At 59.9% G+C, this 57,671-nt stretch carries 43 protein-coding genes and 5 tRNA genes (1 of these 48 running past the window's edge); 12 read left to right on the forward strand and 36 right to left on the reverse strand.

Going from position 1 to position 57,671, the window contains the following annotated elements; all coding sequences use genetic code 11:
* Window positions 1-152: 152 nt before the first annotated feature.
* From DXB98_RS04880 to DXB98_RS04905, 6 genes are all read right to left on the reverse strand, one after another.
* Window positions 153-596, reverse strand: a complete 444-nt coding sequence (locus DXB98_RS04880) for a GatB/YqeY domain-containing protein (protein ID WP_117743340.1) — start codon at window positions 594-596, stop codon at window positions 153-155.
* A 54-nt stretch (window positions 597-650) separates the two neighbouring features.
* Complete coding sequence (locus DXB98_RS04885) at window positions 651-1,871, reverse strand: peptidylprolyl isomerase (protein ID WP_117743341.1); 1,221 nt, start codon at window positions 1,869-1,871, stop codon at window positions 651-653.
* A 135-nt stretch (window positions 1,872-2,006) separates the two neighbouring features.
* Window positions 2,007-2,471 (reverse strand): PTS sugar transporter subunit IIA, encoded by a 465-nt coding sequence (locus DXB98_RS04890; RefSeq protein WP_117743342.1) that lies wholly within the window; start codon window positions 2,469-2,471, stop codon window positions 2,007-2,009.
* 152 nt (window positions 2,472-2,623) lie between these two features.
* Window positions 2,624-3,325: a phosphoribosylglycinamide formyltransferase gene (gene purN, locus DXB98_RS04895; protein WP_117743343.1), complete on the reverse strand. Its 702-nt coding sequence runs from the start codon at window positions 3,323-3,325 to the stop codon at window positions 2,624-2,626.
* On the reverse strand, window positions 3,315-4,418 hold the full coding sequence (gene purM, locus DXB98_RS04900; RefSeq protein WP_117743344.1) for a phosphoribosylformylglycinamidine cyclo-ligase: 1,104 nt from the start codon (window positions 4,416-4,418) through the stop codon (window positions 3,315-3,317). Before purM ends, purN begins: the two co-directional genes overlap by 11 nt.
* A 157-nt stretch (window positions 4,419-4,575) precedes the next feature.
* Window positions 4,576-6,246 carry an amidophosphoribosyltransferase gene (locus DXB98_RS04905; protein ID WP_117743345.1) on the reverse strand — a complete coding sequence of 557 codons (1,671 nt, stop codon included), beginning with the start codon at window positions 6,244-6,246 and terminating at the stop codon, window positions 4,576-4,578.
* Between the two features lie 285 nt (window positions 6,247-6,531).
* Here DXB98_RS04905 and DXB98_RS04910 point away from each other — a divergent pair, with 285 nt between their 5' ends.
* Complete coding sequence (locus DXB98_RS04910; protein ID WP_117743346.1) at window positions 6,532-7,761, forward strand: putative ABC transporter permease; 1,230 nt, start codon at window positions 6,532-6,534, stop codon at window positions 7,759-7,761.
* A gap of 90 nt (window positions 7,762-7,851) precedes the next feature.
* Here the strand turns inward: DXB98_RS04910 and DXB98_RS04915 are convergent, their stop codons facing one another.
* The 15 genes from DXB98_RS04915 to rpsF form a co-directional block, all read right to left on the reverse strand.
* Complete coding sequence (locus tag DXB98_RS04915; protein WP_233505094.1) at window positions 7,852-8,268, reverse strand: molybdenum cofactor biosynthesis protein MoaE; 417 nt, start codon at window positions 8,266-8,268, stop codon at window positions 7,852-7,854.
* 85 nt (window positions 8,269-8,353) lie between these two features.
* Window positions 8,354-9,349, reverse strand: a complete 996-nt coding sequence (locus DXB98_RS04920; protein ID WP_117743348.1) for a class B sortase — start codon at window positions 9,347-9,349, stop codon at window positions 8,354-8,356.
* Between the two features lie 35 nt (window positions 9,350-9,384).
* Complete coding sequence (gene purE / locus DXB98_RS04925; protein ID WP_006235810.1) at window positions 9,385-9,849, reverse strand: 5-(carboxyamino)imidazole ribonucleotide mutase; 465 nt, start codon at window positions 9,847-9,849, stop codon at window positions 9,385-9,387.
* Window positions 9,850-10,587: 738 nt separating this feature from the next.
* A complete protein-coding gene (gene carB, locus DXB98_RS04930; protein WP_117743349.1) occupies window positions 10,588-13,902 on the reverse strand; it encodes a carbamoyl-phosphate synthase large subunit in 3,315 nt (1,104 codons plus the stop codon).
* A 98-nt stretch (window positions 13,903-14,000) separates the two neighbouring features.
* Entirely contained in the window at window positions 14,001-15,506 is a 1,506-nt protein-coding gene (carA, locus tag DXB98_RS04935) for a glutamine-hydrolyzing carbamoyl-phosphate synthase small subunit (protein ID WP_233505095.1), read from the reverse strand.
* Between the two features lie 317 nt (window positions 15,507-15,823).
* Window positions 15,824-16,789 (reverse strand): hypothetical protein, encoded by a 966-nt coding sequence (locus tag DXB98_RS04940; protein WP_117743350.1) that lies wholly within the window; start codon window positions 16,787-16,789, stop codon window positions 15,824-15,826.
* Between the two features lie 19 nt (window positions 16,790-16,808).
* Window positions 16,809-18,581: an ABC transporter ATP-binding protein gene (locus DXB98_RS04945; RefSeq protein WP_117743351.1), complete on the reverse strand. Its 1,773-nt coding sequence runs from the start codon at window positions 18,579-18,581 to the stop codon at window positions 16,809-16,811.
* A 203-nt stretch (window positions 18,582-18,784) separates the two neighbouring features.
* Window positions 18,785-19,480 (reverse strand): NUDIX domain-containing protein, encoded by a 696-nt coding sequence (locus DXB98_RS04950; RefSeq protein WP_199406603.1) that lies wholly within the window; start codon window positions 19,478-19,480, stop codon window positions 18,785-18,787.
* A gap of 21 nt (window positions 19,481-19,501) precedes the next feature.
* Window positions 19,502-20,806: a phosphoribosylamine--glycine ligase gene (gene purD / locus DXB98_RS04955; RefSeq protein ID WP_117743352.1), complete on the reverse strand. Its 1,305-nt coding sequence runs from the start codon at window positions 20,804-20,806 to the stop codon at window positions 19,502-19,504.
* Between the two features lie 118 nt (window positions 20,807-20,924).
* Entirely contained in the window at window positions 20,925-22,211 is a 1,287-nt protein-coding gene (locus tag DXB98_RS04960; protein ID WP_117743353.1) for an adenylosuccinate synthase, read from the reverse strand.
* 93 nt (window positions 22,212-22,304) lie between these two features.
* On the reverse strand, window positions 22,305-23,702 hold the full coding sequence (gene dnaB, locus DXB98_RS04965; RefSeq protein ID WP_117743354.1) for a replicative DNA helicase: 1,398 nt from the start codon (window positions 23,700-23,702) through the stop codon (window positions 22,305-22,307).
* Between the two features lie 218 nt (window positions 23,703-23,920).
* Window positions 23,921-24,460 carry a 50S ribosomal protein L9 gene (rplI, locus tag DXB98_RS04970; protein WP_117743355.1) on the reverse strand — a complete coding sequence of 180 codons (540 nt, stop codon included), beginning with the start codon at window positions 24,458-24,460 and terminating at the stop codon, window positions 23,921-23,923.
* Between the two features lie 15 nt (window positions 24,461-24,475).
* The gene (gene rpsR, locus DXB98_RS04975) at window positions 24,476-24,742 is read right to left on the reverse strand and encodes a 30S ribosomal protein S18 (RefSeq protein WP_006235829.1); all 267 of its coding nucleotides are present in this window, start codon (window positions 24,740-24,742) and stop codon (window positions 24,476-24,478) included.
* Between the two features lie 72 nt (window positions 24,743-24,814).
* Window positions 24,815-25,267, reverse strand: a complete 453-nt coding sequence (locus DXB98_RS04980; RefSeq protein WP_117743356.1) for a single-stranded DNA-binding protein — start codon at window positions 25,265-25,267, stop codon at window positions 24,815-24,817.
* Between the two features lie 48 nt (window positions 25,268-25,315).
* Window positions 25,316-25,609 carry a 30S ribosomal protein S6 gene (rpsF, locus tag DXB98_RS04985; protein WP_006235831.1) on the reverse strand — a complete coding sequence of 98 codons (294 nt, stop codon included), beginning with the start codon at window positions 25,607-25,609 and terminating at the stop codon, window positions 25,316-25,318.
* A 505-nt stretch (window positions 25,610-26,114) separates the two neighbouring features.
* On the opposite strand from rpsF, the gene DXB98_RS04990 reads away from it, so the two are divergent.
* Together DXB98_RS04990 and DXB98_RS04995 are read left to right on the forward strand one after the other, a co-directional pair.
* Window positions 26,115-26,205, forward strand: a tRNA-Ser gene (locus tag DXB98_RS04990).
* A gap of 48 nt (window positions 26,206-26,253) precedes the next feature.
* Window positions 26,254-26,344, forward strand: a tRNA-Ser gene (locus DXB98_RS04995).
* 160 nt (window positions 26,345-26,504) lie between these two features.
* Here DXB98_RS04995 and DXB98_RS05000 read toward each other — a convergent pair.
* Window positions 26,505-27,512 carry a hypothetical protein gene (locus tag DXB98_RS05000; RefSeq protein ID WP_117743357.1) on the reverse strand — a complete coding sequence of 336 codons (1,008 nt, stop codon included), beginning with the start codon at window positions 27,510-27,512 and terminating at the stop codon, window positions 26,505-26,507.
* A 303-nt stretch (window positions 27,513-27,815) separates the two neighbouring features.
* Between DXB98_RS05000 and DXB98_RS05005 the strand changes: the two genes are divergently transcribed.
* Complete coding sequence (locus DXB98_RS05005) at window positions 27,816-28,505, forward strand: trimeric intracellular cation channel family protein (RefSeq protein WP_233502136.1); 690 nt, start codon at window positions 27,816-27,818, stop codon at window positions 28,503-28,505.
* 106 nt (window positions 28,506-28,611) lie between these two features.
* On the forward strand, window positions 28,612-29,757 hold the full coding sequence (locus DXB98_RS05010) for a polymer-forming cytoskeletal protein (RefSeq protein WP_117734801.1): 1,146 nt from the start codon (window positions 28,612-28,614) through the stop codon (window positions 29,755-29,757).
* Between the two features lie 127 nt (window positions 29,758-29,884).
* Here DXB98_RS05010 and typA read toward each other — a convergent pair whose 3' ends face one another.
* From typA to DXB98_RS05055, 9 genes are all read right to left on the reverse strand, one after another.
* The gene (typA, locus tag DXB98_RS05015; protein ID WP_117734802.1) at window positions 29,885-31,723 is read right to left on the reverse strand and encodes a translational GTPase TypA; all 1,839 of its coding nucleotides are present in this window, start codon (window positions 31,721-31,723) and stop codon (window positions 29,885-29,887) included.
* Window positions 31,724-31,840: 117 nt separating this feature from the next.
* On the reverse strand, window positions 31,841-32,290 hold the full coding sequence (locus DXB98_RS05020; protein ID WP_117734803.1) for a hypothetical protein: 450 nt from the start codon (window positions 32,288-32,290) through the stop codon (window positions 31,841-31,843).
* Between the two features lie 30 nt (window positions 32,291-32,320).
* Window positions 32,321-32,710 (reverse strand): hypothetical protein, encoded by a 390-nt coding sequence (locus DXB98_RS05025; protein ID WP_117734804.1) that lies wholly within the window; start codon window positions 32,708-32,710, stop codon window positions 32,321-32,323.
* Window positions 32,711-33,211, reverse strand: coding sequence for a bifunctional nuclease family protein (locus tag DXB98_RS05030; protein ID WP_117734805.1), 501 nt, complete (start codon window positions 33,209-33,211; stop codon window positions 32,711-32,713).
* Window positions 33,212-33,397: 186 nt separating this feature from the next.
* Window positions 33,398-33,474, reverse strand: a tRNA-Ile gene (locus DXB98_RS05035).
* Window positions 33,475-33,478: 4 nt separating this feature from the next.
* Window positions 33,479-33,554 (reverse strand) — tRNA-Ala (locus DXB98_RS05040).
* A gap of 67 nt (window positions 33,555-33,621) precedes the next feature.
* A tRNA-Ile gene (locus DXB98_RS05045) sits at window positions 33,622-33,698 on the reverse strand.
* Window positions 33,699-33,854: 156 nt separating this feature from the next.
* Window positions 33,855-34,364, reverse strand: coding sequence for a hypothetical protein (locus DXB98_RS05050; protein ID WP_117743358.1), 510 nt, complete (start codon window positions 34,362-34,364; stop codon window positions 33,855-33,857).
* 15 nt (window positions 34,365-34,379) lie between these two features.
* A complete protein-coding gene (locus DXB98_RS05055) occupies window positions 34,380-44,564 on the reverse strand; it encodes an Ig-like domain-containing protein (protein ID WP_117743359.1) in 10,185 nt (3,394 codons plus the stop codon).
* A 379-nt stretch (window positions 44,565-44,943) separates the two neighbouring features.
* Between DXB98_RS05055 and DXB98_RS05060 the strand changes: the two genes are divergently transcribed.
* From DXB98_RS05060 to DXB98_RS05090, 7 genes are read left to right on the forward strand one after another with little or no spacing between them, the layout of a single operon-like run.
* The gene (locus DXB98_RS05060; protein WP_158553150.1) at window positions 44,944-45,822 is read left to right on the forward strand and encodes a transglutaminase family protein; all 879 of its coding nucleotides are present in this window, start codon (window positions 44,944-44,946) and stop codon (window positions 45,820-45,822) included.
* 37 nt (window positions 45,823-45,859) lie between these two features.
* Window positions 45,860-46,912 (forward strand): type II secretion system F family protein, encoded by a 1,053-nt coding sequence (locus tag DXB98_RS05065; RefSeq protein ID WP_117743361.1) that lies wholly within the window; start codon window positions 45,860-45,862, stop codon window positions 46,910-46,912.
* A 21-nt stretch (window positions 46,913-46,933) separates the two neighbouring features.
* Window positions 46,934-47,260: a hypothetical protein gene (locus DXB98_RS05070; protein WP_117743362.1), complete on the forward strand. Its 327-nt coding sequence runs from the start codon at window positions 46,934-46,936 to the stop codon at window positions 47,258-47,260.
* Entirely contained in the window at window positions 47,257-47,796 is a 540-nt protein-coding gene (locus tag DXB98_RS05075) for a DUF4860 domain-containing protein (RefSeq protein WP_117743363.1), read from the forward strand. Before DXB98_RS05070 ends, DXB98_RS05075 begins: the two co-directional genes overlap by 4 nt.
* Window position 47,797: 1 nt before the next feature.
* Complete coding sequence (locus DXB98_RS05080) at window positions 47,798-48,208, forward strand: hypothetical protein (RefSeq protein WP_117743364.1); 411 nt, start codon at window positions 47,798-47,800, stop codon at window positions 48,206-48,208.
* Complete coding sequence (locus DXB98_RS05085; protein WP_117743365.1) at window positions 48,209-48,712, forward strand: hypothetical protein; 504 nt, start codon at window positions 48,209-48,211, stop codon at window positions 48,710-48,712.
* 20 nt (window positions 48,713-48,732) lie between these two features.
* Window positions 48,733-49,806, forward strand: a complete 1,074-nt coding sequence (locus DXB98_RS05090; RefSeq protein WP_117743366.1) for a type IV pilus twitching motility protein PilT — start codon at window positions 48,733-48,735, stop codon at window positions 49,804-49,806.
* A 159-nt stretch (window positions 49,807-49,965) separates the two neighbouring features.
* Here the strand turns inward: DXB98_RS05090 and gyrA are convergent, their stop codons facing one another.
* The 5 genes from gyrA to dnaN form a co-directional block, all read right to left on the reverse strand.
* Window positions 49,966-52,665, reverse strand: a complete 2,700-nt coding sequence (gyrA, locus tag DXB98_RS05095) for a DNA gyrase subunit A (protein WP_117743385.1) — start codon at window positions 52,663-52,665, stop codon at window positions 49,966-49,968.
* A gap of 202 nt (window positions 52,666-52,867) precedes the next feature.
* On the reverse strand, window positions 52,868-54,898 hold the full coding sequence (gene gyrB, locus DXB98_RS05100) for a DNA topoisomerase (ATP-hydrolyzing) subunit B (RefSeq protein WP_117743367.1): 2,031 nt from the start codon (window positions 54,896-54,898) through the stop codon (window positions 52,868-52,870).
* A 105-nt stretch (window positions 54,899-55,003) separates the two neighbouring features.
* Window positions 55,004-55,567, reverse strand: coding sequence for a DciA family protein (locus DXB98_RS05105; RefSeq protein WP_117743368.1), 564 nt, complete (start codon window positions 55,565-55,567; stop codon window positions 55,004-55,006).
* Window positions 55,554-56,660: a DNA replication/repair protein RecF gene (locus DXB98_RS05110; protein ID WP_117743369.1), complete on the reverse strand. Its 1,107-nt coding sequence runs from the start codon at window positions 56,658-56,660 to the stop codon at window positions 55,554-55,556. The genes DXB98_RS05105 and DXB98_RS05110 overlap by 14 nt, the downstream gene beginning before the upstream one ends.
* Window positions 56,661-56,669: 9 nt before the next feature.
* Window positions 56,670-57,671 carry the 3' portion of a DNA polymerase III subunit beta gene (dnaN, locus tag DXB98_RS05115; protein ID WP_022094338.1) on the reverse strand. It continues 102 nt past the right edge of the window, so the window shows 1,002 of its 1,104 coding nt (coding positions 103-1,104); its start codon lies off the right edge, out of view — the gene reads right to left on this strand; its stop codon occupies window positions 56,670-56,672.

The raw sequence follows: 57,671 nt of genomic DNA on the forward strand, positions 1-57,671 counted from the left end.
TAAAGCTGGCCGCTGCGCGGCCAGCAGACTAAAGTCTTGAATGAAAGGGCGCAGACCTTATGGTCGCGCCCTTGAAATTGAACGTCAGATTGCCGTGTGTGTGGGTTTGCAGCGTCGAGCCGTTACGCGGTTTGGTAAAACCGCGTAACAAATTACGCCAATTTGGCTCCGACGATCTTTGCCGCCGCAGGCTTGTCGAAGTTGCCGCCGGTGGCCTTGCCGAGTGCACCCATGACCTGGCCCATCTGCTTCTTGGACGTGGCGCCCAGCTCGGCGATGACCTGCTCGATCAGGGCCTCGAGTTCCTCGCCCGAAACCTGCGCGGGCAGCAGGCTCTCCAGAATCTTGACCTGCTCGGTCAGGTTGTCGGTACGCTCTTGGTCGGTGCCGGCCTTGATAGACATCTCCAGCGTCTCGCTTGTCTGCTTGATCAGACGTTTGATCATGCTGTTGACGTCTTCCTCGGTCACGTCGCGGCGCTCATTGACCTCGATGTTCTTCACCTCAGCCTTAACCTGGCGAATGATAGACAGGCGAACCCTGTCCTTGGCCTTCATGGCCGCAATCATTTCCTTCTGCAGCTCTTCGTTGGTCATCTGCAAACCCTCCTCAATAGTGCGGGCGGCACTCACACGAGCGCCGCCCCATGATTACTCAGTCGTCGACGAATCGTCGGTCGAACTCTTGGTGACGCCCTTCAGGCTGACGTTGTACGGCACGTCCTTGGGCATGGGGTTAACGGTAATGTCGGCATCCTTCTTGTACTGCTCCAACCACTCGCTATACGCAGTGCTCTCTGCCTGCGTCTTCACCACGTTGGAGACGTACTTTTTGATGGCCTTGGGCACCTGGTTGATGTCATCGACCTGATTATCGACATGGAAGTAGTCGGTGCACTTGATGATGTGATAGCCGTACGTCGACTCGACCACGTCGCTCACATCGCCCTTGTTGAGCCCCTCGAGTGCCGCCTGGTAGCTGTCGACGAAGGTGGTGAGCTTGTCCCAGCCCACGTCACCCTTCTTCTCCTTGGAGCCGGTGTCGTCGGAATACTGCTTCACGGCGTCTTCAAAGCTCAGCTCGCCGGAGTTGATCTTGTCCAGGCACTCCTGCGCCTTAGCCTTGGCGGCAGCCTTGTCCTCGTCGGATGCGTCGGAATCGACCTTGATCAGGATGTTCGACGAGCGGCGGGCATCGTTGTAGTTCGACAGATTCTCGTTGATGTAATCGACGATCTCGCTGTCCTTGGGCTTGCTGGTGGGCGCCACGGCATCTTTGAGCTTTTGCTGCGCCAGGCTCTCCTTGAGCGAGCTCTTATAGGTGTCCTCGGTGTAGCCGTAGGTCTTAAGGGTCTTCTTAAAGGCCTTGGCACCGCCCGCGCTCTTGCACGCGTCCTTCCAAGCCTTCTCGACCTCCTCGTCCGACACCGTCACGCCGTTCTCCTTCTGTGCCTGTTGAAGCAGAATCTGCTGCGTGTAGGAGTCGATGAGTTGCTTGCGGTACTTCTTGGGCGTGAGGTCGTTGTCGACCAGATACTGCGCCCAGTCCTTGTCCTTGGTGTAGCCGTAGGACGTGCGCATGCTCATGATCTGCTTGGTCACGGTGTCCTCGGTGAGGTTGGTGCCGTTGATAGTGGCAGCCACACCGCCGGTAAGCTTGTAGCCCGAGGTATCCTCTGCTTGCGACATAAGGCCGGAGCACGCCATGGCCGAGACGGAAAGCAGCATCGCCAACACACCGATGACCACCAGAACGATCTTGACGGTCTTAGACACGTACGTCTTGCGCTGCTTCTTACGAGAGTTGGAGGCAGCGCGAGCCTGCTGCTCGGGCGTCGGCGCGGCCTCGGAGTTCTTTTTCTTATTTGCCATGTTTGGCCTTTCGCATCACGAATCGAACAAACGCCATTGTGTCACAACGCGGCCCCCGCGACAAAGGGGGCAACCCTGGCACTTGGGGACGTTCCTTTTCTGCCGGCAGTTAGGGACTGTCCCCAAGTGCCGGCTTTAAAAGTGGCGGCGGATGGCGTCGACCATGCCTTGAGGTGTGGTCTGGCCGAGCACATCGGCCGCGACATCCGCGTCCATAAAGATGTTCATGAGCGCCTGCAGGGCCTCGACCTGACCGCCCGGCTCGGCGATGCCCAGATTGATGACGATCTGCGCCGGCACCGGAGCGCCCATGCCAGCCATAGCGTTAAATGTCACGGGCGCGGCGGGCTTTACCACCGCGATATAGGGCTTGGCTACAAACCCCGGATCGGTATGTGGAATGGCGATATTTGCCGCCGGCATGGCAAGACCCGTGGGATAGGCATCCTCGCGCATGCGGACGGCATCGAGCCAACCGGGCGCAGTGTAGCCGCGAGGCGCAAGCTCGTCCTCGAGCCGCGCAAACACCTCATCCGGCGTCGCGCACTCCCAATCAAAAAACACCAGCTCAGGCGTAAACAGCGCTTCGTTATCCGCCATGCGCTCACCTCTCTCACCTAGTCACCTGCGACGTTCTTAAACGACTAGTCATTCAAGAACGTCGCAGGTGACTACCTAAAACAAAAGGTGGCCACGCGCGCCTTGGCGCCAATGACCACCCTGACTACTCGGATAAATTGTACTGTGCGCCGCTAGCCGCGAGGCGCGTCAATTGCGACCTTGCCGCTCTCCAGCACGTGGACGCGGCCGTCGGCGAGCATCTGGACCACCTCGGGATACAGGACGTGCTCAATGGCATGGATGTGCTCCTCGAGCGTGTCGACGTCCCAGCCTTCCTCGACAGCCAGCGCACGCTGGGCGATGATGGGACCGTTGTCGTAGATCTCGTTGGCAAAGTGCACGGTCACACCGGTCACCTTGACGCCGCGCGCAAAGGCATCGTCGATCGCATGCGCGCCGGTAAAGCTCGGCAGCAGCGCCGGATGCAGATTTACCACGCGGTTGGGGAACGCCGCCAGCAGGGGCGTGCGGACCATGCGCATGTAGCCAGCCATGACCACATATTCGCAGCCGCGCTCGAGCAGCTCGTGCGCAATGATCTCGTCGGCGGCAATAGGGTCGGCATAGACATCCTTGGAAAGCGTCAGCGTCTGAATGCCCGCACGCTCGGCACGCTGCAGGCCCTTGGCCGAAGGACGGCTCGAGACCACCAGCTCAATCGAAGCATTGAGCTTGCCAGCGGCGATCAGGTCGATCAGCGCCTGCAGGTTGGTACCCGAACCGCTGATGAGCACACCGATCTTGAGCGGCTCGTCCGTATCGGTGCCGGTCGGACGGGCATAGGGCACAAAGTCCAGGCCCTCGGCGGCAGCCATCTGCTCGTTAGCGCTCATCGGAGTACACGACCTTACCGGAACCCTCGACGCACTCGCCTACGCGGAACGGCTTCTCGCCCAGCGCGACCAGGGCCTCGGTAACCGCGGCCTCGTCCTCGGGGGCGACGATCAGGCACAGGCCAACGCCCATGTTGAAGGTCTTGCATGCCTCGTCGGGCGCGAGCTCGGCTTGGCGCGACACGTAGGTGATGACGGGCGGAACGTCCCAGCCCATCTCAGCGCCATTGCGGGTGACCACGGCATCGACGTCGTCGGCGAGCGCGCGGTTGAGGTTCTCGGTAATACCGCCGCCGGTGATGTGGGCAATCGCGTGCACCGGAGCGCCGCCGCGCAGCAGCTCAAGAATCGGCTTGACGTAGATGCGCGTGGGAGCGAGCAGGGCGTCAGCGAGCGATGCGCCGCCGAGCTCCTCGAGCGGACGGCTCAGCTCCTCGGCCTTAGCGGCGGCCTCGGGCGTGCCCGGCTTAATGCCGTCGACGCCGATGACCTTGCGCACGAGCGAGTAGCCGTTGGAGTGCACGCCGGTGGAAGGCAGGCCCAGGATTACATCGCCCGGGCGGACGTTTGCGGGGTCGAGCATCTTGGGACGGTCGACGACACCCACGGTAAAGCCGGCGAGGTCGTAATCGGCGGGGGCCATGACGCCCGGGTGCTCGGCCATCTCGCCGCCCACAAGCGCGCAGCCCGCGAGCTTACAGCCATCGGCCACGCCCTTGATGATCTTTGCCATGTGCTCGGCCTCGATGTGACCGATGGCAACGTAGTCCAGGAAGAACAGCGGCTCGGCGCCCGAAGCCAGAATGTCGTTGACGCACATAGCGACCAGGTCCTGGCCCACCGTCTCGTGACGGTCCATGATCTGGGCGAGCACGAGCTTGGTGCCCACGCCGTCGGTGCCGCTGATCAGGATCGGGTCTTCCATATCCTTAAGCGCGGCAGCCGAGAACAGGCCACCGAAGCCGCCAATGCCGCCGATAACCTCGGGGCGATTGGTGTCCTTGACCATCTGCTTAATCGCGTCGACGGCGCGGCCGCCCTCGGCGGTATCGACGCCGGCATCCTCATACGTCACATGCTTGCTGTCGCTCATCTGAGCCTTCCTCTCCCATTACCGTGGCGCCGCGCGGGCGCCAAACGGTGCTCATAGTTGCGTTCATTTCGGCGCGCGCCATAACAGCACGCGCCGCCATATCAACAAAACAGCAGGTAAAACCTACCAAAATAAACCTGTCCCTTTTTGGCAGGCTTTAGGCCTCGCCGTGTTCCTCTTCCCAGCTGCGGTCGTCGTATTTCTCGACCACGGCGTCGTCGTCAAAGTGCAGCGGCTTGTCCAGGTTGCGGGGCTTAAAGCCCTCCATAAATTTGTCGCGGCCAAAGCTCTCGGGAATCGCCACGGGATAGCGGCCGGTAAAGCATGCATCGCAATAGCCGCCCTTGGGCATGACCTTCAGCAGGCCCTCGACCGAAAGGAAGGCCAGCGAATCGGCGCCAATGTACTCGCAGATCTCATCGACCGTCTTGTTGGCACTGATGAGCTGCGACTGCACGTCGGTATCGATGCCGTAGAAGCACGGCCAAATGACCTCGGGCGAGTTGATGCGAATGTGAATCTCCTTGGCGCCGGCGTTACGCAGCATCTTGACGAGCTGCACCATGGTGGTGCCGCGCACGATGGAGTCGTCGATGACGACCAGGCGCTTGCCCTCGATGTTGTCGCGCAGCGGGTTGAGCTTCATGCGCACGCCCATGGCGCGCAGCTCCTGCGTGGGCTCGATAAACGTACGGCCCACATAGCGATTCTTGATGAGGCCCTCGCCAAAGGGAATGCCGCTCTCGTGCGAATACCCCTCCGCGGGCGGCAGGCCGGAGTCGGGCACGCCGATGACCAGATCAGCCTCGACGGGCTCCTCGTGTGCCAGCTGGCGACCCATGTCGTAGCGGCAGGCGTAGACGCTCTTGCCGTTCATGATGGAGTCGGGGCGGGCGAAGTAGACCTGCTCAAAGATGCAGTTGGCAGGCTCTTCGGCTGCAGGTACGCCCTGCTCGGATACCAGGCCCTCGGCGCTGATGCGCAAAATCTCACCGGGGCGGACATCACGGACGTACTCGGCACCCACGATGTCGAGCGCACAGGTCTCCGAGGCAACGACCCAGCCGCCAGCGCGCGTGACATGGGTGGTGGCGTCGACCGTCGCGGCGTCGTCTTGCGACGGCAGCTGCGAAACGGATGCGGCATCGGCTTGGTCCAGGCCCTCGTCCACGAGCTTGCCCAGCACCAGCGGGCGAATGCCGTGCGGGTCGCGGAAGGCATAGAGCGCCTGCTCATTGATGAGCGTCATGGCGTAGCCGCCGCGCACGAGTTCCATGGTCTTACGAATGCCCTCGCGCAGATGGCCTGTACGCTGAGTAAAGTAGCCGATGAGCTTGGTCGCGACCTCGGAATCCGAATTGGAGAGGAACGGCACGCCCAGCTCGATCAGCTGGCGGCGCAGCTCGTCGGTGTTGACCAGCGTGCCGTTGTGAGCAAGCGCGATAATGACGCTGTTGATGGTAGAAAGATGCGGCTGAGAGGCTTCCCAGCTCTTGGCACCGGCGGTGCCATAGCGCACGTGGCCCACGGCCAGCTGGCCGGAGAGCGTCGACAGGTCGGCGTTGGAGAACACGCGGTCGAGCAGGCCCAGATCCTTGCGGACCATAACCGTGCCGCCGTCACCCACGGCGATTCCCGCCGATTCCTGGCCACGGTGCTGCAGCGCACGCAGGCCAAAGTACGTCAGTCGAGCCACGTCGCGATCGGGCGCCCATACGCCGAAAATGCCACATTCCTCATGCAGCTGGTCGGAGTCCGGATCATACGTCGACATGGTGTTCACCTGTCCCGCGGCACGCTCGGCCGCGCGGATGGTTTCTTGAGACATGGCATCCCCTCAGAGCCTCGTATTTTGGCGTTACCCACCTTATTATACGCACGGCAGGACAAGCACTCCCGCGCATGAACAGCGCTTTTTAAAAGCCCACCGAGCTAATAATCAGTTTTGTAGCCAAACATTTTATCGGTCTGTCCAGCGCAAGCGCCCGCTCCCCCAGATGGCCGCCGTGTCCACCGTTGGGGATTACAAAGTTGCAATTGGGTCGTTTGTCCTGTCTTTTGGCAGGTCGGCGGCGTATCCTTATAACCTGCAACAAAGCGAGAAAGGTTATGTATGGATCGAAATGAACTCGACCCCAGCGTCCCCAGCGCCACCGAGGTCAAGAAGATCCCCCTGATCATTAAGGTGTACGCCGCCCTGTGCATTCTGTCCGGCGTGGGCACGCTCCCGTCGGTCGCCGCCTTTATGTGGCAGGTCATCACCGCGCTCATCACCGGCAACACCGCCGCCAAGCTCGGCGACAACACGCTCGTCGCGGTTGGACTCATCGTCGCCGGCATCATGCTCTCTGCGGCAAGTGCCGTCATCCTGATCATCTTTGGCCTGGACCTTATCAAAAACCAGCGCCGCAACGCCGCGCGCCTGTCCTATATCCTTATCGCATTTACCGTCGTTGAGCTTTTGGTCGACGTGATGCTCCAGGGTATCGGGCCGTTCTTGCTGCGCCCCGCCATCCAGCTCGGCATCCTCGTCGCGCTTTCGGCCACCGTCGACCCCACGCTTCGTCAGGAGCGCGAGCTGCAGCGCCGCCTGCAGGAGATGCTCGATCGCGACGCCGCCGCCGAGGGCATGCTCGGCCGCGATGAGACCGGCGAAGGCTACATCAAGCTCAACTACTTCAACCTGTTCTGGGTATTCTTTGTCTGCTGCGTACTCGGCCTGATCCTGGAGGACATCTGGCATATGACGGTCGACGACCCGGGCGTCTACCAGAACCGCGCCGGCATGCTGTTTGGCCCCTTCAGCCCCATCTACGGATTTGGCGCCGTACTCATGACCATGGTGCTCAACCGCTTCTACAAAAAGAACCCCATCATTATCTTTTTGGTGAGTGCCCTACTTGGCGCAAGCTTTGAGGTGTTCGTGGGCTGGTTTATGCAGACCTCGTTCGGTGTGGTCTCGTGGAACTACTCGCACATGAAGCTCTTTGGCATGCCCGACCCACTCGCCGTCCTTACCGGCGGACGCACCTGCACGGGCTTTGCCTGCCTGTGGGGCCTGGGTGGCCTCATCTGGATCAAGCTGCTGCTGCCGAGGCTGCTCAATCTCATCAACATGATTCCGTGGAAGAGCCGCTACTCCGCTACCGTCATCTTCACCATCATTATGCTGGTCGACGGCGTCATGACGCTGCAGTCGCTCGATTACTGGTACCAGCGCGTCAACGGCACGGTCAGCGATATTCCCGTTGCGCAGTTCTACGGCACGTACTTCGATAATGAGTATATGGAAAATCGTTTCCAGAGCATGACCATGAGCCCCAAGGATGCGACGCGCGTGTAGCGTCCACCGCGCCCAAAACGCAAAATGCCCGCCGGTATCACACGTACCGGCGGGCATTTTTATAAACGAGCCTTCTATCGACGTAAGCCTCTACGCCTCGCGCTCGACCTCACTCACACACTCATTTTTGATGGTGCCAACGAGCGCCTGCAGCGCATCGACCACATGCGGACGAACGTCTCCGCCAATGAGCACGAGCATGATGTCGTCGCCCACGGCAAGCTCGCCGCTTGCCAGCCACACGCGCACATAGCCGATACCAGGCATCGCGCGCGTGGCCTCGATAGCAGCCTGCACCTTCTGAGCATCGAAGCCGAACACCATGCCGCCCACCTTATGCCCAGGCGCCACGCCATCGGTCTCGACTCCGCGCACCTCGGCCTTGGGCGTCGCACGCACCACACCGTTGTGTGTCAGGTACATGCCGCAGCCAGCCGCCGAAGCATCGGCCTTAACCTCACGCAGCCAAGCATCAACCGAAGGCATCGTTTTGCCATTCTCGAGCATCATTTCTCCCTTACCGTCCCAAATTAGCTACTCTAGGGCAATTTAGCTAATTTGGGACGGGGCTCTTTAGCTACCCCTGGATAATCTACTCCTCGACCGGCGCGAGCACCATGACGACGCGCGTGTTGCTCAGCGACAGCGAGCGACAGGTCACGAGCGTCACGACCTTGGTTGCTGAGGCGGCGCGGTCGCCCGCATCGCTCGCCACGGCAGAGGCACCGTCGAGCATCTCGGACAGATAGTTCTTGAGCCCGTCGTCGCCCTCAAAATTGCGCGTACGCGCCTTGGCATACGTGTCCTCAACGACCTTGGTCGCCAGCGGACGCAGCTTATAGGTGGCGTCGCGCGTGATGTAGTACACGCACTCTATGCTGTCGAACGTCGCCTGATCGGTCGTGCCCGAGATCACATTGAACATCGATCCGTCGTTCATGTGGTGACCATAGATCGTAGTCTGCTGATCCACCATGCCGGGCGCAGTGTCCTCGTAATCCAAGAAGATGGCACCCGATGCGTTGGACGTACCATCGAACAACGTGTTGAGGTACTTGGAATTATCAGTAGCCTGCACTACGGGATAGTTAATGTTGGTGCCCGGTACGTAAATCCAACCGACGACCTCGGGATTTGTCTGGGCAAGAGCATTGAAATCGATAATCGGCACGCCGCTAGCGTCCTTATCGCTATACTGCCGTTCGATCTTTTGATACGACTCGCTCGCCTGCTTGTAGCCAATCTGCGCATTGATAAAGATGGCGGCAGCGGCAACGATCAGACCGATACCGATAATGATGAGCAGAATGGGAATGACGGACCGGCGTTTCTTGCGCGGCGGCTCGGTGTAATCCGACGGCGCGGCATGCGATGAAGACAGGGGCGGCTTCTTAGCGGTGCTATAAGATGAAGGTCGATATGCGGCCGGCGCGTCCTGTCGACGATGCGTCGCCGGCGTCACGGGGCGCGGCGCGCGCGGCTGCTGAGGAGAGGATGTCCGACCCTGCTGTGCCCCATGGGCAGCACCCGGCTTCGACGGATCGGGAATCTGAGGAACCTTGAATCGTTTTCCCTGATAGTCGGACATGGCTCTCCTTATACTGCGGTGAAACGGCGGAACGCCTAGGCGTCGGCCATCTCCTGCTTCATCTTCTCGATAACCTTGCGGTACTCGGGGTCGCATGCGCCCAGAATCTGCGTGGCGTAAATGGCGGCGTTCTTGGCACCGTTGATGGCAACGCAGGCCACGGGCACGCCCGAAGGCATCTGCACCATCGACAGCAGCGAATCCATGCCGCCCAGGTCACTCGTCTTCATAGGCACGCCGATGACCGGCAGCGGCGTAAACGCAGCCACGACACCACCCAGGTGAGCAGCCTTGCCGGCAGCAGCAATAATCACCTTGATGCCGCGGTCGGCAGCAGTCGAAGCCCACTCGTGGACCTTCGCCGGCGTGCGGTGCGCGCTCGCAATGACGAGCTCATAGGGCACACCGAGCGCCTCGAGCTCGGCGGTACAGCCTTCCATAACGCCCAGATCGGACTTGGAGCCCATGATGATCCCGACAACCGGCTTCTGATCTGCCATAAACAAAGACCTCCTGTTGAGAGCGGTGACGCGGCGATCCGCGACCCTTAACTACTGAGAGTAGTATAGCTGCTCCCGTCCCTGCGGTCCCCGGGTGCCCCGCGGCGGGCCGGGTTTTTATCTTCGCTCCCCTTGCTTCGCAAAATCGCTCCGATAATAAACCCGGCCCGCCGCGGGGCACCCGGGGACCTACCGGGGATTGCTATGACGTACGTTGGCTAATTTGGGTTGGAATGAAAGGTTTGCGGAGGGTAGTGGAAAGTTAGTTCAGATACGTATTTTTTGGGCGTGCCTCTTGGCGCTACTAGGGTGATTTGAAGTCACTTTGAGCCCCATAATGACCTCTGTCGCCCTTATTTGAGCGTCTCCACCGGTTCGGAAAGTCAAATTCAGCCCAATCGGACTCAGGTCGGCCTTTACACACCCTCTGAAAAATACGTATCTGAACCAACTGTCCAAGGTATGTTTCACCCCCCCCGGCAAAAGGCCTCCTGGCGAATCAAAATTCGCCAGGAGACCCCATACAAAACGTGGGCGCCGTCGTTCAAACGAACGACGGCGCCCACACTCACTTTCTTTTTCAGCCCTAGTCATCGCGCAAAGCCCCTTCGGCAGCACACGGTGCAGCCGAGTCACCGTGTGCCGGGGCGGGAAGGCGGACCTTTCTCTCGGAAAACTTCGCGAAGCCCAGTTTCCGAGAGAAAGTGTCCGGCTGCCGCCCCGGCCGACCAGGTCACACTACATCGTGTACTGCGGCAGGTCCTGCAGGGCGATGACGTCCATACCCATGTCGTTGGCGCTGCCGTGACCCTGCTGGTCCTCGCGCACCGCCTCGATGGCACTCACGTATGTGTTGGCAGCGGACATCGCGGTCACGCAGGTCACGCCGCGGCGCACCGCCTCGGTACGCAACAGATAGCCGTCGCCACGCGAACCCGGGCCGTACGGCGTGTTGATGATCACCGCAATCTTGCCATCGGCGATAAGGTCGCCGATATTGGGACGCTCGCCGTCATGCGGGCCGCTGATCTTTTCCACGATTTCGCACGTCACATTGCCGCCGCGCAGCACGCGCGCCGTACCCTCGGTAGAGCAGATATCAAAGCCAAGGTAGCGCAGGATACGGGCGACCGAAAGGATGTGGCGCTTGTCGCGGTCGCACACGCTAATGAACACCTTGCCGCAGCTCGGGTCGGGCAGCTTGTAGTCAATCGCCAGCTGCGTCTTGGCATATGCCTCGGGATAGCTCTTGGCGATACCCATGACCTCGCCCGTCGACTTCATCTCGGGCCCCAGGATAACGTCGGCTCCCGGGAAACGACCCCAGGGCATAACGGCTTCCTTCATGCAGAACCAGTCCAGCTGACGCTCGTCGCTCGGCAGGCCCAGGCTCGCGATGGAATCGCCCGCCATGATACGCGCCGCGCACTTGGCCAGCGGCACGCCGGTGGCCTTGGAAATGAACGGCACGGTACGGCTGGCACGCGGGTTAGCCTCGATCACGTAGACGGTCTCGCCCTTGATGGCATACTGCACGTTGACCAGACCGCGGACTCCCAGCGCCATCGCGATGCGGCGCGTAGTCTCGCGGAGCTTCGCCTGCAGGCTCTCGCTAAAGCTAAACGGCGGAATGCACGTCGCGGAGTCGCCGGAGTGGATACCGGCCTCCTCGATATGCTCCAGGATACCGCCGATGTAGACCTCCTCGCCGTCGCACAGGGCGTCGACATCGGACTCGATCGCACCCTCCAGGAAGCGATCCAGATACACCGGGTAGTCGGGGCTAATGCGCGCGGCCTCGGCCATGTAATCGCGCAGATGCTCGGCATCGTAGGCGATCATCATGCCGCGGCCGCCCAGCACGTAGCTCGGACGCACCAGCAGCGGGTAGCCGATGTGCGCGGCCACGGCCTCGGCCTCCTCAAACGAGGTTGCCTGGCCCGCCGGCGGGTACATAATGCCCAGCTTGTCGAGTAGGGCGGCAAAACGCTCGCGGTCCTCGGCAAAGTCGATGGCATCGGGCTTGGTGCCCATGATGTTCACGCCGCTCTCCTCGAGCATGCGCGCCAGCTTAAGCGGAGTCTGACCGCCGAGCGTCACCACGACGCCGTCGGGACGCTCAACATCAATGACGTCCATGACGTCCTCGTAGGTGAGCGGCTCAAAGTACAGGCGGTCGGACGTGTCGTAGTCGGTCGAGACAGTCTCGGGATTGCAGTTGACCATGATGGTCTCAAAACCGCGAGCCGCCAGCGCATAGCTCGCATGCACGCAGCAGTAGTCAAACTCGATACCCTGACCAATACGGTTGGGGCCGGCGCCCAGGATCATCGCCTTGGGCTTGTCCGCCGGCGTGGTCTCGTCGGGGGCAACGCACTTCTTGGCATCCGGGCTCGTGCGATAGATGTTCTCGTACGTCTTGTAGTGGTACTCCGTGGCGCTCGAGAACTCCGCAGCGCAGGTATCGACCGTCTTCATGCTGGGAACCACGCCCAGACCCTTGCGGTAGGCGCGCACAAAGCGCTCGTCCGAGCCGGTCAGCGCGGCAATCTCGGCATCACTCGTGCCATACTGCTTGAGCAGGCGCATCGCGTCGGCGTCAATGTCCTCCACACGCAGGCCGCGGATGCTCTCCTGGACCTGCACCATGTCGTTGATGCGGTTGAGGTACCACGGATCGATGCCGCAGATGGCATGGATCTGGGCGATGTCCCAGCCGCGGCGCAGGGCCTCGACCACAAAGAAGATGCGGTGCTCGGTCGGGGTTGCCACGGCTTGGGCGAGCTCATTGTCGCTCAGCTTATCGGCACCCTCCTTGCCACCGGCGCAAATACCCTGGTGTCCATCCTCCAGCGAGCGCATGGCCTTGCCAAAGGCTTCCTCGAAGGTGCGGCCGATCGCCATAATCTCGCCCACGGCCTTCATGCGCGTGGTGAGCGTGGGGTCGGTACCCTTGAACTTCTCGAAGGCAAAGCGCGGCACCTTGACCACGCAGTAGTCAATCGTGGGCTCAAAGCAGGCAGGCGTTGCCTTGGTAATGTCGTTGACGATCTCGTCGAGCGTATAGCCAACGGCCAGGCGCGCGGCGGCCTTGGCGATGGGAAAGCCCGTGGCCTTGGAGGCCAGTGCGGACGAGCGGCTCACGCGCGGGTTCATCTCGATGACGATCAGGCGGCCGGTCTGGGGGTTCACGGCAAACTGCACGTTGGAGCCGCCGGTCTCGACGCCGATCTTCTCCAAGATGGCGAGCGAGGCGACACGCATGCGCTGATACTCAAGGTCGGAGAGCGTCTGCGCCGGCGCCACGGTAATGGAGTCGCCGGTGTGCACACCCATGGGGTCGAGGTTCTCGATAGAGCACACGATGATGCCGTTGCCGGCGTGGTCACGCATGACCTCCATCTCATACTCTTTCCAACCCTCGATGGACTCCTCGACCAGCACCTCGTGGGCAGGCGAGAGCTCAAGGCCCTGGCTCACGATGGAGACGAGCTCCTCGTGGGTATGCGCGATGCCGCCGCCGGCGCCACCGAGGGTAAAGCTCGGACGCAGCACGCAAGGATATCCCACGCGCTCGGCGATAGCCTCGGCGTCAGCCACGCTGTAGGCATAGCCCGAGCGCGCGACCTCCAGGCCAATCTCGGCCATGGCCTCGTTAAAGAGTTTGCGGTCCTCGCCGCGCTCGATGGCGGCAAGGTCGCAACCGATCATCTCGACGCCGTACTTGTCCAGCGTGCCGTCTTTCGCCAGCTCGACGGCGGCGTTCAGACCGGTCTGGCCGCCCAGCGTGGGCAGCAGCGCGTCCGGGCGCTCTTTCTTGATCACGCGCTCGATAAACTCGGCGGTGATGGGCTCGACATAGGTGCGGTCGGCAAGACCCGGGTCGGTCATGATAGTCGCCGGGTTGGAGTTGACCAGGATGACCTCAAAGCCATCCTCCTTGAGCACCTTGCAGGCTTGGGCGCCGGAGTAGTCGAACTCGCAGGCCTGGCCAATGACGATGGGACCCGAACCAATAACGAGGATACGCTTGATGTCAGTACGTTTCGGCATGTTTAAAACCTCCTAGAGAGGCTGACTCAATGTTTTGGAAAAGTCAGCGAGGGTGCAGCTGGTGCATCAGGTTGCCGTGATGCGAGGGCGCGCTGGGCTTATGCCCGCGCGTCCGAAGCAGAACGGCAAGATGGTGTGCCAGATGCAGCCGCAGCGTCGATCGGTCCGCCGTTCGGCAGAACGGCGGAACCATCGTCGGCGAAATTCCAGCCAGTCAGGCGGTCCTTCGCGGTGTCGATGTCCAGGTAGTTCTCCTCGCCGTCCATGAGTCGCGTAAAGGCGGTAAAGAGATAGTGGGCATCGGTGGGGCCAGGCGAGGCCTCGGGGTGGTACTGGACCGAGAAGCACGGGGCGTCGAGCAGCTGGATGCCCTCGGCGGTGCCGTCGTTAAGGTTCACATGCGTCAGGCGAATGCGGCCAAAGCGCTCGTTCATCACGACCGGCGCGATGCCGCGGCGCACCCAGACGCGCAGATCTCCATCGGCCGCATGCTCGGTCTCGCCGCCGGAAAGCTCGGGGACAAGCTTGCCCAAGCTGGGGAACAGCAGGCCAAAGCCATGATTTTGCGCGGTGATCTCCACGCGACGGCTTACCAGGTTAATGACCGGCTGGTTGCCACCGCGATGACCGAACTTAAGCTTTTCCATCTGGGCGCCGCAGGCCAGGCTGATCATCTGATGACCCAGGCAAATGCCAAAGACCGGCACCTTGCCGATCAGCTGCTGTACCTGCTCATAGGTCTCCACCACGGCGTCGGGGTCGCCGGGGCCATTGGACAAAAAGACACCGTCGGGATTCATGTCGAGCACCTGCTGGGCAGGCGTATCCCACGGCACGACGGTAAGGTCGCAGCCGGCGCGGACGAGGCCCTCCAGGATGCCGCGCTTCACACCGCAGTCATACGCGACCACTTTGTGACGGGCAGGAGCGGCAGCCGCAAGCGCAAAGTCATGCGTGGCAGGCAGATCGCTCGCGACAAAGACGTGGGGTTCAGGGCAGCTTACGGTCTTGACCAGATTCTCGCCCACCAGCGTCGGCGCTGCGGCCAGACGCTCGGCAAGTTCGTCGACGTCAAAGACCTCGGTCGAGATGATGCCCATCTTGGAGCCGTTGTCGCGCAGGTGGCGCACCAGAGCGCGGGTGTCGACGCCCTCGATAGCGACGATGCCGTGGGCACGCAGGTATTCCGGCACGCTGACGGCCGAGCGCCAGTTAGAAGGCGTGGCACACATGTCGCGGACGATCATGCCACGCATAGCCGGAGCGCCCGCAGGGCGCACGGCGTCGCCGGGGAAGGCCGACTGGACGTCGGTCTCGTCGATACCGTAGTTACCGATCTGCGGATAGGTCATGGTTACGATTTGGCCGGCATAACTCGGGTCGGTCATAACCTCAAAGTAGCCCTCGAGCGAGGTATTGAAGCAGACTTCGCCGGTCGCGGTGCCCTCGGCGCCGCATGCACGTCCATAAAAAATGGTCCCATCCTCAAGAAACAGGATGCAGGGACCGCAGGTGCCCTTGCTGGTTTTGTCCAGCATACGCTGGCAAAGCTCGCTGGGCGCGAAGGTGCGGGCGGCAGCGCCCGCGGTATGGTTGTTCGCCATAGTTCTCCTTCCCGGTCTCACAGGACCGGCTTAAAGGTGTGTAGTTAGGCCTCGAGGTATTCTAACCGCAAGCATCACTTATGGCGTTAATTTCATAGAATTGTTTACAAAATGATAATTATGACTCCCCATGCATAATGATTCACAACCGCCATCGGGTAGTCTTTTTGGGACGGGGCTATTTTAGCTGCCTCGGCTGCTAGCGCTAGCGTTTTGTCTGATTGACGGCCGGGGTAGCTAAAATAGCCCCGTCCCAAAAAGACTACCCAGAAAAATCATCCCGCGTGGGCTTGTGGCTCACGCGGGATGATGGCCTCCTACTTTTTCTTGTCCTGTTCCAGCAGATCGGACGGTGAGCGATCGGGCTTGCCGCCGCGGAAAATCTCGCGACCATGCAGACGATGTTCCAGGTCACGTTCGGCCTTTTCCTCGTCAATCTTGGTCTGGCTCACCACCGGGTCCTCAATCAACGACGACACCGAGTTCACCTGCTTCTGAATGCGCTCGGCGATGGTGTCATCCATACTCACGATGCGCATCTTCCAGTCGATACTCGTGGCGTTGGATGAGCTCTTGGTCCACACGAACGTCAGAATGGCGCTCTGGTGGCCCTGGGCGGGAAACATGCCAAAGAAGGAATCGTGCTGAATGTTGCTATCTTCGTCGATATAGGCGTGCACGTTATACACCACGCGGTCAATCTTATCGTTGAGCAGCGCGTTGGTCGCGAGTGCCGCGGCCTGAATCTGCCCGTTGGACAGCAGTTCGAGCTCGTTGGCAGACGATGTGTCCAACACCGTTACCTCGACCGTGCCCGTACGCTCATCGGCCTCGTCGACGGAAAAGTCGAGCGGAAACTGCGTAAAGCCGTTGCCCCACTCAAGGCCGCCCTTCAGCGCCGTCGAAACGGTATCGACCGAAACGCTCTCGGACAGATTGGCGGTATTCAGACGGCGCATCACGCCGTAGCCGATCTGCATGCCCACGATCAGCACCAAAATACCGATGACCACGGCCATCGCGGTCTTCGTAATGGTATGGCTCACCTGCGAGCCCGAAGGATCGTCCTCGGACAGCGGGTCGATATGTTTTGCCTGGCTCGCGCGGTCCTCGCTGCGCAGCTGCGCTAGCGCCGCTTTGTCACCGCGCTTGGCTGCAGCCTCCTTCTCGCGCATGCGCTCGGTACGCTTTTTGGCAAGCGTAGGATCCAAGACGCCGGATGCATCGATTTCGGAGAATAACTCCGTCACCTCTTCCGGAGTCAAAGGGTTCTTGTCAGCCATAAACTTCCTGTCATATCAATCAGTCGAGCTCGTGCGCACGCGCACCTTCGAACTGCATTCGATAGTAACGGGCATAGGTGCCGCCACGGGCGAGAAGCTCCTCGTGCGTGCCACGTTCCACAACGCGACCATGCTCAACGGTCGCAATCTCGTCAGCATGCTTAATGGTCGAGAGACGGTGGGCGATGATAATCGTGGTGCGGCCGCGCGCCAACTCTTCGAGTGACTCCTGCACCGCCTCCTCGCTCTCGTTATCCAAAGCACTCGTCGCCTCGTCCAAGATCAGGATCTTGGGGTTCTTGAGAAACACACGCGCGATGGCGACGCGCTGTTTCTGTCCGCCCGAAAGACGGCCGCCGCGCTCGCCCACGACCGTGTCATAGCCCTGCGGCAGCGACTCGATAAAGGCATCGATGTTGGCGCGACGGGCGGCTTCGGCGATCTCTTCTGTTGTAGCGCCCGGCTTGCCGTAAGCGATGTTCTCGCCGATTGTTCCGTCAAACAGGTAGACATCCTGTTGCACCAGGCCGATGGCACGACGCAGGCTCTGCTGTGTCACATCGCGCACGTCCTGGCCGTCGATGCTAATGGATCCGGCAGCCACGTCATAAAAGCGCGGAAGCAGCGAACAGGTCGTGGACTTGCCACCGCCCGAAGGGCCAACCAAAGCGATGGTCTGACCAGGCCTGATGGACAGGTCCATATGGTTGATAACGGGACGCTCGTCGGCATCGCCCTCGCCCAGCTCAACATCCTCGTAGTTAAAGCACACGTCGTGATACTCCACGGCGCCGGCGGTCACCTGCAGATCCGTAGCGCCCGGCTTGTCCTGGATATCCGGCGCGGTCGAGAGCACCTCGTCCATACGCTTAAAGCCGGCGATAGCCTTCTGATACATCTCGGCGGAATTGACAAGCGTCTCGAGCGGCGTGCAGAACAACGAAATGTAGAGCGCAAACGTCGCCATATCGACTGCTTGCAGCTCGCCCTGAGCCACCAGCCAACCGCCGAGCAGCACCACGATCACGTAGAGCACGCCCGAGAGCAGGCCATACGTCGCGGTATAGACGCCCATGGCGTGGTACATGTTCTCTTTGGACGAAAGGTAGCCATCGTTAGAGGCACGGAACTTGGCGCGCTCGGTCTCCTCGTTGGCAAAGCTCTTGACTACGCGCATGCCCGCCAGCGAATCCTGCAGTTGTGCATTGATGCCGCTGATCTTTTTGCGGTTGTCGCTAAAGACCTCGCGCATACGCATGTTCTGCCAAAACATGATGACCGCAAACACCGCCGTCACCACGGCCATGGCAAGCGCCAACACCGGGGCGATGGTAAAGAGGATCACAAACGAGCCAATGATCTCGATGCCGCAGATGATGATCCACTCGGGCACGTGATGCGCCGCCTCGCAGATATCGAACAGGTCGTTGACCACGCGGCTCATCATGTCGCCCGAGCTGTTGCGGTCGAAGTACGCAAAGCTAAAGCGCTCATACTGGTCAAACAGGTCCTCGCGCATCTTGGACTCCATGCGCGCGCCCATCACGTGACCCCAATAGCTCACAAAGTAGCGGCAGGCACAGCGGACGGCATACATCAGCACCAAGCCCACCGCGATCATACCGAGCGCCTGCATAATGGCAGCCTGACCCTGGGTAAACAGCCCACCGGTCAGATTGCGCAGAATAATAGGAAACGCCAGGTCAATGGCGGCAAGCACCAGGGCGCAAACCGTATCGGCAACAAGAAGCCCCATCTGGGGCCTGTAATACGACAAAAAACGCTTCAGCATAATCACCTTACGCGGTTTTACCAAACCGCGTTTCGTCTCGACGCTGCAAGTGCCCCATTTGGACAATCTGGCCTTCAATCGTCGGTCGCGTATATCCATACGCTTCCCTCCTCTTTTAGGCCACCTCGTCTCAAATGGAGCACTTTCGCTGACTTACACAAACCAGCGAGGTCATAACCCCGCCTCAACAAAGTAACCGCTCGCTACAGTTCGGCTCCACCAAGGCGATGCGCGATGCTATCGCAGGCGAGTGCGCCCACGACGGTCTTGGCGTCTTCGATCTTACCGTCGAGTACGGCGTCGATCAGCTCGTGCAGCGGCACCAGGTCCACGTTGACAAACTCGTCATCGTCGGGATTAGGCGCGTCGAACTCGAGCTTGGTGGCCAGGTAGATGTGAATGATCTCGTCGCAGAAGCCGCAGGTCGTGACAATCGACGTCAAAAAGCGAATGCGACCGGCCCTAAAGCCCGTCTCCTCGTGCAGTTCGCGCTTGGCGCAATCGAGCGGATCCTCGCCCGGGTCGAGCTTGCCGGCGGGAATCTCGACCGTCACGCGGTCGATGGCGGTGCGGTACTGACGCACCAGCACAATCTTGCCGCTCTCGGTCAGCGCCACAACGGCCGCCGCACCCGGATGGCGAATGATGTCGCGGGCGCTGCGGTGGCCGTTGGGCAGCTCAACCTCAAGACGGTGGACGTCGAGGATCTTGCCCTTCCAGGCGCACTCCTCCGAAAGAATCTTCTCGTGTAGCTCGGCATCGTGCGGGTCGTCATCGCCCAGCACCAGCACCGGCTCGTCAGCAACCTCGCCGCCAGGCTCGCCCTCGGCGTGCCCATACACGCGGCTGTCCTCCTCGACGATCTGCGCGTCCACGAGCTCTTCGTTCTTATCGTCCATCCGTCTCATTCCTCTCGGACTTTAGGCATCCCAGGCGTCGCGGCCGCGCAGCGCGCGCAGGCCAATGTCATGACGCAGGGTCTTACCCTCAAAATCGATCTTCTCGCAGGCCTCGTAGGCAAGGTTGCGGGCATTCTCAAACGTGTCGCCCAGCGCGGTCACGGCGAGCACGCGGCCGCCGTTGGTCACGAGTCTGCCGTCCGCCACGGCGGTGCCGGCGTGGTACACCGTCACGTTCTCCATGGCCTCGGCATCCTCGATACCGGTGATGACCTTGCCCTTCTCGTAGCTGCCGGGGTAGCCCGCACTCGTCAGGACAACGGCCACGGCCCACTCGTCGCGCCAGTCGAGCTCAATCTGGTCGAGCTCGCAGTTGGCGCAGGCCAGCATGACCTCGACCAGGTCGTTCTTAAGGCGCGGCAGCACGACCTGCGTCTCGGGGTCGCCAAAGCGAGCATTGAACTCCAGCACCTTGGGGCCGGCGGGCGTGAGCATAAAGCCGCCGTACAGGCAGCCGCGGTAGTCAATGCCCTCGGCAGCAAGCTCGGCAACGGTCTGCTCCATGACCGCCACCATGGTGGCGTGCTCCTCGTCGGTCACGATGGGCACCGGGCTGTAGACGCCCATGCCGCCGGTGTTGGGGCCCTTGTCGCCCTCGAGCGCGCGCTTGTGGTCCTGCGAGGTGGCCATGGGGCGCACGGTCTTGCCGTCGGTAAAGGCAAGCAGCGAGCACTCGGGGCCGGTCAGCATCTCCTCGATGACCACGGTGTTGCCGGCATCGCCAAAGGTGCCGCCAAAGCACTCTCGCACGGCCTCCTCGGCCTGCTCAAGTTCGGTCGCCACGATAACACCCTTGCCCGCGGCAAGGCCGTCGGCCTTGACGACCAGCGGGGCGCCCTGCTCGCGCACGTAGGCGAGAGCCGAAGCCTCGTCGGTAAACGAGCCGTAGGCTGCCGTCGGGATACCGGCGCGCTCCATGAGCTGCTTGGAGAACAGCTTGGAGCCCTCCATCTGAGCGCCCTCGGCACCCGGGCCAAAGCACGGAATACCCGCCGCACGCACGGCGTCGGCCACGCCCGCCACGAGCGGAGCCTCGGGGCCAATTACCACGAGTCCGCATCCGTGGCTCTGCGCAAACGCCGCCACGGCCGCAGGATCGCAGTCGTCGAGAACAACGTTCTCGCCGCAGCTCGCGGTGCCGCCGTTACCCGGCGCGATGTAGAGCTTGCCGGCGCGCGGTGATGCTGCGAGTTTAGCTGCCAAAGCATGCTCACGGCCGCCGCTGCCCAACAACAGGATGTCGATGGTTTGAGTGTCCGCCTTCAAGGGTGCCTCCTCTATGGATGAATGGCCCGCTCCGCGCGAGCCCTTTGCAAGCAAATATACCCCTCGGCCGCCCACTTGGGCTGCAAAGGGGTATATCGCAATAACCAAATGGTCCCGATTACTTCCAGAATCGGTTGATGATCTGCTCGCGACCAGCGCCAACGCCAATAAACGTCACGCGGGTGTGTGCCAGATCCTCGATAAACGCCACGTAGTCCTGGGCCTCCTGCGGCAGCTCGTCAAAGCTGCGGCAGCCGGTGATGTCGCACTTCCAGCCAGGGAGCTCCTCGTAGATGGGCTTGGCATTCTCAAAACGCACCTGGTGCTCGGGCACGCTCGTATAGCGCTCGCCATCGACGTCGTAGGCGACGCACACCTTAATGGTGTCAAAGGCCGAAAGCACGTCGAGCTTGGTCAGGGCGATATCGGTGAGGCCGTTGACGCGCGAGGCGTAGTTGGCGATGGGGCCGTCGAACCAGCCGCAGCGACGACGGCGACCGGTGGTCACGCCGTATTCATAGCCCTCCTCGGTCAGCGTGTGACCGGCCTCGGACTCATAGGAAAGCTCGGTGGGCATGGGGCCCGAACCGACGCGGGTGATATAGGCCTTCATGACGCCCAGCACGCGGTCGACATTCTTCATGCCCACGCCGGAGCCGGTGATGGCGCCGCCGGCGGTGCAGTTGGAAGACGTCACGTACGGATAGGTGCCGTGGTCGATGTCGAGCAGCGTCGCCTGGGCGCCCTCAAACAGCAGGTCCTTACCCTCATCGATCATGTTGTTGAGCAGCAGGCTCGTCTCGGTGATGTAGGGACGCAGGCGCTCGGCCATGGGCAGATACTCGTCGCAAATCTGCTCCACGGTGTAGGTGGGCAGGTTGTAGATGAGCTCGAGCTCGGGGTTCACGCGGGCGAGAGCGGTCTCCAGCTTGTCGCGGAACAGTGCCTCGTCCAGCATGTCCTGCATGCGCAGGCCAATGCGGGCCATCTTGTCCTGATAGCACGGACCGATGCCGCGCTTGGTGGTACCGATGTTCTTCTTGCCGAGCTTCTGCTCAAAGGCGCCATCCAGATCGATGTGGTACGGCATGATGACATGCGCGTTACCGCTAATCTTGAGGTTCTTGGTGGTGATGCCGTCGGCCTCGAACATGTCGATCTCCTCAAGGACAACCTTGGGGTTAACGACGCAGCCGTTACCGATCACCGACACGTGGTCGGAATACATGATGCCGGAGGGCACCTGGTGCAGGCCGTACTTCTTGCCGTTGACGACGATGGTGTGGCCGGCGTTGTTGCCGCCCGAGTAGCGCACGACGGCATCGAAGTCGCCGGCGACCAGGTCGCAAATCTTACCCTTGCCCTCATCGCCCCACTGGGCACCGACCAAAACGGTTGACGGCATGTTTACTCCTTACATTCATGGACTGTCTACGCGCCACGCCGGCACGCAGAAGCACAAAACATTCCCAGTATACCCGTGCAACGGGCGCCTGTCCTACTCCTCGGCATGTGCCCCATCAAGCTCATAGAACTTGGTGGATGCCGGCAGGAACATCAGGTCGACGTCGCCGATCGGGCCCGAACGGTTCTTGGCCACGACGATACGCGTAACGCCCTCGTCGGGTCGATCGTCGCGTGAGGCTTCGGCCTCGTCGGCGGAGCGGTCCAAGAACATAACGATATCGGCGTCTTGCTCGATGGAGCCCGATTCACGAAGGTCGGAAAGCTGCGGGCGCTTGCCGGTACGGGATTCGACCTGACGCGAGAGCTGCGACAGCGCGATGAGCGGGATCTTGAGCTCCTTGGCCATGATCTTCAGACCACGCGACATCTCGGAGACCTCGACGGTACGGCTCTCGGAGCGGCGTCCCGGCGGAGGACTCACCAGCTGCAGGTAGTCCAGGATGATGATGGCCTTCTCCTTGTTGTGGAGCATGCGGCGGCTCTTGGCGCGAATCTCGGTCACTGTGGTGCCGGGCGTATCGTCAATCAGAATATCGAGCTTAGACAAGGTCTGCGTGGCCTCGTTGATATTGGCCCACTGCTCGGGGCTAATGCGGCCCATGCGGAAGTCACTGATCGAGATCATGGCGTAGGCGCAGATCAGACGCTGGGCAATTTCCTTGCCCGACATCTCCAGCGAGAAGAAGCCGACGGTATAACCAGCGGCGGCAGCGTTGAGCGCCAGATTCAGGGCGAACGAAGTCTTACCTACAGCAGGACGGGCGCCGATAATGATGAGCTGACCCTCGCGAAAACCCATGAGCATGCGGTCGAGCGACGGGAAACCCGTGGGCACGCCCGCAGCCTGGCCACCGGCCTGGCACACTTCCTCGGCCTCGTTATAGGCCTCGACCATAAACTCGGTCAGCGTCTTGTAGCTCGACTTGACCTCGCGCGCCGTGACCTTGAGCAGCTTGCTCTCGGCCAGCTCCACGACCTCTTTGGTATCGGTGGGGGCATTATATGCCAGCGCGTTGATCTCGTTGGTGGCGCCGATCAACTCACGCAGCATCGAATCGCGGCGAACGATGGCGGCATGGTGCTGCCAGTTCACGAGCGACAGAGTCTGACCCATCAGCTCCAAAATGTACGCCTCGCCGCCCACGGCATCGAGCTTGTTGATGCTTCGCAGGTAATCGATCAGCGAGATGGAGTCGATGGGAATGCGGCTGTTGTACATATCGACCATCGCGGTATAGATGGTCTTATGAATGGGCCGGTAGAAGTCATCGGGCTGCAGCTCGACCTGGGCCTCCTCGACCACCTCGGGCGATAGCAGCATGGCGGCCAGTACGTTAGCCTCTGCATCTTGGTTTTGGGGAAGACCCAACTTTGAGCCGCGGTCCTCGACCGTCACTCCCGTCTCCCTTTCGTCATATGCCATGAGCATCCTCATTCATATCGCTTGCGCGCATCCATAGTATCAGCCACGGTCCCAAAACGCGCCGCGCGCCGCCAATCATCACCGAACGAAACGGATGAACGGTCCCGTATATAGGACTTCGACGCAACGTTCACCATGACACTCACTCAGCGCAAAAAACAAAAGGGCGCCCCGGTTTCCCAGAGCGCCCTTCTTAGAACAAGATTGTTGCGTTGCAGCAAATGCTACTCGGCAGCAGCCTCAGTCTCGACCTCGGCGGTCTCGGCCTCGGCGACCTCAGCGGCCTCCTCGACCTCAGCCTCGGCAGCGAGCTCATCGGCGGTAACGCCGACGAGAACGACAACCTCGGCCTTGATCTCGCGGTACAGCGAGATGGCAACGGTGTGGGCACCGGCAACCTTGATGGGCTTGCCGAGCTCGACGCGCTTGCGGTCGATGTCCATACCGAGCTGAGCCTTGATGGCGTCAGCGATCATAGCGGCGGTAACGGAGCCAAAGAGGATACCCTCGTCGCCGACCTTGACGTCAACGGTGACCTGCTTGCCCTCAAGGGCAGCCTTGGTCTCGTTGGCGGTAGCCAGACGGACGGCCTCGCGCTTGGCGATGTTGTTGCGACGCTCGTCGAGCTGCTTGAGGTTGCCCTTGGTGGCGGCAACAGCGAGCTTCTTGGGGAACAGGAAGTTCTCAGCGTAACCCTGAGCGACCTCTACGACGTCACCCTCGCCGCCCTTGCCCTTGATCTCATCGAGAAGAATAACCTTCATGATGCGTCTCCCTTCTTAGCCGCGGTCGCGGTTGCCACGAGAGGAAACCACGGGGACGGTGTACGGCAGGAGAGCCATCTCGCGGGCGCGCTTGATGGCGTTGGCGATGTCATGCTGATGCTGCGTGCAAGCGCCAGTGACGCGACGGGGCTTGATCTTGCCACGGTCGGTCATGTACTTACGGAGAAGCTGAGTGTCCTTATAGTCGATGAACTCAGTGTTCTCCTTGCAGAACTGGCAGTACTTACGACGCGGCTGACGTGCAGAAAAATCATTAGCCATGTCAAAATACCTTTCGTTTGGCAACTTCGGCGAACCGAAGCCGCCTCTCACTCAAAAATAGGTGAACAACCCTTAGAACGGGATGTCCTCATCGTAGACGTCGACCGCGGGCGGCGTAGCCACCGGTGCGGCAGGACGTGCTGTGGGCGCGGGAGCTGCGGGGGCGTAACCGCCCTGATCGTAGCCACCCTGGCCACCACGGGAGCTCATAAACTCGATCTCATCGACGATGACCTCAAGCTTGCTCCGGCGCTGGCCGTCGCGCTCCCAAGAGCTGTAGCGCAGCTTGCCCTCGATCGCGACCTTGTTTCCCTTTGCCAGGAAACGGCTCACGGCCTCGGCGCGGGTGCCGAACATAGTGCAGTCGACAAAGTTGGGATAGTCCTCCCACTCGCCAGTCTGCGCGTTGCGGCGACGATCGTTCACAGCGACGCCAAAGGACAGAACCTGGGTTCCGCCGGCGGTGGCGCGCAGCTCGGGATCGCGGGTGAGGTTACCGGTGATGTTCACTCGATTGATGCTCATAACTCACTACTTCCTCTTGGGGCACAAGCCCAGTCCAAAACGACAGTCTTACTCCTGGTCGTCGCGACGGACGATCATGTGGCGGACCACAGCGTCGGTGATGCGCAGGACGCGATCAAGCTCGGCGATCTGGGTAGGATCTGCGTGGAAGTTGATGAGGGTGTAGTCACCATCGGTGAGGTCGTTGATCTCGTAGGCGAGCTTGCGCTTGCCCCACTCGTCAACGGAGTCGACCTTGCCAGCGCCCTCAGCGATCGTGGTATCGATACGCTTCATAACAGCGAGACGAGTCTCGGGGTCGAGCGACGGGTCAACAAAGAACAGCAGTTCATAAGCCTTCATATTGTCACCTCCTCTGGGCAAATGTGGCTTCAGGTCGTGAAGGTGCGCCTGAAGCAGGAAAAGACTTGGTAATAATATCTTTCAACCTCCTAGGCTGCAAGAATATGCAGCTACAACCTCATGACCTCCACATATGCCCATACTCGCACGACGTTTCATGCACATTCCAACCAAATGCTGACCAAATGCTTGACGGAACTGTGGACAAGATACGGCGCCGTGGGGACAAGTCACACCAAGCCGCAGGTCAACGGGCACAACGCTGTGGTCGCGAAATGCATACCAGTGGTCCACAACGCCAACCAAAGATTTTTAAATTCATTGCCAAGTCGCTTATGAATACCCTTTTTTGAACAATTGAGGTGATCAACCACGCTGGTCGGAAGCCGTTTTTCGGAACCTCAAACCCCACTGCAGCGCCAAGCGCGGCCAAGCGTTTTAAAAAATGCCAACTTTTCTGTTTGCACCTTACGATTCCTCGTGTATACTAACTTTCGCATTTAACGGAGAGTTGTCCGAGTGGCCGAAGGAGCACGATTGGAAATCGTGTAGGCGTCAAAAGCGTCTCCAGGGTTCAAATCCCTGACTCTCCGCCAGTTAATTCCAAAGCAGGCCTTCGAGCCTGCTTTGTTTTTACCCCACGCGGAGGGGTGGCAGAGTGGTTGAATGCGGCGGTCTCGAAAACCGTTTGGCCTGTATAAGGTCACGAGGGTTCGAATCCCTCCTCCTCCGCCATTTTGGTTGAGAAAGCTCCCAGCAATGGGAGCTTTTTTGTTATCGAAATACGTCTCGATCCCACGCTTCCCCAAACATGCACGTCACCCTCCAAAACCGACATTTTTCGACATCTTTGAAGGCTGACGTACACGTTTGGATTGAGCTCACGGGAGTGGCACTATTCGGAAGGTGCCTCTTCGTCTCGCATGCCTTTCCAGTTGCGGATAAGCGCCTTGCGTAGTTCGTTTTGCTCTCGCTGGTGCCCGGTGTCGGTACAGCGAGGCATGCCGAGTGCTTCGCGAACGTTGTTCATGGCGCGGTGAAAGGCGAGCTGGCTGTCGAATTGAGCCGAAGTGAGTGTAACGATTCGATATCCCATTTGGGAGAGAACGGCCTCTCGCTCCGCATCTGCTCCTTTGCGCTCGAACTCATCGTGAAAGCCGCCCTTATATTCGATACCGAGCTCCCTGCGCTTGTAGGTAACGAGCGCATCGATTTTGAGTGTTCGAGCTTTGGCGCAATGCCAGAGACGTTGAGGGATCTCGAGCGGTTTGTTGAGTTCGATACCTCGGATGCCAACGCCGCCTTCGCTTGTTGGGAGTGAGAGGGCGATTGCCGAAGCGGTCTCCATAGGCGAGGCAGAGCGATCGTAGATGTGCCTGAGCGCGAGCCGTGCACGTGTGGCACCGGGTTTGCCGGGATGCCGATCGAGCAGTTCGATTATTTCATCCTTGGAGGTGGTGGCTGGTTGCTCGGTATAAGGGTCGGCGGGATTGAGCCTCATGCGATAATCGCCGCAAACTTCATAGCCATATTCGAGATATTCGATCCTATTCATCCACTCGGCAGCGAGCACGAAGGTGAAGGCTTCGTCGGTGATGAAGACTCCGGGCGTCAACTCGTTAATATGCTCGTAGGGAAGATTTTGTCCAAGCATGTGGCAAATGACGCCTTTGGTGCGAATTCGCTCGAATTCGAATACAACCGAGATATCGATAGTCTTGAGCATATCGGACGGAATGCCGCAGTCGGTAAGGGCCTGTCGTATGCGCGCAACACGTTGCTGGGTGGAAATGCCTTGTGCGCCTATCTGGTAGTCGTGCCGCGCAAGAGACTGAACCAAATTCTGGGGTGCATGATGGACAAGCCATGCGGTTTTATGCGAAATGAGAACAGGGGTGTCCATTGAGGGCCTCTCGCTCTGAGCCGGTATCCAACTCTTATGTCCGTTGAAGTGGGGAAATATACCGGATGTGAGTAAATCAACTCATTCATGCTGTGGGCCCAATCCAAACATGTACGTCAGCCTCCAAAGATGCCGAAAAATGTCGTTTTTGGAGGATGACGTACATGTTTTGGACCCCTGACATTCCAGCAATGCCACGCCCGCGCCCAGTCCCTACCGTTTGCCGAGCAATAAGGTCTCAATCGCCGTCAACCATGTACTATGTACGGGCATTGTTCAAACCTACAACTCAAAGGACCCATCTTGCCCGTCGCCGCCGCTATGACCATTACTTCACATGCTTCGGATGCCATGGTCGCTATCCCATTTTGGCTCGAGATGTTCGCCGTTGTCGCGGCATCGATCTCGGGCGTGCTGGTCGCGCGCGAGCACAAGCTCGATCTGGTGGGCGCGGTCGCGCTCGCAGTGGTCTGCGGTCTGGGCGGCGGTCTCTTGCGCGATATGACGCTCCAGGTCGGCAACGTGTATATCCTCAACCAACCAATGGCGTTACCGCTCTCCATCGCCACGGCGGCCATCATCTATATCTTCCCGGCAATCGTCGATAAGCCCGACAAGCTCATTCCCCTGCTCGACATCATCTCGGTCGGCATTTATGCGGCCACCGGCGCGGACAAGGCGCTGGTCTACGGCTTTGCGCCCGCCGTATGCATCATGATGGGCTTCTTCACCGCAGTGGGCGGCGGCATGCTGCGCGACGGCTTTATGGGCGTGGTGCCGGGCATTTTCCAACGCACTAACTTTTATGCCATCGCGGCCATCGCCGGATCGACAAGCTATGTAGGCCTCGTCATGAGCGGGCTCATGAGCAATGTCGCGGCGCTGGTCGTATGCGTCATCGTGACCATGGGGCTGCGTTGGCTATCGCTGCGCTTTGACATCAAAAGCCCAACCGAAGACGACATCGCACGCTTTTTGCACCGTAAAAAGTAGGTAGCACGGCCCAGCCCTTCGAAATGCAACCGGCAGGTTCTTTTAGAGCGCTTGCGCATTGGGTACCCTGTTAGATACCTGTCGAGTATCTAACGAAGGATTCACTATGCCTTACAACCAAGTACCGTCAACCCGGCGCCGCAAAGCGCGGAGTCACATCGCTATCCTATTCGCGCTGATTGCGCTCGCGCTCACCGCACTCCCCACGGCATCGTTCGCCAGCACCGACACCGCGGGAAACGTGCTCGCGACCGAAGTTGACTCAACTCCGTCGGGTGTCGAAGGCGACCTGTACTGGGCCGGCCAAAGCCTCAACCTAGACGACGCCTCCATCGGCCGCGATATTATCGCGGCGGGCGAGAGCCTGTCGATTCGCGACTGCACCGTAGGCGGCGCCGTTCGCCTGGCGGCGCGTACCATCGATATCGCCAAAACCACAATCGATGGCAGCGTCACGGTGGCCGGCCAGCACGTCGTCCTCAACACCGGCAGTACTGCCAACTGTTTTTACGCGGCGGGCGAGACGGTCGCCCTGCGTGGCTCTGCCAAATCGGCGGCGCTCGCCGGCGACACCGTTACCATTGACGGCACCGTCGATGGCGATGTTGAGGTCTGGGCCGACAAGCTCATCCTGGGCAAAAACGCCCGCATCACCGGCACGGTGAACGCCCACGTCTCACAGGATCCCGAGCGGACAGAGGGTGCCCAGGTTGGAGCCCTCAAGATCGACCGAACCGAAAACGAGGACACCTCTACGGTCAATGACATTATCGGCGGCATCGTTGCCGCGGCGCTTTCCACCTGCTTTGTCGCCATCCTGCTTGAGCTTGTCTTTCCGCGCGCAACCGCCAGCGCCGCCGGCATGCTGCATCAGCGTCCCACGCCGCTGTGGGTAAGCGGTCTTCTGGGCACGGTTGCCGTCATTCCCGCCGTCGTGCTGCTCATCATCTCGATTGCAGGCCTGTCGCTCGCCGGTGCCCTCATGTGCGGCATCATCGGCATCGCCCTGGTCTCGGCGGCATTTACGGGCACCGCGATCGCACGCATGGTCGGACACAACCAGAATCGCTACGCCATGGCCGCCGTGGGCGGTATCGTCGCGGGCGCACTCACGGCACTTCCTCTTATGGGCAACTTTGTCAGCGGTGTAGCCTTCGTCTTCACACTCGGCTACGTCATCCAGATCATCTGGCGCAACGCCCACCTCAAGCCGCAGCAGCCGGCTAACACGCCGGGACTCCCCACCGCCTAACCACCAACCACCACAAAGGGGACAGGCACCTTTGTGGTGGCGCAGGCCGTCTCAATCCACGTGCACCAAAAAGGGCGACGACCATTGCGGTCGACGCCCTTTCATTTAAAGCTATGAAGCCCGGCGCTTATTTGTTGACCTGGCCGGCGCGGACAGCAGCCTTCTTGCGGTCGGTTGCGTTGAGCAGACGCTTGCGCAGGCGGATGTTCTTGGGAGTGATCTCGACCAGCTCGTCGTCGGCGATGTACTCCAGCGCCTCCTCCAGCGAGAAGACACGAGGCGGCACCAGCTGAACGGAGATGTCGGAGGTCGAGGAACGCTGGTTGCCCAGGTTCTTGGTACGGGCGATGTTGACGACCATGTCGCCAGCCTTGCTGCGCTCGCCCACGATCATGCCCTCGTAGCACTCGGTGCCCGGCTCAACGAAGAGCTGGCCGCGCTCCTGCAGCGTACCCAGAGCATAGGCAACGGCCTTCTCAGTGGTCATGGAGATCATGGCACCGTTCTGACGGTTGCCGATCTCGCCGGCGTAGGGACCGTACTCCAGGAAGGTGTGGTAGAACACGCCCTCGCCGTGGGTGACGTTCATGATGCGGTTCTTAAGGCCCATGATGCCACGCGTCGGGATCTTGAACTCGAGATGCGTCACGATGCCCGAGGTATCCATGCTCGTCATGATGCCACCGGAGGTGCCGAAGACCTCAACGACCTTGCCCGAGTACTCGTCCGGGCACTCGACGACGGCCTGCTCGACAGGCTCCATCTTGTTGCCGTTCTCGTCCTTCTTAAACAGAACGCGGGGACGACCGACCTGGAACTCAAAGCCCTCGCGGCGCATGGACTCCATCAGAACGGACAGATGCAGGATGCCGCGGCCCGAGACCTCGACGCCGCTCTTGTCCTCGAGCTCCTCGATCTTCATGGTCACGTTGTTCTCGGCCTCGTTGAACAGGCGCTCCTTAAGCTGACGGGCGCCCACGATGTCGCCGTCGCGGCCGACGAGCGGGGAGGTCGAAGCCTCAAAGACGATGGACAGGGTCGGCGGGTCGATCTCGATGGGCTCGAGCTCGACGGGGTTCTCGGGATCGGTGTAGACATCGCCGATATCGGTGCGGTCAATACCCACGACAGCGGCGATATCGCCGGCGCCGACTTCCTGGCACTCGGTACGGCCCAGGTAGTCGAAGGTAAAGAGCTGCTTGACGGTAGCGGTGGCGCTGGAGCCGTCGTTCTTCACAACCAGAATCTGGTCGCCCTGATGGATGGCGCCGGAATACACGCGACCGATGCCGATACGGCCAACGAAGTTGGAGTGGTCGATGGTCACACACTGCATGGCCAGCGGGGCGTTCTCGTCAACCTCGGGCGCGGGCATGTCGTCGATGATCATGTCGAGCAGCGGGTACATGTCCATGTTGCCGTCCTCAGGGTCATGACGGGCAAAGCCGTTGACGCCGCTGGCGTAGATAACGTGCTCCATGGCAAACTCGAGCTGGTCGTCGGTAGCGCCCAGGTCTGCCATAAGGTCGAGGCAGTCGTTGTAGGCCTTCTCGGGGTTAGCGCCCGGACGATCGATCTTGTTGATGACGATCATGATCTTAAGGCCGGTGTCGATAGCGTGACGCAGCACGAAGCGGGTCTGGGGCATGGGACCCTCAAAAGCGTCGACCAGCAGCAGGGCGCCGTCGGCCATACGCAGCACGCGCTCGACCTCGCCGCCAAAGTCGGCGTGGCCCGGGGTGTCGATGACGTTGATCTTAACGTCCTTGTACTCGATAGAGATGTTCTTGGCGAGAATCGTAATGCCGCGCTCGCGCTCCTGGTCGTTCGAGTCCAGGACGCGGTCCTCGACCTGCTGGTTGGCACGGAAAGCGTCCGTGGCACGCAGGAGCTTGTCGACCATCGTCGTCTTGCCGTGGTCGACGTGGGCGATGATGGCGATGTTCCTCAGATTGTCTACGCGCATGTAGTTCCCCTATCTTCTATCCATATACAAACGGCACGCGTATGCGGCCCGCCCAGCGATACAACGCTCAGCGAGAATATTGAGCCTTTTACCGAAAACTCGTTTATTTTAGCGATTTTAGATAAGAGGGGTTTCCTCACCTGCAGGTTCAGGGTCGCTCCACATAAAACCATCGCCGGCACCCATGCCCTCATACAGCACGTATGCCGAAAAACCGCTCTCGAGCGTGGTTTCGAAGAAGCTCACGAGCAGGGCGTCGTGATAGCCGCCGTCAATCTCGACGCAGCCGGTATAGCCGATAGCATAGCGGGCGATACGGCCCAGGCCCTCGTCCTTAAGACCCATCTTGTGCTCGGAGATAAAGTTGGTGGCAGCCTCCAGGCATGCCTCCTCGCCATCCTCGTCGAGCGCGGCAAGATAACGGTTGGAAGTGGCGTCCTCAATTGCCACAACCACGCCAGGGTTTTCGCCCGCGGCCAGGTCGTCCAAGAAGGCGCCAATCAGATCGCACACCATGGCGTCGAGCTCGGCGGAGACGTTACCGGCGTCCTGCATATCCTGTGCCATCTTTAGACCTTCCCATCGAGTCCGGAGTCGTTACAGTTCCTGTGCCTCGGCGGCGATCTTGGCGGCAGCGTCGCGGGCGCGCATCATATCCATCGCGCGCTTGTCGAGCACCTTGATCTGACTGGTCAGCATCACCGCGTCGACCACGCCCCAGATCACCAGGCCCGTAGAGATCGAAAACCCAAGCGCACCAACTGTACCACGAAGGCGCGAGCAGATTGCCGCGACAAGGGCGGAGATGACGACCATCTTGATAAACGAGCCGCGGCGCTCGCGAAGCGTGCGGGCCTGCGTCACATAGGCAATGCGAGCCGCCTCAAAAGCCTCTGAGCGCATCTGGGCTTCACGCGCGATGGCGGCCGCCTCGGCCGACATGCCGCCGGCCATCAGCGAACGCTCCGCAACCTGGACGCCCCGCATTTAGAAGTCATCGGGGGAGAGCGTATGGACGAACTCGTCGAACTTCTCGAACTCCCGCTCGTCGTCGACTTCCTCGGCGTGGGTAGAAAGAGTGCCCAGGCGATTCATGATGTCGTCCTCCACAAACATGGGAGCATTGCTGCGCACGGCAAGGGCAATGGCATCACTGGGGCGGGCGTCGATCTTACGCTCCTCGCCATCGGCCAGCACGACGATCGTCGCGTAAAACACCGGCGGCTCGGCGCGGACGATCTCGATGCGCTCGAGTTTGGCGCCCAGGGCGCCAACAGTATCGAGCAGCAGGTCATGGGTAATCGGGCGCTCGGCGCGGCCGCTATCGATGCCGCGGCTGATGGCAGCAGCTTCAAACGAACCAGTCTGAATGGAAAGGGAACGCAGCGGCGCGGGCGAGTCCGATTTGCTGCAGCGCTCGCGAAGCACGATAAGCGATGGCACGGGACCGGCGGCCATGACGATGGTCTCTATGTCGACACGAACCATGGAACACCTCCGGTACGTAGCGATTAACACACGGCATCTTCGCCGCATTGAATAGCTATACTACCCAATCTTTCGCACAGCACACAAAATTAAAGTAGTTAATTAGGGACGGGGCTTTTTTGACTACTTTCAGTAGGCAAGAAAAAAGCCTCGGGGCAATTGCCCCGAGGCTCTTCACAGTTTTGATGGTGGACCTGACAAGATTCGAACTTGTGACCTCCCGGTTATCAGCCGGACGCTCTAACCAACTGAGCTACAGGTCCATCATGGTGGAGGTTAGGGGGATCGAACCCCTGACCTCAGGCTTGCAAAGCCCGCGCTCTCCCAGCTGAGCTAAACCCCCACGGAGACAGTAATAAACACCCCAGCGGCGACTCGGCTCTCGCTGGGGTGTTTATTGCGAAAGAAAGTGGTGGACCTGACAAGATTCGAACTTGTGACCTCCCGGTTATCAGCCGGACGCTCTAACCAACTGAGCTACAGGTCCATCGCGCAAGGGATATATTAGCCTAGTTGCAAGATGGGAGTCAACAATTATTTGAGAATTTTTTTCTGTCGTATTCTCGCAGGTCAAGCATCCTATTGACCCTAATGGCAACAAAAAGGGCGAACCCGCTCTCGCAGGTTCGCCCCCATACCCCATCTACGCCAGGGCGGCAGAAAGCTGTTGGATTCCGTCAAACGCGGTCTCGGTGTTCTCGCCCGCGCGATCGATCTTTACAACCGAGCCTTTCCAAGTGGGCTCGGAGTCCTTGTCCTGAGCGGGCTTGTACTCGTCGGTCTTTACCACGTAGGCAAAATCGACTTCGGCGCGGCTGGGAAGATCCTGGGTATCGAAGCCATACTCCAGACCCTCCAGAATCTCCCGCATGGCCTCGACAGTGTTCGCGCCCGCCTGCAGCCTACGAACGCCCGTCTCGCTGTTGTACAGAACCGTGGGCGCCAGATACATCGTCCTGATGCGCTGCTGGCGCGTCTTCTCGAGCTTGTTGATCCAAACAACCAACAGGGCAATCAGCACCCACCAAACGATGGAAATCACCAAGTCGAGCGGACTGTCGATCTTGTTGAATCCCAGCGAGTACCACAGGTACAGCAGGAAGATCGAAACCAAAGCCGAAACGGCAAGGACCAGATAGTTGCTCTTCTTCATGGCTCTAACCTCCCTTTATTCCTGAGTCTCGTCGTCGCCAAGGACCTTGTCCAGGTCGTTTTGCAGGCGACGGCCGTGCTTGTCGCGACGCAGGCCAACAAACAGGCCGTATGCCGCAGTTGCGACTGCGCAGACGATCATGTACCAGTGGACCCAGCAGGTGTCCTTCTTGCCGTCGAACTTACCCAGCGGGTTCTTGGCGTCGAAGATCTTCTCTTCCTTTTGCTCCTGATCGTTGCTGGCCGAGGAGTCGTCGCCCTTGGGCACCGTGGTCGTCGTGGTGGAGCCACCGTCCGAGCTGTTAGGCGTCGGGTTGGGAACCGTGGGCGTCGCCGGGGTGGTCGGAGTCGTCGGGGTAGTTGGCCTTGCAGGCGCGGCGGCAACCGTCAGCGTACCGAGCTCATCGGTCAGCTCGTAGTTATCTGCACTCGTCTGCATCCAGTCGATGGCGTAGGTGTTCTGCGAGCTACCGACGTTTGTCTGGCTACCAGTGACAGCGACGCCAATACGGTCGCGCTTAGCCAGACCGTCGATCGTGACCGTTGCGCTTGTAAGCGCCTGGCCGTCGTAGACCTTAGTGGCGCTGCCCGTCACAACATGCAGCGGGACCTTGGTGATGCGATAGCTCTTGGCAATCGTTCCGGCGTAGTTGCCCTTGCCGGTAATGGTCACGTTGATCGTCGCGACATCGATAAAGTCATCGATGTCGTAGGAGACCACGTAGTCAGTACCCTCAACGAGCGTCTTGCCTTCGGCGTCCTTCACAACGGGCGCCCACTTGTGCTCGACGCCATCGTAGACGGCATCCTTGGGGTCATCGACCGTAACGCCCTTGTAGTTATCGCTCGGCGTGCCGGGTTCGGACGGAACGATGGACTGCTTGGTCACGGTAAGCGTGCCGAGGTTCTCGGAGACAACCTTGTAGTTCTTGTCCTTGGCCGTCTTGTCAAACGTCAGCTTGTAACCGTTGCCGGAGGAACCCACCTGGGTCTGCTTGCCGGTAGCCTCAAGCGTTGCCTCCTCATCGCCCACCAGGCCAGTCACGGTGGCGCCGGCAGTCAGCGCCGTGCCGTCGTATACCTTGGTGGCAGAGTCGGTCGTAACCGTCAACTCCGCAGGCAGAACCTTGATGGTTCCGTCAACCTTCTTGATGTTGAGCTTGGACGTCACATCCTCGCCCTCGGCGTTGCGGATCACCAAGTGGTCCACCGTAGCCTTGACGCCATCGCCGTTCGCATCCGTAGCGGTTGCGTCCGAGCTGGGCGTGCCGTCAACGGTGTAACCCTCGGGCAGTTGCGAAACGGCAACCGTCGCGCCGTGCGCCTTGCCGTCGTAGGTAAAGGTGCCACCCGTCGTGGTAACCACCACGGTGTCCTCGGACTCAGTCACCGTCAGCGTGCCGGTCTCGATGGAGTCAACGGTGTAGTTCGCCTCACGGGCCGTGCCGGTCCAAGCGAGCTTATAGGTGTTCGCCGAATGGCCGACCTTGGTCTGGCTGCCGATAACACGGAAGTCGACCGTCTCGCCGTTGACGAGGCCGGTGATAGCACCGCCAGCCGTCAGGGCCTTGCCGTTGTAGACGCGCGCGGCGCTCTCGGTCTTGATGGAGACCGGTGCCGGCTTAATGCGGTAAGTCCTCGAGACCGTGCCGGTGTAGTTGCCCTTGCCGACAACCGTCACCGTAATAGAACCGGCGTTGATAAAGTCATCGGTGTCGTAGGCGAGCGTGTAGTCCACACCCTCCTTGAGCTCGGTACCGGTGTAGTCCTTTACCTCGGGAGCCCACTTATGGGTCTGGCCGTCATAGGTCAGGTCCGCAGGATTGCTCACCTGGAGCTTGTGGTACGACGGGTCGTTCGGGTTCACGGACTGGGGCATGACGACGAGCTTGCCGAGCGTATCGGAAGCGATCGTGTAGTTGCCTTCCTTGGCGGTACCCCAGGCGATGGTGTAGCCGTTGTCGCTGGAGCCGACGTTGGTCTGCGTGCCGTTGGTCATGACATCGGCGTGCTCGCCAGAGACCAGGCCGTGAATGGCACCGTTCTTGTTCGTGAGCTCCTCGCCGTCGTATACCTTGGTGGCGCCCTCGGTCTCGACCGTGATCTTCTTCGGGCTAACCGTGAGCGTGCCGGTCTTGACGGTGACGTTCGCGAACATGTCGGTCACGTCGTTGCCCTTGGCGTCGAGGATCTTGTAGCTCTTGACCGTATTCTTGGAAGAACCGGTGTCGGTCTGAGCGCCGTCCATCTTGGCCTTGACCGTAAAGCCCTCGGGCAGGCCCTCGGCCTTAATCTCATCGCTCGTCAGGGCATGGCCGCTGTAGGCATGCGATGCAGTGCCGCTCGTAAGCGTCACGGCCTTGTTGGACGGCTTGACTTTGAGCTTACCGAGGACATCGGTCACCTTGTAGTTGGATTTCTTGGTGTCCTTCCAGTTGATCTCGTAGGTGTTGTTAGAGGAGCCGACCTTGGTGCGGCTGCCGGTGGTCTTGGCAGAGACGGAGTCCTTGCCTTTGAGGCCCTCGACCTTAATGCCGTTGGCGGTCAGTGCCGTGCCGTCGTACTCCTTCTCGCCGCCGTCGGTCGTAACCGTCAGCGGGGCGGGATTGATCTTGATCGTCGCGGTGCCGCGCTTGATGTTGAGCTTGGACGTGACGTCCTTGCCCTGTGCGTTCACGATGACGAGCTCGTCGACCGTGGCCTTGACTTCGCCGTCGGCAACGTCGGTCGCCGTGGCCTTGGACTCGGCCTTCTTGACGGTATAGCCCTTGGGCAGGCCGGTGACCTGGACGGTGGTGCCATGCGCGCTGCCGTCGTAGGTCGTCTCGACATTTACCAGCGTGGCCGTGATCTGGTCGGCCGTCTCGCTCACCACGAGCTTGCCGATCGTCTTGGTCTTGATGGTGTAGTTGTCCTTCTGGGCAGAACCGTCCCAGGTGATGGCATAGCCGTTGTCGCTCTCGCCGACCTCGGTCTGGGAGCCCGTGGCATGGATCGTCGCGGTCTCCTTGTTCTTGAGGCCCTTGATGGTGGCGACGTCGTGGGTCAGCGCCTCGCCGTCGTAGACCTTCGTGGCGCCCTTAGTCTCAACCGTAAGCGGGGCGGGGGTGATCTGGTAGGCGCGCTCGACGGAGCCGGCGTAGTTGCCCTTGCCGGTGACGGTGACGGTCACGGTGCCGACGTTCTTGACGTCCTTGGAGAAGGAGACCTTGTAGTCGGTGCCCTCCTTGAGCGCCTTGTTACCATCCTTGACCTCAGGCTTCTGCGCCTGGTCGATCCCGCTGTACACGACATCTGCCAAGGTACCGACCTCAAGAGCAGCAACACCCTTGGCGGTAACGGTCAGAACGCCGTCATTCTGCGACTGAATGTAGTAGTTGTTCTCCTTGGCGGTACCATCCCACTCAATTCCGACGAACTTGTTATCAGAGCTGCCGACCTTGGTCTGAGAGCCCTCGGTCTTGGCAGTCGCTGTCTCGTCGCCCACGAGGCCCTCGATGGTGCCGCCGGCGGTCAGCTCGTTGCCGTCGTAGACCTTCGAGGCGCTCTTGGCGTTAACCGTAAGGGGCGCCTTGGTAATCCTGTAGGTCTTGGTGACAGAGCCGCAATAGTTGCCCGTGCCGGCAATGGTCACCGTAATCTTCTTTGCATCGATAAAGTTATCGGTGTCATAGGAAACCGTGTAGTCGGTACCCTCCGTGAGTGCAACACCCTTGGCGTCCTTGACCTCGGGCACCCACTTGTGCACCTCGCCGTTGTAGACGGAGCTGGACGGGTCGCTGATGGTGACGCCCTTGTAGCCGTCTGGATTCTCCGGATCGGGGACAATGGACTGAGCGGTCACGGTCAGGGTACCCAGCTTCTCGGGCAGGATATTGTAGTTGTCGGCGACACCTTCCTTGAGCTTATAGGAGATGGTGTTATCGCTCGCACCGACCTTAGTCTGAGTGCCGGTTGCATGAACGTCTTCCGCAAGATCACTCTTGATAAAGCCCTCGCGCGAAACAGCAACCCGGTCGTTGACGAGCGGCGTGCCGTCGTAAACCTTAGTGGCGCTGGCGCTCTCGAGCTCAACGGTGCGCTTATTAATAGTGAGGGTCTGCTCAGCGTACTTATAACCACTGTAATTGGCGGCAGAAGCGCGGACCTCAATCACGGTTTCGCCAGCATTGACCGCAGTGATTGTTGCGGGATCGCTAGTCCAGTTGTCATCAGTGGTACCCTTGACGCGATACTCAAGGTTCACCTTGGTGCCACTTACAGAGGCATTAGCAGTGGCAGCAGCCGCGGCATGCTTCGTTGCGTCATACGGATAGTCGACGCTGTTCGGTTTAATGGTAAGACCGTTCTCAGCAGAGAGTTCAGTGATGCTGAGCTTGCCCTCATTCTTAGTAATGTCGTAGTTGGTCGGTTTAAATGTTTTGCTCGTGTCAAACTCAATAGCGTTGGTGACCTTGCCCTCCGCGACCGTGGTCACGGAGCCGGCGGCACGGATGCTGGTAACCTCGCCCTCGACGAAGCCATCGCCTGCCACGGTCACAACGGGTTTGGTAAGCGGCGTGCCGTCGTAAGGCTTCGATGCCGTCTCACTAGTCAGAACCACGGAGCGTTTGGTGATCTGATAGGTCACCTCAGCTTTGCCGCTATAGTTGCCCACACCGGTAACGGTAACCTTCACCGTTCCGACGTTGGTAGCGTCTTCGCTATAAGAGAGTATGTAGTCGGTATCCTCGACCAGCGTGTTATCGCCGTCCTTGACGACAGGCTTCTGCTTCTGGACCTTTCCGTTGTAGGGCACATCAGCTGGCTTCTCAACCGTCATACCCTCACCGGTCTCGATGCTCTTGGATGTAATGGTGAGCCGACCATCGACAATCACAAAGGTGACCTTGGAGAAGTTCTGATTGTTGTTAGAGAAATCGGTGGACTTAAGCTCCATGTCGTAGGTGCCGACCGCGGTACCCTTAGCAGTTGCCTCACCGGTAAATCCGACACAGTTCTGAGTGTAGAGATCATTATCGGCGGAGAAGTCATAGCCAGTCACAGACTGCTCTTCGCCGTTATAAGGCTTGGTGTCCTTTTTGCCCGTGATGGTAACGGTAACCTTATCGGAAACCGGCTTCACCTTAAGGGTGCCGTACTCGGGATCAGCAATGGTGTAGTTATCGGGATTCGTGCCCTCGTTCAACTTATAGGTAAAGGTGTTCTTAGTCTCGCCAGCATTGGTGATGGCGCCGATATAACTAATTGTCGCGCCCTCGCCATCAACGAAGCCATTCACGAACTCCATATCATGCTTAGTGTGCTCATTGCCGTCATAGGTCCACTCGTCAGAAGCGGACTTCATAGTGACGGTCGCCTTGTCGATGACGAGGGAACCGTTCTCGGTCGTGACCTCGAACTGGCCCGTGACGTCGTTGCCCTCGGCGTCCTCCACCACGGCGGTGCCGGTGATGTTGTTGGTGTAGGTGCCGGCGTCAGTCTTGGTCGGGTCCTCGGTGGTGAGGCCGGAGACGGTGTACTTGTTGCCCTCGACCGTGAACTCGTCCTGCTTGAGGCCCTTGGCGGAGTGCGGCTCGCCGTTGTAGGTGGCCGTATTCGACTTGGCCTTGACCGCGATCTTGTACTTGGCCTCGCGGTTGGTCACGGTCAGCGTGCCCTCGGCCTTGGTGATCTTGTAGTTGCCCTCCTTGGTGTTGGGCTTCAGCGTGTAGCTGAAGGCGTTGGCGCTGGAGCCGACGAGCGTCTGGGAGCCGGTGAAGGTGTAGGTCGCGCCCTCGCCCTCGGCAAAGCCGGTCTCGGTCTCGAGCGCGGTCTCGCCGTTGGTGAGCGGCGTACCGTCGTACGGCTTGATAAGGTCGCGGGACTTCAGAGTCACGGGAGCCTTAGCAATGTCCACATAGCCGTCAGTTACCTCGAACTTGACGTTTTTGAAATTGGTAGTGTCAGCGTTTGCGAACTTGCCATTCAAGCCCATCTCAGTCTTGCCGGCATAGGTGCGCGCCGCCTCGGCGGTACCGCTAAAGTTAACCTTGTCCTGGGTGTACAGCTTGTTATCAGAAGTGAAGGCATAGCCCTCGGCCTTGAGCTCCTCGCCGTTATAGGTCCCGGACTCATGATTACCAACGATGGTGACAGTCACGAGGTCGGTAATCGGATTAACGGTCAGTGTACCGGGAGCAACTGTAATGTCGTAGTTGTCATTCTCGTCTTTGGTCACGCCGGTGAGCTCATACGTAAAGGTGTTGAGGCTCGATCCGGCATTGGTCTGCGAGCCAGTCACGTTAGCCTTGAAGCCCTGACCCGAGACGAACCCATCACCCGAAACCGTAACTTTGGAGTTAGTAAGAGCGGTTCCGTCATAGGGTTTCTTGTCATTTGCAGAAGTCAGCGTAACCTCACGCTTGGTGATAGTCATCGAGCCGTCTTCAACCTCAAAGGTGACGTTAGAGAAGTTCTTGTTGATGTTGTTAAACTGATCCGCCGCGAGGCCCATGTTCGTAGTGCCGGCATCGGTGCGCGTCGCAGTTGCGTTACCGCTGAACGTAAAGTCGGTTCCAGCTTCCGCACCATACAGTTTGAAATCCTTACCATCAACGGTCACGCCCACAACGGTATAGCCGGAGACGCTCTGCGCGTTACCGCTGTACTTCTGGGTGTCGGTATTGCCCTTGATCTTGACAATAATAGCAGCATCAGTAGCTGTCACCGTAAGGGTGCCGGTGCCCTTGGTGATGTTGTAATTGTTGAGGTTGGTTCCCTCTGCAGGCTCATAGCTAACGATGGAGCTCGTGCTCTCGCCGGCATCAGTTTGGGAACCTTCGTAGACGACGTTGGTCACGCCGTCGTTGCCGACAAATCCGGTAGCGGTGAACTCGGATGCAGCAAGCGGACTGCCGTCATAGGGCTTAGATGCGTCCTTCGGCGCGATGGTAACTGTGGCCTTAGCGATATTAAGAGCGCCGTTCTTGGTCTCAACCTTAAACTCGCTCGTCACGTCATTGCCATCGGCATCGGTCACCTTAGCGGTGCCGGTAATGTTGTTGGTGTAGGTGCCCGCGTCGGTTTTGACCGGATCATCGGTAGTAAGACCGGAAACGGTATACGTTTCTCCGTCGACAGTAAAAGTAGTGGACTTGAGGCCCTTGGCAGAGTGCTCAGTCCCATCGTAAATCGCGTCGGTGGAATTGGCCTCAACCGTAATGGTCTGAGTCGCACCACGTGAGGTCACGGTCAGCGTGCCGTTTGCAGTCTTGATGTTATAGTTATCTGCCTTGGTATTGTCCTTATAGCCCCAGCTCGAGATTCCACTCTTGCTCGAACCAGGCTTTGTCTGAGAGCCAGTGTACTTGGGATTGGCAATGCCCTGATCCTTAACAAAATCAAGGGAGCCCTTCGCAACCTCCCAATCAGTCGCGACAAGCTTCTTGCCGTTGTAGACCTTAGTGGCATCTTTGGGCTTAATGGTCACGTCGCGCTTATTAATGGTGAGCTTGCCGTCGGTCACTTCGAACGTCACGTTAGTGAAGTTGTTGGCAGCATCACCAGTAAGCGAGAACTGTGACGCCTCAAGGTTCATGGGGTAAGTGCCGGCATCTTTGCCCTTGGCCTCTGCCTTACCGTCGCACGCAATGTCATCCTTGGTCAAGCCTTCGGGCAGACCGGAGACATCGAAACCGGACACAGATTGCTCTTCGCCGTTGTACTTTTCACCGCCGTTATGGCCAGTGATGGTAATAACCACCTGTTTGGTGACGGGGTTAATTACAAGCTCGCCACTAGTGACCCCAGTAACAACGTACTTCCCGGTTGCGTCAACTTTACCAACGGTGCCGCCTGCAAAGCTAGCGGGGTAGGTCCCGGCATTGGTGCCAGATGCACCAACTTTAATCTCAGAGAAGTCGGCATCCTTGGGGGCACCGGTAAAGCCGGAGACGCTCTGCTTCTTACCGTTATAAGTAACAGTGTCGGACTTGGCCGTTAGCTCAACGTTCTTGTAGTAATAGAAGTTGATTACGTTCTCATTTTCGTCCTTGACCAACTTGATGGTCTTGGAGGCATCACTCACCGGAGTGCAGTCCTTGACGTTGTCGTCGGGGGCCTCTTCAACCTTTTTACCCACATAGCCGGTACTGACGGTTTTCGACTTGGCAACTTTTTCTTTGGTGCCGTTCCAGTAATAGTTTACGGTATAGGAGGCGGCCGGTGCCTTCTTGTAATAGAAGGTTATGACATTGTCCCCGGTACCAAGATGGATGCTCTGTTGTTGCTTGGTACTGTCAGCAAGCTCATAGCCATCGATATCCCTGGCTTTCTCCGTCACCTCGGAGCCATACTTACCGCCGCCCTTCTTTTCCTTGCTGAGCACTTTATTAGTGCCAGCTTCCAAGTACTTAACGGTATAGGGGTACGTGCCCTTCCTGTAATAGAGGGTGACATACTTGGTCTGTTTCTTCTCGACCTTCACAGACTCAGGTTCGGCATGATCGTACGTGTAGCCGTCAATCGAAAATCTGAGCGAAGAGAAGTCAAAGTTCTCGCCCGTCACCTTAGCAGTGGTGGTGTAATCCTCGCGAACCGGATCGTCGGTATCCACATCCTTGTAATGAAAGACCAAAGAACCGGAATTATCTAATTTGACATAACCGTCAAGATGCCAGGTCCACTCACCGGGATAGACGTAATCATTTGCTCCATTGTCCGTTTTTAAGCCGAACTTAGCCCAGTCAATATCTTTGATGTCAATGCTGTTTACACCGTAAAGGTCGATATTGTCCGAGTCGCGGAGAGCCTCAATAGTCTTATCGTAGTTCGTGCCGCTGGTGGCGTACCCGGATCTCCCCCAGGGTTGGGCAATATCCTTGACCCAAACGCGGCCAATGGTGTACCAGCCCCTACTGTTAACCTCCAGCGCAAGGCCATCCGTGTCGCCCTCGGCCTTGGTGTAAAGGTAGACATAATAGCCACCGTGCGAATCGTCGCGCTTGACTTCGATCTGCTTGGAAACACTCTGCTTGTTAGTGGTGTAAGCGGTGATATTGGTCTTGCCAACATGGACGCCAGTCACCTGGCCGTTGGCGTCAACAGTAGCGATATTGCTGTCTGCGGACATCCACTGAACGGTCTGGCCCTGCTCAAAGCCGGATACGGTAAAGGTAGTAGAATCGCCCTTCTTGACGGTATCCGCGCCGGAAATCTTGGGCTGGGCCGGCGTGACCTGGACGGTGAAAGTCTCGGTACTTCTGGGAATTAAACCAAACGTGTGCTTAATGGTAGTCGTGTCGACTCCCACGCCAGTCACATTGCCAGCGTCGTCAACCGTAGCAATCGACTCGTTATCAGACTCCCAGGTATTGAAAAAGCTAGAGCTGCCGTCAATAGGGACCGTCCCGCCAACCTCAACGGTATACTTCTCCTCCTTAGCGTCAGCCGGTGCCGCGACATCTACGGCATTAACGTCCTTCTCGTCCGACTTTTTGTTCTCAGCCTGATCGGCTGCTGCGTTATCGTCACTGACACCCTCGGTGTCCTCGATCGGGGTGGCCTCCTTTGCCGGCTCGGCGGCCTTTTCCTGCTCGGTCTCGAGCGTGACGCGCGGAGACTGCGCCACGTCGGCAGCGTCTACGGTGTACAAGCCATTGGCATCGGCCTTGAGTTCGCGGTCGGCGCCGCTAACCGTGAGGGTGACCTTGCTCAGCTTGTAACCGTTGTCCGGCTGAACGGTGAACTCAAAGCTGTCGCTCGTAGGCGCCGTCACCTTTTGGGCCGGCTGCGCAACAACCTGGCCCTTGTACGTGATGGAGGCGTTGTTGAGCGTGAGGGCGATATCGGCCGTTTCCGTCTGCTGGGAGGGTTGAGCAGACGGGGCGGGCTGGGCCGACGGGGAGTCATTCTGCGCAGCGGCAGCATTGTCCTGCGAGCTGGGCTGAGCCGCTTGCTCGGACGCCGCCTGAGGCTGTTCCTGCGTATTCGACTGAGCAGTTTCCTGCTGCCCGCTGCTCGACGCACTCTGGTCCGTCGAATCTTGCGCGGCAATAACGCCTGCCTCTTGCAGACCCTCGGCAATCACCCTTGTCGGCACGCCCGAGACCAGCATTGCTACCGTCACAACAACCGTCATAGTCTTGATGCCAAAGGCCTTTGCCCGGCGTGCGGCACCGACAACGTTCAATTCCTGCTCGAATCGATCGTTCTTGCGCACAGTTCCTCACTCCAACAGGTCCCCCGTGCCCTCACACGGGATAGCGTCACCCGGCAAGTCACCGCGCCCTCACGCAGATCATGCCGCCCGAGCAGGTCACCGCGCCCTCACGCGGGCCCTGCCAACGACCAAATTGAACGCGCCGCCTGGCAGAACGACGCAAATCAATAGAATCAGTCATAGTCAATATACTATAGAGATAGACCAAATTTGGACGTTAATCATCATTGCTGGGCCAGCATTTCGATAACGTCGCACAACGCACCTTTTGCCATAGGCCAAAATGGCAGCCACCCATGGCGCATGAGCGTCTATACTTAACCGAATGAGCGTTTCTTTTACACATAGGGCACGTCCCGGGGCACGTATCGTCTGTGCGGTGCTGCTGGCGCTTGTCGCGCTAACGCTCACCGCTTGCGGGGACTCGTCGGGCGAAACCTCTGGGGCAGATTTCTCGACACCAAAGCATATCTCCCCGTCGGCCTTTCATGCCGATGCGGCACAATCATCCAACGGCGCCTCTATCGACACCTCGTGCGTAAACGCCGGCTACGTTGGAGCGGCGGCCGCCAGCCAGCAACGACTTAAGTTTCTCGTCACCAGCGGGCAGGCTACTTACAGCTACGACCTGCCGCAGGACGGTGCGGCCATCATTTGCCCCCTCACGTTTGGCGACGGCGTTTATCAGTTTCGTGTGATGCAAAACACCTCGGGCGACAACTATGTCGAGCTGCTCAGCGCAACTGCCTCGGTGGCGTTGAGCAGTGAATGGGCGCCCTTTACCGTGCCCAACGTGTATTGCAATTACACCGATACCAGCGCATGCGTTAAAAAAGCGCGCGAACTGACCAAAGGCGCCCAAAACCAGGGCGATGCCGTAAAAGACATCTGTCAGTGGGTGGTAGATAACGTTTCCTACGACAACGACAAGGCATCCAAACTTAAGCAGGCCACGGGCTATGTCCCCAATCCCGACAAAACCCTGACAAGCAAAAAAGGCATCTGCTTTGATTACGCCAGCCTGGGAGCCGCTATGCTTCGTAGCGTGGGCATCCCCACAAAAATTGTCACCGGCTATGTATCCCCCGACCAGATCTATCATGCGTGGATCATGGTCTATATCGATGGTACCTGGAAAAGCGCGCAATTTAGCGTGGACAGAAACACGTGGTCGCGCGTGGACCTGACATTCGCCGCGAGCGGGGATAACAAAAACGTGGGGGATGGAAAGGAATACACCGATCGTTATGTATACTGAGCACTGTCAAATAGCTTGTACGAAAGCAGGGAGATAAATGGCGAAAAAGTTATTGGAGAGCAGCGCGGTCAGCGCTTTTTGCGACAGTATCGCCACCATGCTTTCCGCAGGCATTCAGACCGAAGAAGCCGTCTACATGCTTGCGGAAAAACGCGAGCAGTCGCACTTTAAAACAGTATGCGACGGCGTGTATGCCAAGCTCATCCATGGCACCGGACTCGCGACCGCCATGGAAAGCACGGGCGCTTTTCCAGAATACGCCGTCGAGATGGTGCGTATTGGTGAGGCATCCGGACGCATTGAGCGCGCCCTGCGCAGCCTGGGACGCCACTATGACAGCGAGGGTCGTATCTTTAATAAATTGCGCAACGCCGTGGTCTATCCGGCAGCGCTCCTGTGCATTATGAGCTGCATCCTTATATTTACCGTAGCCTTCATTTTGCCGACGTTCACCGACGCCTATTCCAATATCTCCGGCTCTCTCACGTCTGGCTCGTTCTCCATGATCGGCGCATCCGCCGTGATTGGCTGGATCGCGCTTGTCGTGGTGCTTGTGGCCACGGCTATCGCGCTCGCTGTGGCCGTACTCGCGCGCACCGAAACCGGCCGTATCCGCGTTATCAAGATGTTCGAAAAGTTTCCGCTCACCAAGGACGCCATGTATCAGCTGGCCGTCTCGCGCTTTGCCAGCGCGCTTTCGGCCTTTGTCGCCTCGGGCGTACAGGACGGCATTGCCGTGGAGCGCGCAGCGGCGGCGGTCGATCACGACGAGCTGAGCGCCAAGCTACAGCGGGCGCATCAGAGCATGGTCAGCCTGGACAACCCGCGCAGCCTGGGCCAGGCAATCAACGAAAACAACGTGTTTGAGCCCATCTACGGACGCATGCTCACCGTGGGCATTCACTCCGGCTCCGCCGACGAGGTGCTCGGGCAACTGGCCGGCATCTTCTTTGACGATGCCATCTCGCAACTCGACGCCGTGGTCGATAACGTCGAGCCGGTACTTGCCGGGTTTTTGACCGTCGCCGTGGGAGCCACGCTCATTGCCGTCATGCTGCCGCTCATCGGTATCATGGGTTCTATCGCCTAGCTGCAGAAAAGACGTTTTCGCATGTTTCACGAGATAACCGACAAAGAGCTGCGGGCACGCAAGCGGCGGGGCATTATAGCCGCCGCGGTGGCCGTGCTTCTTGTTGTCGCCATCGCCGGCGGGGCGTTTTTTATCCGCCGCGCGCAGCGCGAACAGGGAGCCGTGGCACTTCGCAATTCCATTCTTAACTCCGCACGGCAATGCTGCGCCATAGAGGGTAGCTATCCCAAGACAGTCGAGCACCTCGAAGAGCACTACGGCCTCATCATCGACCATGACGACTACGTTGTGAGCTACGAGCACCTAGCGGACAATATCGTGCCTAGCGTGGTGGTGATGCCGCGATGAGCCATGTCGACGAAACCGCAGGCAGCAACCGCATCACCGCACTGTCCAAGCTATCCGAAGCCTCTGCACGGAGCAATACCGAGCGCAAGCATCGCAGGCTCTTCCCGCTACTGCTGCTCTGCGTGTTCTTTATCGCACTACTGCTGGCCCTGATCGCCGGCGTCAACGTGTATCGGCACGTCTCCGACGTACAGGCCGCCAACGTTTCCCATCGCGAGGGTATCGAGCTTATCTGCAATATCGTGCGCGCCAACGACGCCAAGGGCGCCGTCGCCGTCGGAGACGGTCCCGAGGGCAAATCGCTTGTGATTGTCCAAAACCTCGATTCTGGCACCTACGAAACGCGCCTGTATCTTTACAAGGGCAGCATCGTGCAGGAATACAGCCTGGCAGGAACGGAATACACCCCCTCCAAGGCAAGCAATATTACCGATTCATCGAGCTTTGCCTTTACGTACGACAACGGCCTTTTGACCGTTACGACCGATCAGGGCACCTGCGAAGTCGCCCTCCGCTACCTGCAGGGAGGCGAGTGACATGTCCTTGGCGAACGCACACAACGATTCTCGGCACATTAAATCGACTACAGCATTTGTAGTCGAGACGCTCATCCTGCTGGTTGCCCTTGTTTCGTCCATGGGCGTCCTGACACAGCTCTTTTCCCGATCCATCGCGGCATCTCAACAGTCCGAACGCCTATGTCAGGCGGTCAACGTGGCAGAAAACGCCGCCGAGGAGTTCGCCGCCGACCCCGCCGGCGTCGCTGCGGGTAAAAAGGTGGGACGCGGCGTCGCTTTAAAGGGCCGCGACGGCTACAGGGTCTCCTGCGAGACCGCACAGGCCAAGCGAAGCGCGGGCACGCTATGGCGCGCGCACATCACCGTGTCCGACAGCCAGGGCAAGGTTTACTCCCTCGATACATCCCGATATGTTAGCGAGGTGAGGTAGATGTCCCATCAGTCCAACGAAGGCGTACGCATTGGGCCTGTCAGCCTGCTCACGCTCGTCTCTGTGCTCCTGCTCGCCGTACTTGCCATGCTCTGTGCAACCACATCCAATGCGGCGCTGGAAATGTCAAAGCGCCAAGCCGCTACCTCCACGAGCTCCTACAGCATCGAATCGTGCGGCCAGGCCATGCTTGCCGTTCTGGACGACACCGCCCACGCAAGCGGGACGGATGCGGCCTCGGCTGTTTCCGGCATCGGTGCGCAGCTCGATGTCATCGAACAGGACGCAAAGGCCAACGCCGATACCACGGATTTGGACATCGACACCTCCGTTGACGGAACGTCCGTCCTGTTTACCATCTGTGCTCGCAACGGACGAAAGCTCGACGCCCGCGTAACATTTGCCGACGATCTTTCCTATTCCATCGACGAATGGAGGGTCACCACGACCCAAAACGATCAAGCCGACTCCGACACCCTGTGGACCGGCTCCGCCGCCAACTGACACCGATAAGGAGAACTCTCATGCAGCTCAAGGAATTACTTCAACAGATGATCGATGCAAAGGCATCGGATGTCTTTATCATTGCGGGGCTTCCCCTGTCCTATCAAAAAAGCGGCATTATGGTTCGAACCGACAGTACACCGCTCATGCCGGGCGATACCGAGGAATACATCGCCGGTATTTACGAACTCGCCAATCGCGATATCGAGCTGTTCCGCGGCAACGTCAACCACGATGACGACTTTAGCTTTGCCGTGTCGGGCGTCGGCCGCTTTCGCGCAAACATCTTCCGCCAGCGCGGGTCGTTCGGCGCGGTTATCCGCGTGATCCCGTTTGGCCTTCCTAACGCTCAGGAGATGCATATCCCCGAGCAGGTGCTGCGCCTGGGCGACTTTACGCGCGGCTTGGTACTGGTCACCGGACCGGCCGGCAGCGGCAAGTCCACCACCCTCGCCTGCATTCTCGACCGCATGAACCACACCCGCCAGGGGCACATCATCACCATGGAAGACCCCATCGAGTATGTGCACCGCCACGGCAGCTGCATCATTACGCAGCGCGAGATTCCCACGGATGTCGCCACGTATGCCGAGGCGCTTCGCTCGGCCATGCGCGAGAGCCCCGATGTGATCTTGCTGGGCGAGATGCGCGACACCGAAACCATCAGTACCGCCGTCTCCGCAGCCGAGCTGGCGCAGCTGGTCCTATCCACGCTGCACACCGCCAGCGCCGCCGATACCGTCGAGCGCATCCTGGACGCCTTCCCGCCCAACCAGCAACGCCAGGTTCGCATCCAGCTCTCGATGGTGCTGCAGGCTACGGTCGCCCAGCGCTTGGTGCCCACAATCGACGGTGGAACCACCCCGGTGTTTGAGGTCATGGTCATGAACACGGCCATCCGCAACCTTATCCGCGAGGAAAAGTCCCATCAGATCGATTCCGTCATTGCCGCCGGCGGCGCGCTCGGCATGCAGACCATGGACCAAGCCCTATTCAAGACCGTAAAGGATGGCATCGTGGCCAAAGATGTCGCCTTGCAGCACGCCAACCACCCAGAGGCCCTTGCCCGCCATTTCGAAGCCGAGGGCATGTAGAAATTTAAAAGGCATCAGAGCCGCAGATAGCAGGCCCGTCCCCGATAACCCGGGGACGGGCCCTTTTTCTTAAGCGCGGCGCAAAAAGGGACCGGACGCAGCCCATTCGAGTTGCATCCGGTCCCAGCCTCGGCCCATATGTCCAAGACAGAAGCTCTTTTATGCCTCGTCTGCGACCTCGGGCGTAACCTCGGAAACGTCCTCGCCGGCGTTTTCCGCGGGCTCCTCCGCGTCTTCGCCGTCGAGCTCCTTCTTGTCGCTCTCCATGCGGGCTACGGCGCAGATGCGGTCGCTGTCGTCGACGGTCATCATCTTGACGCCCTGGGTGGCGCGGCCAGTCTGGCTGATCTCGTCGGTCTTGACGCGAATGACCGTCGCGCCTTCCGTCACGATGAACAGCTCGTGCTGCGGGCCCACCGCCTTCATGGCCGCGAGGTTACCCTTACGCTCGGTCATTTGGATGGTGTAGACGCCCTGGCCGCCGCGATTCTGCTCCGGGTAGTCCGCAACCGGCGTGCGTTTGCCGTAGCCGCGCTCGGTAATGACGAACAGATCGCCGTTGCCGTTAGTGACTTCCATGCCCAGAACGCTCACGCCGTCCTTCATACCGATACCGCGAACGCCGCTGGTGTCGCGGCCGGTGGCGCGCACCTGCTCCTCGGAGAACATAATCGCCTTGCCCGCAGTGGTGGCCAGGATGATCTTGTCACCCTCGCGCACGCGGCGCACGTTCAGCAGCGCGTCGTCGTCACGCAGGTTGATAGCGATCAGGCCGTCGCGGCGGCTGCGGTCATATGCGCTCATCACGGTCTTCTTGACCATGCCGCTCTTGGTGGCAAACATCAGGTACTCGTTGGCTGGGAACTCGCGGCAGCTGATGACGCTCGCGATCTTCTCGCCCTCCTCGAAGGGCAGCAGGTTGACGATCGCGGTACCGCGCGCCTGGCGCGTACCCACCGGCAGCTCGTGCACCTTCAGGCGATAGACCTTGCCCTTGCTCGAGAAGAACAGCACGTACTCGTGCGTGGACGCGATAAACATCTCGTCGATGACGTCGTCTTCCTTGAGGCTCACGCCGGAGACGCCCTTGCCGCCGCGCTTCTGGGCGCGGTAGGCGGCCACCGGGATGCGCTTCACGTAGCCGGTGTGGGTGATGGTCACGACCATGTCCTCGTCGGCGATGAGGTCCTCGACGTCAAGGTCCTTCTCGGCGTGGGTGATCTCGGTGCGGCGCTTGTCGCCAAACTTGCGGGCGATCTCGCGCATCTCCTCCTTGATCACGCCGAGGATCTTCTCCTCGTGCGCAAGCAGATCCTCGTAGTAGGCGATGGCGCGGCGCAGGCCGTCGAGCTCTTCCTCGATCTTGTCGCGCTCCAGGCCGGTGAGGCGGCGGAGCTTCATCTCAAGGATGGCCGTGGTCTGCTCGGGCGTAAACCCAAAGCGCCCGATCAGGCGGCTGCTGGCCTCGGAGTCGGTCTGCGAGGAGCGGATGATGCTGATGACCTCGTCGATATGGTCAAGGGCCATCAGGTAGCCCTCGAGGATATGCGCGCGGGCCTGGGCCTTCTTAAGGTCGAAGCGGGTGCGGCGGGTGACGACGTCGACCTGGTGGTCGATGTAGTGCTGCAGCATCTCGCGCAGGCTCAGGCATTTGGGCACGCCGTTGACAAGCGCCAGGTTGTTGGCGCCGAAGGTCGTCTGCAGCGAGGTGTACTTATACAGGTTGTTGAGCACGACCTGCGGAATGACGCCCTTCTTGAGCTCAATGACCAGACGGATGCCCTTTTGGTTGGACTCGTCGCGCATGTCCGAGATGCCCTCGATGCGCTTGTCGTTTACGAGCTGGGCGATTTTCTCCTGTAGGGTGCCCTTGTTGACCATGTAGGGAATCTCGGTAAAGACCAGGCGGCTGCGGCCGGTCTTGGTGGACTCCACATGGGCCTTGGCACGCACGGTGATGGAACCGCGGCCGGTCTCGTAGCTCTGCTTAATGCCAGCGCTGCCCATGATGATGGCGCCGGTGGGGAAGTCCGGACCGGGCATAATCTGCATGAGCTCGTCGACGGTGGCGTCGGGGTTGTCGATCAGGTAGCAGGTGGCCTCGATCGCCTCGGTGAGGTTATGCGGGGCGATGTTGGTGGCCATGCCGACGGCGATGCCCTGGCTGCCGTTGACCAGCAGGTTGGGGAAGCGCGCAGGCAGCGCCTGGGGCTCGGCGAGCGATTCGTCGTAGTTGGGCTGCCAGTCGACGGTATCCTTCTGCAGGTCGCGCAGAAGCTCCATGGCGGGCTTTGCCAGGCGGCTCTCGGTGTAACGCATGGCCGCCGCGCCGTCGCCATCGATGTTGCCGAAGTTGCCGTGGCCGTCGATGAGCGGCGTGCGCATGGAGAACCACTGCGCCAGGCGAACCATGGCCTCGTAGACCGCGGAATCGCCGTGCGGGTGGTACTTACCGATAACTTCGCCGACCGTCCACGCCGACTTCTTGTGCGGGCGGTTGGGGTAGATGCCGCTCTCGTTCATCGCGTACAGGATGCGGCGGTGCACCGGCTTTAAGCCGTCGCGCACGTCCGGCAGGGCGCGCGCCGTGATGACCGACATCGAATACTCGATAAACGACTGCTTCATCTCGCGGCCAAACTCCGAAATCTGGAGCTGGCCGCCGTTGATATCCTCGCCGGCCGAGGCGCCGCGATCGACTTCGCCAAAGCTCTCCTCGAGCTCGGCGTCGTCGTCTTCTTCCTCATCATCATCGGCATCGGGGTTATAGGCGTCCGGATCGCCGTCCTCGCCCTGCTCAGCACGGGCAAGCAGGCGCTTCAGATCATCGGGCATACCGGCATCGCCGGCCTCGTCCATACCCTCGTTATTGTTGATATCGTCTGCCACGTTACCTCCTCATGGTTTGCGTGGTTCAAATCAGATAGTCCCCGTCCCCGTCACTAGGACGGAGACGGCTTTTCCAGGTGCCGCAGATTCGCTCGAAAGAGGAGGGAAGCGTACTTGGGTACGCGACCGACGATTGAGGGCGAAGGTGCGGTGGCTGGGAAAGCCGCAGGGATTAGGCGTCTAAGAATCGTGCGTCGTGGGCGTGCTTCTCAATGTACTCGCGGCGATAGCCGACCTCGGAACCCATCAGCTCGCGCACGGCGCGGTCTGCCACCACGGCGTCCTCGATCGACACGCGCTGCAGAATGCGGGTCTTGGGGTCCATCGTCGTCGAGGCAAGCTGCTTGGGGTCCATCTCGCCCAGGCCCTTGTAGCGCTGGACGGTATAGCCCTTGCGTTTCTTGGTGATCTTGCCATCCTTGGCCTTGCCGTCCTCGTCGTTGTCGTCGGGGTTCAGGCCCAGACTCTGGATGGTGTCGCGTAGGATCTCGTCTTCGGGCTGGCGGCCGTTGGGATACACGTAGTGGATCTTGTTGCGCACCTTAATGCCAAAGATGGGCGGGCAGGCAACATAGACGTAGCCGGCATCGATCAGCGGACGCATGTACTTGTAGAAGAATGTCAGCAGCAGGATGCGGATATGCGCACCGTCGACGTCTGCATCGGTCATGATGATGATCTTGTGGTAACGCGCCTTAGCAATATCGAAGTCGCCGCCGTCGCCGGCACTCGTCGTAACGCCGCAGCCGATCGCGGTAATCAGCGACTGGATGGTGTCACTCGAGAACGCGCGGTGGTCGCCCACGCGTTCGACGTTCAAAATCTTGCCGCGCAGGGGCAGAATCGCCTGGATGTCTCGGCGACGGCCGTCCTTGGCCGAGCCGCCTGCCGAGTCGCCCTCTACGATAAAGAGCTCGGTCAGCTCGGCATCGCGCACCGAGCAGTCAGCGAGCTTACCGGGCAGGGACGCCGTCTCGAGCAGGCTCTTGCGACGCGTCGCCTCGCGCGCCTTGCGGGCGGCATTGCGGGCCTTGCAGGCCTGCTGGGCCTTCTTGACGATCTCGCGGGCAGGCTTAGGGTGCTCCTCGAGGTAATCGGCGAGGCCGTCGGTCACGATCTTGAGCGTCAGCGCACGCATATAGGAGCTGCCGAGCTTGGCCTTGGTCTGGCCCTCAAACTGCGGGTCGGGCAGCTTGACCGAGATAACGGCCGAAAGGCCCTCGCGCACATCGTCGCCGGTCAGGTTGGCGTCCTTTTCCTTGAGCAGATTCTGCTTGCGCGCGTAATCGTTGATCACGCGGGTAAGCGCGGTGCGGAAGCCCTCAAGGTGCATGCCGCCCTCGGGGGTGTAGATATCGTTGGCAAACGACATGACGTTCTCGCCGTAGCCGCTATTCCACTGCAGGGAAACCTCGACCTCGCCCATCTTGGCCACAGGCGCGTCCGGGTCCGATTTGCCCTCGATGTAGATGGGCTCCTTAAAGGCCTCGGGGACGTCCTTGCCCTCGTTGAGGAACTTGACGAAGTCGATGATGCCGCCCTCGTAGCAAAACTCCTCCACGTGGGGAGTCGCCTCGCGCTCGTCGGTCAGCACGATCTTGAGGTTCTTATTGAGGAACGCCGTCTCCTGCAGACGGTTGTGCAGCGTATCGAAATCGTAGATGCAGGTCTCGAAGATCTCGTCGTCGGGCCAGAAGGTGACGGTGGTGCCCGTCGAATCCGAGGTGCCCACGACCTCCATCTTCTTGACGGTCTTGCCGCGCGAGAACTCCATCTCGTAGGTGTTGCCATCGCGGCGAACCTGAACGACCACGCACTTGGACAGTGCGTTGACGACGGAGATGCCCACGCCGTGCAGGCCGCCCGAGACCTTATAGGCCGAGTTATCGAACTTACCGCCGGCGTGCAGGATCGTCATGACGACCTCGAGCGTCGGGATCTTTTTAACAGGGTGCTCGTCGACGGGGATGCCGCGCCCGTTGTCGACGACCGTGATGGAGTTGTCGGCGTGGACCGTCACCTGGATCTCGGTGCAGAAACCGGCCATGGCCTCGTCGACGGAGTTGTCAACGATCTCCCACACCAGGTGATGCAGACCGCTGGCACTCGTCGAACCGATATACATGCCCGGGCGCTTACGAACGGCCTCGAGACCTTCGAGAATCTTAATCTCGCCGCCATCGTAATCGTTTTCGTTTGCCACACGTCCTCCTTCAGTCAAGAAAATGTGTACAGCCTTACTAGTTTATCGTAAAAAAATACCCTCGGGAACGAGGGTATTTGGCTCTACAAGGCCACCAGATGCGATTTAAGGCTCTTTTTTGCTTTGCACGCCCTTGGCCCACTCGGCACTGGCTCTCATGGCGTTCTCGAGGGCCTCGCGCAGTTTTTGGTCTTCGATGGGCGCCACTTGGCGCTTGATCTCGGTGCGCTCGCCCTCACTTAGGTCGGCGTGCGGGGCCGGCGGGCGCTCGGTCGTCGCCGGGCGCAGGCGCTCCTTGGCGGCGGGCGGCGTGTGACCGGGTGCGGTGGTTTTGAACACCAGGCCGTCCACATGCGCACCGGCGCGTTCCATGCGCGCGCGGATGATCTCGCGCAACAGCGTCATTTCCTGCGTCCACGAGGGCAAGTCGAGATACACCAGCAGCTCATTGGACTCGGGCAGGTAGCGCAGCCCCGTCACATGCCGCCCCTCGCGCGTGCCCGAGCACACCGCGTTCCACGCGCGATAGACCGCGCGCGACTCCTCGGCAGCCTCCATCTGCGCACGGCGCTTAGGCGTCGCCGACGCCAGGATGCGCTGGCGCTCTGCGTTCAAAAAGCCACTGAAGGCGACCGTCTCGCTCTCGCGCTCGTAATTAGCACGTCTCACCCATGCTCACCACCTTGGCTCGATCAAGCAGGTCATCGGTAAAGTACCCAAGGTTGGTCGTGGTTATGACCGTCTGGATATCATCGCCGATCAGCCGCAGGAAAGCGCCACGACGCTCGCCGTCGAGCTCGCTCATCACGTCGTCCAAAAGCAGCAGTGGGGCGGTGCCCAGGACATCGCGAGCCACGGCCACCTCGGCCACCTTCCAGGACAGCACCAGCGTTCGCTGCTGTCCTTGGCTGGCAAATGAACGGGCGGAGCGACCCGCCACGGTAAACTCGATCTCGTCGCGATGCGGTCCCACCAGCGTCACGCCGCGGCGAATTTCCTCGTCGGCGTGCTCATCAAGGGAGGCCAGCATGCGCTCGTACGCCCAGCCCTTCAGCTCTTCGCGATCCTCGACCTGGGGCAAATCCCCCAGCGTGGACGCATAGGTCACGTTGGCGGCCTCGCCGGACGCCACTTGCCCGTAGGCAGTGTGCACATGGCCCGCCAGCCGGTCGAGCAGGGCCAACCGGTGCACGAGCAGAGCCGAGCCCGCGCGGGCAATCGAATCGTTCCACGCGCCGAGCATCTCGCGGCAGCACCAGGTTTCCTTGAGCAAGGCGTTACGTTGGGTCACGCAGCGCCCATAGGTGCTCGCAAGATCGGCATAGCGTGCGCTCAGCTGCATGCCAAAGTCATCGAGGGCGGCGCGGCGCACACTGGCGCCCCGCTTAACCATGTCCAGATGGTCGGGGCAAAACAGCACGCTCGGCAGAACCCCGCGCACATCGGCGGCAGAGCATCTCTTGCCGTTTCGGCTAAACGAGCGCTTACCGTCCTCCGCGCTCAATCCCATATCAAGCACGCGGCCGTCGCCCTCGAGTCTCAGCTCGACCTTGCACGAGCCCACGCCGTCATGGACGAGCTCGGCTGCGGTCGGATGCCTAAACGAGGCGCCGCTCGTCAGCAGCTGCAGCGCCTCTATGAGATTGGTCTTTCCCGCCGCGTTGGGTCCCGCAAGTATCGTCACGCCTTCGTCCAGGGCAAGGCGATAGCTATCGAAACTGCGGTAGTGCGCGACGGAAAGATCGCGGGCGAATATGGTCATGGCGCAGCGCTAGATGCGGACCGGCATGACTAGGTACAGGTAGTTGATCTTGTCGTAGGACTTGAAGATGCCCGCCTGCGAGTAGCTCTTGAGCTCTAGTGTGATCTCCTTCTCCTTGGACAGGGCATTGAGGCAGCCGAAGATGTAGTGGTAGTTGAAGGCGATAGTACCCGACTCGCCCTCGGCCTCGACATCGATCGTCTCCTGCGCAAGGTCCTGGTCATTGGAAATGGAGGACAAGCCCATCTGCCCGTTCTCGACATCGATCTCGAACTTGACGGCGGGGTTGGCGCTCGCGATAACGGCCACGCGCTTGAGAGCGGCGTTAAAGGCGGCGACGTCGATCTTGACGCTTGTCACGCACGAATCGGGGATGAGCTGCTTGTAGTTGGGGTACACGCCCTCGATGCGGCGCGACACGTAGGTGGTGTTGCCGGCCTCGAAGACGACCTGGGTGTCGGTAGCCCCGATCATGATGGTCGCCTGGCTGGCCATGATGTTCAGTGCGTCGTTAAAGGCGTCCGCCGGAACGTTGAGCTCAAAGGAGCCCTCGAGGGTCGAGGTCTCGACCTGCGTATCGCACACGGCCAAGCGGAAGGAATCGGTCGCCACCAGGCGCACGGTGTTGTTCTCGACCTTCATGTGCACGCCGCCCAGGATGGGGCGGGCCTTATCGGTCGAGGTGACGCGCCACACGCGGCCGACCATCTCGGACAAGATATCGGTCGGCAGCTCCACGGCACTCTCGATGGCATAGGCCGGAAACTCGGGGAAGTCATTGGCATCGAGCGTGTTCAGGCGGAAAGAGCTCTTCTCGCAACCAATCAGCACCTGGCGCTCGGACAGCTCAAAGGTGACCGGGGCATCGGGGAGAGTCTTGGTGATATTGGAGAGCATCTTACAGGGGATAACCATCTCGCCCTCTTCTTCGACATGCGCCGCGATGCGATGACGGATCGAGATGGTGTAGTTAGAGGTCTGGAATTCCAAGATGCCGTCTTGCGCCTTAAC

Source organism: Collinsella sp. OM07-12, from assembly GCF_003438275.1.
Classification (GTDB): Bacteria; Actinomycetota; Coriobacteriia; order Coriobacteriales; family Coriobacteriaceae; genus Collinsella.

Excerpts from the sequence above, each read along its gene's own strand:
- purN (WP_117743343.1), bottom strand. The coding sequence starts at position 3,325 with ATGAGCGCTAACGAGCAGATGGCTGCCGCCGAGGGCCTGGACTTTGTG.
- DXB98_RS05065 (WP_117743361.1), top strand. The coding sequence starts at position 45,860 with ATGGCGAAAAAGTTATTGGAGAGCAGCGCGGTCAGCGCTTTTTGCGAC.
- DXB98_RS05050 (WP_117743358.1), bottom strand. The coding sequence starts at position 34,364 with ATGAAGAAGAGCAACTATCTGGTCCTTGCCGTTTCGGCTTTGGTTTCG.
- DXB98_RS05110 (WP_117743369.1), bottom strand. The coding sequence starts at position 56,660 with ATGACCATATTCGCCCGCGATCTTTCCGTCGCGCACTACCGCAGTTTC.
- DXB98_RS05070 (WP_117743362.1), top strand. The coding sequence starts at position 46,934 with ATGTTTCACGAGATAACCGACAAAGAGCTGCGGGCACGCAAGCGGCGG.
- DXB98_RS04890 (WP_117743342.1), bottom strand. The coding sequence starts at position 2,471 with ATGGCGGATAACGAAGCGCTGTTTACGCCTGAGCTGGTGTTTTTTGAT.
- rplI (WP_117743355.1), bottom strand. The coding sequence starts at position 24,460 with ATGAAGGTTATTCTTCTCGATGAGATCAAGGGCAAGGGCGGCGAGGGT.
- DXB98_RS05025 (WP_117734804.1), bottom strand. The coding sequence starts at position 32,710 with ATGCGGGGCGTCCAGGTTGCGGAGCGTTCGCTGATGGCCGGCGGCATG.
- DXB98_RS04920 (WP_117743348.1), bottom strand. The coding sequence starts at position 9,349 with ATGTCCGACTATCAGGGAAAACGATTCAAGGTTCCTCAGATTCCCGAT.
- DXB98_RS05000 (WP_117743357.1), bottom strand. The coding sequence starts at position 27,512 with ATGGACACCCCTGTTCTCATTTCGCATAAAACCGCATGGCTTGTCCAT.
- gyrA (WP_117743385.1), bottom strand. The coding sequence starts at position 52,665 with ATGGACGAGGCCGGCGATGCCGGTATGCCCGATGATCTGAAGCGCCTG.
- DXB98_RS05030 (WP_117734805.1), bottom strand. The coding sequence starts at position 33,211 with ATGGTTCGTGTCGACATAGAGACCATCGTCATGGCCGCCGGTCCCGTG.
- DXB98_RS04910 (WP_117743346.1), top strand. The coding sequence starts at position 6,532 with ATGGATCGAAATGAACTCGACCCCAGCGTCCCCAGCGCCACCGAGGTC.
- DXB98_RS04950 (WP_199406603.1), bottom strand. The coding sequence starts at position 19,480 with ATGGACGATAAGAACGAAGAGCTCGTGGACGCGCAGATCGTCGAGGAG.
- DXB98_RS04905 (WP_117743345.1), bottom strand. The coding sequence starts at position 6,246 with ATGTCTCAAGAAACCATCCGCGCGGCCGAGCGTGCCGCGGGACAGGTG.
- dnaB (WP_117743354.1), bottom strand. The coding sequence starts at position 23,702 with ATGCTCATGGCATATGACGAAAGGGAGACGGGAGTGACGGTCGAGGAC.
- DXB98_RS04880 (WP_117743340.1), bottom strand. The coding sequence starts at position 596 with ATGACCAACGAAGAGCTGCAGAAGGAAATGATTGCGGCCATGAAGGCC.
- typA (WP_117734802.1), bottom strand. The coding sequence starts at position 31,723 with ATGCGCGTAGACAATCTGAGGAACATCGCCATCATCGCCCACGTCGAC.
- DXB98_RS04940 (WP_117743350.1), bottom strand. The coding sequence starts at position 16,789 with ATGGCTGACAAGAACCCTTTGACTCCGGAAGAGGTGACGGAGTTATTC.
- carB (WP_117743349.1), bottom strand. The coding sequence starts at position 13,902 with ATGCCGAAACGTACTGACATCAAGCGTATCCTCGTTATTGGTTCGGGT.
- rpsR (WP_006235829.1), bottom strand. The coding sequence starts at position 24,742 with ATGGCTAATGATTTTTCTGCACGTCAGCCGCGTCGTAAGTACTGCCAG.
- DXB98_RS04960 (WP_117743353.1), bottom strand. The coding sequence starts at position 22,211 with ATGCCGTCAACCGTTTTGGTCGGTGCCCAGTGGGGCGATGAGGGCAAG.
- DXB98_RS04945 (WP_117743351.1), bottom strand. The coding sequence starts at position 18,581 with ATGCTGAAGCGTTTTTTGTCGTATTACAGGCCCCAGATGGGGCTTCTT.
- purM (WP_117743344.1), bottom strand. The coding sequence starts at position 4,418 with ATGAGCGACAGCAAGCATGTGACGTATGAGGATGCCGGCGTCGATACC.
- purE (WP_006235810.1), bottom strand. The coding sequence starts at position 9,849 with ATGGCAGATCAGAAGCCGGTTGTCGGGATCATCATGGGCTCCAAGTCC.
- DXB98_RS05085 (WP_117743365.1), top strand. The coding sequence starts at position 48,209 with ATGTCCCATCAGTCCAACGAAGGCGTACGCATTGGGCCTGTCAGCCTG.
- DXB98_RS05010 (WP_117734801.1), top strand. The coding sequence starts at position 28,612 with ATGCCTTACAACCAAGTACCGTCAACCCGGCGCCGCAAAGCGCGGAGT.
- DXB98_RS04915 (WP_233505094.1), bottom strand. The coding sequence starts at position 8,268 with ATGCTCGAGAATGGCAAAACGATGCCTTCGGTTGATGCTTGGCTGCGT.
- DXB98_RS05090 (WP_117743366.1), top strand. The coding sequence starts at position 48,733 with ATGCAGCTCAAGGAATTACTTCAACAGATGATCGATGCAAAGGCATCG.
- DXB98_RS05075 (WP_117743363.1), top strand. The coding sequence starts at position 47,257 with ATGAGCCATGTCGACGAAACCGCAGGCAGCAACCGCATCACCGCACTG.
- carA (WP_233505095.1), bottom strand. The coding sequence starts at position 15,506 with ATGGCGAACAACCATACCGCGGGCGCTGCCGCCCGCACCTTCGCGCCC.
- DXB98_RS04980 (WP_117743356.1), bottom strand. The coding sequence starts at position 25,267 with ATGAGCATCAATCGAGTGAACATCACCGGTAACCTCACCCGCGATCCC.
- rpsF (WP_006235831.1), bottom strand. The coding sequence starts at position 25,609 with ATGAAGGCTTATGAACTGCTGTTCTTTGTTGACCCGTCGCTCGACCCC.
- DXB98_RS05080 (WP_117743364.1), top strand. The coding sequence starts at position 47,798 with ATGTCCTTGGCGAACGCACACAACGATTCTCGGCACATTAAATCGACT.
- DXB98_RS05020 (WP_117734803.1), bottom strand. The coding sequence starts at position 32,290 with ATGGCACAGGATATGCAGGACGCCGGTAACGTCTCCGCCGAGCTCGAC.
- DXB98_RS04885 (WP_117743341.1), bottom strand. The coding sequence starts at position 1,871 with ATGGCAAATAAGAAAAAGAACTCCGAGGCCGCGCCGACGCCCGAGCAG.